46 protein-coding genes, 1 tRNA gene and 2 pseudogenes (2 of these 49 cut by a window edge) are annotated in these 57,671 nt (G+C 68.4%); 40 read left to right on the forward strand and 9 right to left on the reverse strand.

All coding sequences use genetic code 11. The features are described 5' to 3' along the window. The 4 genes from MXD57_RS08710 to MXD57_RS08725 form a co-directional block, all read left to right on the forward strand. On the forward strand, positions 1 to 166 hold the 3' end of the coding sequence (locus tag MXD57_RS08710) for a VOC family protein (protein WP_250400748.1). The gene continues 188 nt to the left of window position 1, outside the view; 166 of the gene's 354 nt are visible here — the last part of the coding sequence; its start codon lies off the left edge, out of view; the stop codon is at positions 164 to 166. A gap of 647 nt (positions 167 to 813) precedes the next feature. Then, positions 814 to 1,953 (forward strand): SPFH domain-containing protein, encoded by a 1,140-nt coding sequence (locus MXD57_RS08715; RefSeq protein ID WP_250400749.1) that lies wholly within the window; start codon positions 814 to 816, stop codon positions 1,951 to 1,953. 57 nt (positions 1,954 to 2,010) lie between these two features. Continuing rightward, the gene (locus tag MXD57_RS08720; protein ID WP_250400750.1) at positions 2,011 to 3,093 is read left to right on the forward strand and encodes a hypothetical protein; all 1,083 of its coding nucleotides are present in this window, start codon (positions 2,011 to 2,013) and stop codon (positions 3,091 to 3,093) included. Positions 3,094 to 3,227: 134 nt separating this feature from the next. After that, entirely contained in the window at positions 3,228 to 3,722 is a 495-nt protein-coding gene (locus tag MXD57_RS08725) for a hypothetical protein (RefSeq protein ID WP_250400751.1), read from the forward strand. 174 nt (positions 3,723 to 3,896) lie between these two features. On the opposite strand, the gene MXD57_RS08730 is transcribed toward MXD57_RS08725, so the two are convergent. After that, a complete protein-coding gene (locus MXD57_RS08730; protein WP_308290668.1) occupies positions 3,897 to 4,286 on the reverse strand; it encodes a hypothetical protein in 390 nt (129 codons plus the stop codon). A gap of 180 nt (positions 4,287 to 4,466) precedes the next feature. Between MXD57_RS08730 and MXD57_RS08735 the strand changes: the two are divergent. Then, positions 4,467 to 4,727: pseudogene (locus tag MXD57_RS08735) on the forward strand (tyrosine-type recombinase/integrase); the annotation flags it as partial. 142 nt (positions 4,728 to 4,869) lie between these two features. Here the strand turns inward: MXD57_RS08735 and MXD57_RS08740 are convergent. Continuing rightward, complete coding sequence (locus MXD57_RS08740; protein WP_250400752.1) at positions 4,870 to 5,655, reverse strand: DUF3592 domain-containing protein; 786 nt, start codon at positions 5,653 to 5,655, stop codon at positions 4,870 to 4,872. A gap of 267 nt (positions 5,656 to 5,922) precedes the next feature. Between MXD57_RS08740 and MXD57_RS08745 the strand changes: the two genes are divergently transcribed. From MXD57_RS08745 to MXD57_RS08765, 5 genes are all read left to right on the forward strand, one after another. Beyond that, positions 5,923 to 7,635, forward strand: coding sequence for an IS1634 family transposase (locus tag MXD57_RS08745; RefSeq protein ID WP_441350702.1), 1,713 nt, complete (start codon positions 5,923 to 5,925; stop codon positions 7,633 to 7,635). Positions 7,636 to 8,696: 1,061 nt separating this feature from the next. Continuing rightward, positions 8,697 to 11,918: an ATP-binding protein gene (locus tag MXD57_RS08755; protein WP_250400754.1), complete on the forward strand. Its 3,222-nt coding sequence runs from the start codon at positions 8,697 to 8,699 to the stop codon at positions 11,916 to 11,918. A gap of 143 nt (positions 11,919 to 12,061) precedes the next feature. After that, positions 12,062 to 12,379 (forward strand): DUF7680 family protein, encoded by a 318-nt coding sequence (locus MXD57_RS32160; protein ID WP_441350703.1) that lies wholly within the window; start codon positions 12,062 to 12,064, stop codon positions 12,377 to 12,379. Positions 12,380 to 12,385: 6 nt separating this feature from the next. Then, the gene (locus MXD57_RS08760; protein WP_250400755.1) at positions 12,386 to 15,304 is read left to right on the forward strand and encodes a DUF1156 domain-containing protein; all 2,919 of its coding nucleotides are present in this window, start codon (positions 12,386 to 12,388) and stop codon (positions 15,302 to 15,304) included. A gap of 11 nt (positions 15,305 to 15,315) precedes the next feature. Beyond that, positions 15,316 to 18,591 carry an SNF2-related protein gene (locus tag MXD57_RS08765; RefSeq protein WP_250400756.1) on the forward strand — a complete coding sequence of 1,092 codons (3,276 nt, stop codon included), beginning with the start codon at positions 15,316 to 15,318 and terminating at the stop codon, positions 18,589 to 18,591. A 162-nt stretch (positions 18,592 to 18,753) separates the two neighbouring features. Here MXD57_RS08765 and MXD57_RS31980 read toward each other — a convergent pair whose 3' ends face one another. After that, on the reverse strand, positions 18,754 to 19,350 hold the full coding sequence (locus MXD57_RS31980) for an endonuclease domain-containing protein (protein WP_374114672.1): 597 nt from the start codon (positions 19,348 to 19,350) through the stop codon (positions 18,754 to 18,756). 344 nt (positions 19,351 to 19,694) lie between these two features. Continuing rightward, a pseudogene (locus tag MXD57_RS08770) lies at positions 19,695 to 20,600 on the reverse strand (IS110 family transposase); the annotation flags it as partial. On the opposite strand from MXD57_RS08770, the gene MXD57_RS08775 reads away from it, so the two are divergent. Further along, positions 20,547 to 21,815 (forward strand): tyrosine-type recombinase/integrase, encoded by a 1,269-nt coding sequence (locus MXD57_RS08775; RefSeq protein ID WP_284505301.1) that lies wholly within the window; start codon positions 20,547 to 20,549, stop codon positions 21,813 to 21,815. The pseudogene MXD57_RS08770 and the gene MXD57_RS08775 overlap by 54 nt on opposite strands. Before the next feature lie 254 nt (positions 21,816 to 22,069). Here MXD57_RS08775 and MXD57_RS08780 read toward each other — a convergent pair. Next, positions 22,070 to 22,141, reverse strand: a tRNA-Arg gene (locus MXD57_RS08780). A 635-nt stretch (positions 22,142 to 22,776) separates the two neighbouring features. Between MXD57_RS08780 and MXD57_RS08785 the strand changes: the two genes are divergently transcribed. The 25 genes from MXD57_RS08785 to MXD57_RS08905 all read left to right on the forward strand — a co-directional run bounded on the left by MXD57_RS08785 (position 22,777) and on the right by MXD57_RS08905 (position 49,305). Continuing rightward, the gene (locus MXD57_RS08785) at positions 22,777 to 23,334 is read left to right on the forward strand and encodes a response regulator (RefSeq protein ID WP_250400757.1); all 558 of its coding nucleotides are present in this window, start codon (positions 22,777 to 22,779) and stop codon (positions 23,332 to 23,334) included. 44 nt (positions 23,335 to 23,378) lie between these two features. After that, positions 23,379 to 24,353 carry an ArgS-related anticodon-binding protein NrtL gene (nrtL, locus tag MXD57_RS08790; RefSeq protein ID WP_250400758.1) on the forward strand — a complete coding sequence of 325 codons (975 nt, stop codon included), beginning with the start codon at positions 23,379 to 23,381 and terminating at the stop codon, positions 24,351 to 24,353. Between the two features lie 50 nt (positions 24,354 to 24,403). Then, a complete protein-coding gene (lysA, locus tag MXD57_RS08795; RefSeq protein ID WP_250400759.1) occupies positions 24,404 to 25,795 on the forward strand; it encodes a diaminopimelate decarboxylase in 1,392 nt (463 codons plus the stop codon). A gap of 536 nt (positions 25,796 to 26,331) precedes the next feature. After that, positions 26,332 to 27,624 carry a homoserine dehydrogenase gene (locus MXD57_RS08800; RefSeq protein WP_250400760.1) on the forward strand — a complete coding sequence of 431 codons (1,293 nt, stop codon included), beginning with the start codon at positions 26,332 to 26,334 and terminating at the stop codon, positions 27,622 to 27,624. Between the two features lie 6 nt (positions 27,625 to 27,630). Further along, the gene (thrC, locus tag MXD57_RS08805) at positions 27,631 to 28,689 is read left to right on the forward strand and encodes a threonine synthase (RefSeq protein WP_250400761.1); all 1,059 of its coding nucleotides are present in this window, start codon (positions 27,631 to 27,633) and stop codon (positions 28,687 to 28,689) included. A 295-nt stretch (positions 28,690 to 28,984) separates the two neighbouring features. Continuing rightward, positions 28,985 to 29,902, forward strand: coding sequence for a homoserine kinase (thrB, locus tag MXD57_RS08810; RefSeq protein ID WP_250400762.1), 918 nt, complete (start codon positions 28,985 to 28,987; stop codon positions 29,900 to 29,902). A gap of 422 nt (positions 29,903 to 30,324) precedes the next feature. Then, positions 30,325 to 32,361, forward strand: a complete 2,037-nt coding sequence (rho, locus tag MXD57_RS08815; protein ID WP_250400763.1) for a transcription termination factor Rho — start codon at positions 30,325 to 30,327, stop codon at positions 32,359 to 32,361. A 426-nt stretch (positions 32,362 to 32,787) separates the two neighbouring features. Beyond that, positions 32,788 to 33,924 (forward strand): LCP family protein, encoded by a 1,137-nt coding sequence (locus tag MXD57_RS08820; RefSeq protein ID WP_250400764.1) that lies wholly within the window; start codon positions 32,788 to 32,790, stop codon positions 33,922 to 33,924. Between the two features lie 174 nt (positions 33,925 to 34,098). Beyond that, on the forward strand, positions 34,099 to 34,320 hold the full coding sequence (rpmE, locus tag MXD57_RS08825) for a 50S ribosomal protein L31 (protein ID WP_015657814.1): 222 nt from the start codon (positions 34,099 to 34,101) through the stop codon (positions 34,318 to 34,320). Between the two features lie 107 nt (positions 34,321 to 34,427). Beyond that, positions 34,428 to 35,495: a peptide chain release factor 1 gene (prfA, locus tag MXD57_RS08830; protein ID WP_250400765.1), complete on the forward strand. Its 1,068-nt coding sequence runs from the start codon at positions 34,428 to 34,430 to the stop codon at positions 35,493 to 35,495. A gap of 73 nt (positions 35,496 to 35,568) precedes the next feature. Further along, the gene (prmC, locus tag MXD57_RS08835; RefSeq protein WP_250400829.1) at positions 35,569 to 36,408 is read left to right on the forward strand and encodes a peptide chain release factor N(5)-glutamine methyltransferase; all 840 of its coding nucleotides are present in this window, start codon (positions 35,569 to 35,571) and stop codon (positions 36,406 to 36,408) included. 52 nt (positions 36,409 to 36,460) lie between these two features. Next, positions 36,461 to 37,108 (forward strand): L-threonylcarbamoyladenylate synthase, encoded by a 648-nt coding sequence (locus MXD57_RS08840; protein WP_250400766.1) that lies wholly within the window; start codon positions 36,461 to 36,463, stop codon positions 37,106 to 37,108. Beyond that, complete coding sequence (locus MXD57_RS08845; RefSeq protein ID WP_250400767.1) at positions 37,105 to 37,782, forward strand: arsenate reductase/protein-tyrosine-phosphatase family protein; 678 nt, start codon at positions 37,105 to 37,107, stop codon at positions 37,780 to 37,782. The genes MXD57_RS08840 and MXD57_RS08845 overlap by 4 nt, the downstream gene beginning before the upstream one ends. A 123-nt stretch (positions 37,783 to 37,905) precedes the next feature. Continuing rightward, the gene (glyA, locus tag MXD57_RS08850; RefSeq protein WP_250400768.1) at positions 37,906 to 39,144 is read left to right on the forward strand and encodes a serine hydroxymethyltransferase; all 1,239 of its coding nucleotides are present in this window, start codon (positions 37,906 to 37,908) and stop codon (positions 39,142 to 39,144) included. 152 nt (positions 39,145 to 39,296) lie between these two features. After that, entirely contained in the window at positions 39,297 to 40,628 is a 1,332-nt protein-coding gene (locus MXD57_RS08855) for an MraY family glycosyltransferase (RefSeq protein ID WP_250400769.1), read from the forward strand. A gap of 287 nt (positions 40,629 to 40,915) precedes the next feature. Beyond that, the gene (locus tag MXD57_RS08860) at positions 40,916 to 41,353 is read left to right on the forward strand and encodes a hypothetical protein (protein WP_250400770.1); all 438 of its coding nucleotides are present in this window, start codon (positions 40,916 to 40,918) and stop codon (positions 41,351 to 41,353) included. Positions 41,354 to 41,626: 273 nt separating this feature from the next. Beyond that, a complete protein-coding gene (gene atpB, locus MXD57_RS08865; RefSeq protein ID WP_250400830.1) occupies positions 41,627 to 42,397 on the forward strand; it encodes a F0F1 ATP synthase subunit A in 771 nt (256 codons plus the stop codon). A gap of 68 nt (positions 42,398 to 42,465) precedes the next feature. Further along, on the forward strand, positions 42,466 to 42,705 hold the full coding sequence (locus MXD57_RS08870) for a F0F1 ATP synthase subunit C (protein ID WP_250400771.1): 240 nt from the start codon (positions 42,466 to 42,468) through the stop codon (positions 42,703 to 42,705). A gap of 38 nt (positions 42,706 to 42,743) precedes the next feature. After that, positions 42,744 to 43,295 carry a F0F1 ATP synthase subunit B gene (locus MXD57_RS08875; protein WP_250400772.1) on the forward strand — a complete coding sequence of 184 codons (552 nt, stop codon included), beginning with the start codon at positions 42,744 to 42,746 and terminating at the stop codon, positions 43,293 to 43,295. Next, entirely contained in the window at positions 43,292 to 44,107 is an 816-nt protein-coding gene (locus MXD57_RS08880) for a F0F1 ATP synthase subunit delta (protein ID WP_250400773.1), read from the forward strand. Before MXD57_RS08875 ends, MXD57_RS08880 begins: the two co-directional genes overlap by 4 nt. A gap of 140 nt (positions 44,108 to 44,247) precedes the next feature. Beyond that, entirely contained in the window at positions 44,248 to 45,840 is a 1,593-nt protein-coding gene (atpA, locus tag MXD57_RS08885) for a F0F1 ATP synthase subunit alpha (RefSeq protein ID WP_250400774.1), read from the forward strand. Positions 45,841 to 45,861: 21 nt separating this feature from the next. Continuing rightward, positions 45,862 to 46,779 (forward strand): F0F1 ATP synthase subunit gamma, encoded by a 918-nt coding sequence (locus MXD57_RS08890; RefSeq protein ID WP_250400775.1) that lies wholly within the window; start codon positions 45,862 to 45,864, stop codon positions 46,777 to 46,779. Then, the gene (gene atpD, locus MXD57_RS08895) at positions 46,780 to 48,216 is read left to right on the forward strand and encodes a F0F1 ATP synthase subunit beta (RefSeq protein WP_250400776.1); all 1,437 of its coding nucleotides are present in this window, start codon (positions 46,780 to 46,782) and stop codon (positions 48,214 to 48,216) included. It begins immediately after the preceding gene. Between the two features lie 111 nt (positions 48,217 to 48,327). Further along, the gene (locus MXD57_RS08900) at positions 48,328 to 48,705 is read left to right on the forward strand and encodes a F0F1 ATP synthase subunit epsilon (RefSeq protein ID WP_143626875.1); all 378 of its coding nucleotides are present in this window, start codon (positions 48,328 to 48,330) and stop codon (positions 48,703 to 48,705) included. 153 nt (positions 48,706 to 48,858) lie between these two features. Next, positions 48,859 to 49,305 (forward strand): DUF2550 domain-containing protein, encoded by a 447-nt coding sequence (locus MXD57_RS08905; protein WP_250400777.1) that lies wholly within the window; start codon positions 48,859 to 48,861, stop codon positions 49,303 to 49,305. Between the two features lie 69 nt (positions 49,306 to 49,374). Here the strand turns inward: MXD57_RS08905 and MXD57_RS08910 are convergent, their stop codons facing one another. The 4 genes from MXD57_RS08910 to MXD57_RS08925 form a co-directional block, all read right to left on the reverse strand. Next, positions 49,375 to 51,195 (reverse strand): glycoside hydrolase family 18 chitinase, encoded by a 1,821-nt coding sequence (locus MXD57_RS08910; RefSeq protein WP_250400778.1) that lies wholly within the window; start codon positions 51,193 to 51,195, stop codon positions 49,375 to 49,377. 543 nt (positions 51,196 to 51,738) lie between these two features. Beyond that, on the reverse strand, positions 51,739 to 52,311 hold the full coding sequence (locus MXD57_RS08915) for a cob(I)yrinic acid a,c-diamide adenosyltransferase (RefSeq protein ID WP_250400779.1): 573 nt from the start codon (positions 52,309 to 52,311) through the stop codon (positions 51,739 to 51,741). Positions 52,312 to 52,324: 13 nt separating this feature from the next. Continuing rightward, positions 52,325 to 53,074: an ABC transporter permease gene (locus tag MXD57_RS08920; RefSeq protein WP_250400780.1), complete on the reverse strand. Its 750-nt coding sequence runs from the start codon at positions 53,072 to 53,074 to the stop codon at positions 52,325 to 52,327. A 9-nt stretch (positions 53,075 to 53,083) separates the two neighbouring features. Continuing rightward, positions 53,084 to 53,869, reverse strand: coding sequence for an ABC transporter ATP-binding protein (locus MXD57_RS08925; protein ID WP_250400781.1), 786 nt, complete (start codon positions 53,867 to 53,869; stop codon positions 53,084 to 53,086). A gap of 80 nt (positions 53,870 to 53,949) precedes the next feature. On the opposite strand from MXD57_RS08925, the gene MXD57_RS08930 reads away from it, so the two are divergent. The 4 genes from MXD57_RS08930 to MXD57_RS08945 form a co-directional block, all read left to right on the forward strand. Next, complete coding sequence (locus MXD57_RS08930) at positions 53,950 to 54,591, forward strand: TetR/AcrR family transcriptional regulator (RefSeq protein WP_250400782.1); 642 nt, start codon at positions 53,950 to 53,952, stop codon at positions 54,589 to 54,591. 103 nt (positions 54,592 to 54,694) lie between these two features. Next, positions 54,695 to 55,396: a DUF6191 domain-containing protein gene (locus MXD57_RS08935; protein ID WP_250400783.1), complete on the forward strand. Its 702-nt coding sequence runs from the start codon at positions 54,695 to 54,697 to the stop codon at positions 55,394 to 55,396. 847 nt (positions 55,397 to 56,243) lie between these two features. Then, positions 56,244 to 56,927: a hypothetical protein gene (locus tag MXD57_RS08940; RefSeq protein ID WP_250400784.1), complete on the forward strand. Its 684-nt coding sequence runs from the start codon at positions 56,244 to 56,246 to the stop codon at positions 56,925 to 56,927. A 271-nt stretch (positions 56,928 to 57,198) separates the two neighbouring features. Further along, positions 57,199 to 57,671 carry the 5' portion of a 3-hydroxyacyl-CoA dehydrogenase family protein gene (locus MXD57_RS08945; RefSeq protein ID WP_250400785.1) on the forward strand. It continues 376 nt past the right edge of the window, so only the first 473 of its 849 coding nucleotides appear in the window; its start codon is at positions 57,199 to 57,201; its stop codon lies beyond the right edge, outside the window.

Genomic DNA, 57,671 nt, shown 5'->3' on the forward strand with positions numbered 1-57,671 from the left:
GACCATGCTCAACTTCCGCGTCCGCGACCTGGACGCCATGCTCGCCCAACTGCGCGCCAGGGGAGCGGACGTGGAGGAGGGGACGCAGGACATGGAGGGCGTCGGCCGCTTCGGCTGGGTCACCGACCCCGAAGGCAACCGCGTCGAACTGTGGCAGCCCGCCTGACCCGGCGCCCCTCACGCCGTCGGTGACGCGCCGGTGGCCCACCGAGCGGCCGGGGCACGAACCCCGGCCCCGCCCGAGCCGTCACGCCCGAGCGCCTCGCGCGCTCTGCCCGGCACGCCGTCCCTCATCGTCCTGACGGCCCCCACCGGAGGGCCCGCCGCGAACTGCGGCAACCCTCGTGCCGGCAAGGAATGCGCACACCCCCTGTCGCGATCGTGTCGCGGCGGGCCCAGCCACGACCGAGCGCTGTGGCGGCCCACGCCTACGTGCGGACAACGGCTCGGGGCGCCCCGACCCGGAGGCGGCCTCGTCCGCGGGCGACTTCGACGGGAACCGGCCCGCATGGCTGCTCCGGGGCAACGGCCCGCCGGCGTGCCGTCCGTCCGCACGCGAGGAGCAGGAAAGGGGGTGGGGATCCGGAGCCGCTCGGGGCGTACAGGGCGGACCGCCAAGGGCTCCCGTCGGGGCCCGCACGGGCGGCCGGGTCCCCGACGGGACAGGGGTCCGTCCTCGTTCATGGCCGCGCGAGCCGAAGGGGGCATACTATCTGCTGATCGCTTGATCGCCGCGCGAAACACCGTCCCGGGACCCACCGGGGAGCGGCGGTCTTCGAAAGCGCGGGGAGTGGGGGGATTGTCGTGGGGCTGATGGACCGCATCCGCGGTGAGTTCATCGACATCATCGAATGGACCGACGACGGCCGGGACACCATCGTGTGGCGCTTTCCGCGCCACGGCAACGAGATCAAGATGGGCGCCCGGCTCGTGGTGCGCGAGTCGCAGGTGGCCGTCTTCGTCCTGGAGGGTCGGCTGGCCGACGTCTACCAGCCCGGCACGTACACCCTCAGCACCCAGAACATGCCGGTGCTGTCCACGCTGAAGGGCTGGAAGCACGGCTTCGAGTCGCCGTTCAAGGCCGAGGTCTACTTCGTCACCACCCGGCAGTTCACCGACTTCAAGTGGGGCACCCAGAACCCGGTGATCCTGCGGGACGCCGACTTCGGCATGGTCCGGGTCCGTGCCTTCGGCACCTTCGCCGCGAAGGTGGTGGACGCCGCCGCGCTGCTGCGCGAACTGGTCGGCACCGACCCGCAGTTCCGCACCGAGGAGGTCGCCGAGCACCTGCGGCAACTGATCGTCTCCAAGCTGGGCCCCGCGCTCGGCTCGTCCGGCGTGCCGCTGCTGGACCTCGCCACCCGGCAGGACGGCATCGGCCGGCAACTGGCCGAGGCCCTGACCCTGGAGCTGTCCTCCACCGGCATCGCCATCCCCCGGTTCTACATCGAGAACATCAGCGTCCCGCCGGAGATCGAGGCGGCGATCGACACCCGCTCCCGCATGACGATCACCGGCAACCTGGACGACTACGCCAAACTCCAGGCGGCCGACGCGATCCCGATCGCCGCCGCCAACCCCGGCACCGGCGGCGACGCCCTCGGGCTGGGCGTGGGCATGGCACTGGGCCAGCGGATCGTGCAGAACGTCTCCGGTGCGGCGGCCCCCTCGGCCCCGGTGACGCCGGCCCCGGCACAGCCCGCTCCAGCCCCCGCACCCGCCGACGTCCCACCGCCGCTGCCCGCCGCGCCCCGCTGGTTCCTCGCGGTCGGCGGACAGCAGCAGGGCCCGTACGACGAGAGCGCGCTGGCCGGGCAGGTGGCGGCCGGCAACCTGACCCGCACCACGCTGGTCTGGCGCAGCGGGCAGGCCGCCTGGCAGCCCGCGGACCAGGTCCCGGAGCTGGCGGCGCTGCTCGCCGACGTCCCGCCGCCGCTGCCCCCGCAGGGCTGAGATCCGCCACCCGGAACATCCCGGCCACAGCTCACACAGGTCACAAGGAGAACTGAGTTGACGGATCAGGACGTCGCGCCGGCGCCGGATCGGGCGTTCCAGTGCGAGGCGTGCGGCGGGGTCAGCGAGTACGCGCCCGGGACGTACGTGCTGCGCTGCCCGTACTGCAAGCACGAGCAGGACATCACGCCGGTACCGCGGCAGGTGACCGAGCACCCGTTCGAGGAGCTGGCCGACCTGCCCCGCCGGGCAACCACGCCGGGCCGCGTGAAGGTGTACACCTGCCCCGGCTGCCACGCGGTGACCGAGAGCGACACGATCAGCGACAAGTGCCAGTTCTGCGCCACCCCGCTGGTCTCGGACGCCTCCAGCACCGAGCGCGTGGTGCCCGAGGCGGTACTGCCCTTCGGGGTGGGCCGCGAGAAGGCCCGTGACGCGCTGGCCGCGTGGACCGGGTCCCGCTGGTTCGCGCCCAACGAGCTGAAGAGCGTCACCGAGGCCGAGACCTTCCGGGGCAGCTACCTGCCGCACTGGACGTACGACGCGCACACCGCCACCCGGTACACCGGCGAACGCGGCGAGCACTACTGGGTGGTGGAGGAGGACTCCGACGGCAGTACCCGCAGGGTGCGGCACACCCGCTGGCACCGCACCTCCGGGACGGTCGGCCGGTTCTTCGACGACGTGCTGGTGCCCGGCAGCCGCCAGGTGCCGGTGAAGGAACTGGACAAACTGGCCCCCTGGCCGCTCAGGGACACCGTCCCCTACCAGGAGGAGTACCTGGCGGGCTTCCGCACCGTCCGCTACGACGTCGAGCCGGAGGCCGGCCTGGAGTCGGCGAAGGCGCGCATGGCGCCGGTGATCCGCGCCGACTGCAAGCGGGACATCGGCGGCGACGAACAGCGGGTGCACTCGATGTCCACCCACTACAGCGGCGTCACCTACAAGCTGGTGCTGCTGCCCGTGTGGTTCCTGACCTACATCCACGCCGGCAAGGCGTGGCCGGTGATGGTCAACGCCCGGACCGGCGAGGTCATCGGCGAGCGGCCGTACAGCGCGGTGAAGATCACCCTGGCGTCGGTGGGCGGCGCGCTGCTGATCGCCCTGGTGGTGCTGCTCGTGATGATGCTGCGCAACTGACGGCGCCGTCCCCGGCCGTGCTCGGTCCCGGCGGGGACGCCAGCGCTCACATCCGGGCCTGGCAGGCCGTGCCCGGATGTGGGCGGCGCCTGATCCACGGCCCGCCGACGAACCGGCGCACCGGGAGGGAAACGATGGGTGCTCTGACCGACTACTTCCGCGCCGGCGACGCGGCATCGGTCGTACAGGCGCTGCGGCGCACGGGCGGCGGTCCCCTGCTCGGCCTCCGGCAACCGGAATTCGTCGGGTTCGAGGCCAAGCGCCTGGATCCGGCTGTCACCCTGGGAATGCTGATCGCTGCCATCAGGCGGGTTCCCTGGAACGTGGACCTCGTGGACGAGACGACCATCTGGCCGACCACACAGCCTCCCGGCCCGGACGGCCCGGAGGACCACAACGACCCCTGGATGACGGGACCGTGGGTCTCCGAGCTCGGCACCGCGGTACGAGACACCCTGGCGGGAGTGCGTGAAGCGGACGTCGTGCCGGTCGTCGCCAGGTGGGTGCGGGCCGAGGAGCTTCGCCCGGCGCGCGTCGAGGACATGAGACCAGTGGCCGAGGAACTGTTCCACCTCGCCAGGCAGGCCCGCGAAGCCGACGAGCGGCTCTACTGCTGGATCTCCCTGTAGAGAACCGTCGCCCTTCCTCCCGGAGCCGCCTGGGCGGGCTTCCGGGCCGCCTGGGCGAGCATGCTGCTCAGGGCTGCCGGCCACGTTCGCGAGAAACCGGCTCCGGCTCGCTTTCCGTGACGCGTGCGCGGTGGGTGATGTTCGCTGGGAGACCAGTGGGACCGAAGGCGGGTCTCAGGTGCAGACGATGGGGCAGCCGCGTCGGACCGAGGGCTGTGCAGCGCGCGGGAACAGCGCGACATAGAAGGTTGTGTCCAGGTCCTTGGTCCACGATCCTGTGCGAGGAGTGGCCGGTTCCTCTGCTTGGTGCCTGAACCACGTGCTCAGGTCGAGGTTGTCGAACGTCGCCTGGGTTTCGGCTGGCAGATCGATGGCTGCCGCCAGCTTCTCGGCGAGCGTCAGTACCTGGGGAGCGCCGGCCACCATGGACTCGTGGTCGTCGGACTCGATGGGCGACCAGATCTCCTCATCGAGCGAGAAGGGCACGAGCACGGCCCAGCCGCAGAGGATCTCCGATTCCTCTCGTGACGGATGCGTCTGGCACAAGGCGAGGAACCCAGTCATATCGGGGGTCAACTTTTCCTCGAAAGCCTGCCCTGAGCCAGGTTCGAAGTCCGTCTCTGCGGGGACGTCCTCGTAGGGCGGCAGCCCCGCCGCCTGAGTTCAGCGTTGAGCGCTGAAGCAACTTCACCCCATCCGTCCTCCTCGTCACCGAACCATTCCTCCACGCCGACGCTCACCAGAACGTACTACCGCGTGTGGCAGGAAGCTCGGCTGCTTGCACTGCCGCCGTCCGCCGCGGCCTCACCGCTCGCAAGTCGGCCGTACGACCTTTGGCACTCGGCACTGTCGACGTGGCGCAACGCGGGCGTCGACCCCACCGAGGTTGCCGAGCGCGCCGGCAACGGCGTTGAGGTCCTGCTGACCTGCTACGCGAAGTGCCCCGACGGACGGCAGGGCGTCGTCAACCGTCGTCTCGAGGACCTGCTGCGCGAGTACGAGTAGCACTCCTGCCCGCATCCGAGACCCCCGGCGTTCCGGCGGATTCCAGGGGCCTCGTTCCTTCCGCCCGGCACTGTGTGGTGGCCTGCCGGATCGGCAAAGAGGATGAAAGCTCAAGGCGTGACCACGAGTTGCATCGTGGGGTTCAGGCTCCAGGGCGGGGGGTGCCCGGTGTCCTGCCTGCTGCTGTCTGCTCCTTGACACGCATCACCTCTCGCGCGGTTCCCACCAGAAAACCTGCCGCGAGCAGTCCGACCATCACGGAACCCAGCCGAATCCCGTCGGCGTCGGATCCGTCCAGACGGTCGGCGTGGCGGACCTCCTCGGGGGCCGACGGGTTGTAGACGACGGGTACGTGGCCTCCGGGCTTCGCGTCGCTTCCCGAGCCGTCGCCGACGTCGACATCCGCCTGCACCGTGCTGGACGGTGTCGTGAAGCGCACGGTCAGGGAGTTCGCCTGGCCTCCCTCCGACCGGCCGGCAATGGCGACCACGGTCGCTTCGGTCCTGTCCCCGTGCTCCCGGAGGTTCTGCAGCAGATGGTCCTCCTGACCGGCTTTCCATCCCATGAATCCGGCCACGGTGGCGAACAGCAGGAAACCCACAGCAGTCGATCGGGCTTTGGCCCAGCGGGGGTCCAGCAGCGGCGATGGCACACCAGGTCCGGTGACCAGCCCCGTCGCGACGCGGCCCGGTGGAGGAATTCGGCTGGCCCAACGACGAGCCCAGCCCCATCGCCGGAGGAGCAAGCTCGCGACGGCGCCCGCTGCGGACAGTGCCACCGCGCCGCCGAAAACCTGGTTCCAGGTCAACTCGAACGGATCGAATGCGAGCCACACCACGAAGGCCGCGACGCCTGCCAGCGAGGCCCACCCCTTGAGAAAGCGGTACTCCCCCCGGCTGTCGCTTCGCACGGACCTGCGCTCACTCATCTGCGCCTCCTCGCCCCGTTACGAGCTAGGACACACCGGTCGCCGCTGAGGTTGCAGTGGTGGCCGGCTCCGCGGCAGAGGCTCCGAGCCCCTGCTCGGAGGATCTATTCCCCGCGTTCCGCGTAATTCGGGGGTTCTAGAGGATCCGACGGGGTGAAGCAGCAGGCCAGGGCGTTGACGCTGGGGCCACGGGTAGAAAGTGCCTAGAGACGCGATTTTCCTGATTCGCCTGCGCTGGCCTGCGGCTTCGGCCTATTGTCTGGAGCCGTGTACGTGAAGACGACGAAACGGGAGAACAAGTCCGGCACGGTCCGGTACCTGCACCTGGCCCACAACGAGTGGGATCCGGTGAAGGGGCGGGCGGTGCCCAAGGTGCTGTTCACCTTCGGCCGCGAGGACGACCTGGACCGCGACGCGGTCAGGCGCCTGGTCGCGTCTCTATCGAAGCTGCTGGAGCCGGGCGACGCGCTGGCCGCGACCACGGAATCGGACCTGGAGTTCGTCTCCTCGGTGCCGTTCGGCGGTGCCTACGCGCTCGACCAGCTGTGGCGCCGGCTGCGGATCGACCAGATCGTGGCCCGGGTCGGGCAGCCCAAGCGGGGCCGCCGCCGGGACATGACCACCACCGAACGGGTGCTGTTCGCCCTGGTCGCCAACCGCGCGCTGGCCCCGTCCTCGAAGCTCGCAGCGGCGGACTGGATCACGAACGACGTGCACATCAACGGCCTGTCCGAGACCGGCGAACAGACCTGCTACCGGGCGATGGACTGGTTGCACGAGGTGACCGGCGACCTGGAGAAGCAGGTCTTCGACGAGGTCGCGAACCTGCTGAACCTGGAGGTGGACCTGCTGTTCTTCGACACCACCAGCACCTACTTCGAGCTGGAGGAGCCCGACGAGCCCGTCGCCCGGGACGAGACGGGCCGCCGCCTGGACGCCGACGACACCGGCGGCGACGCGAAGCAGGTCGGGTTCCGGACCTACGGCAAGTCGAAGGACTCCCGCGACGACCTGCCGCAGATCGTCATCGGTATGGCCGTCACCAGGGACGGCATCCCGGTCCGCTGCTGGTGCTGGCCGGGCAACGCCTCCGACCAGACCCTGATCCGCCAGGTCAAGGACGAGATGCGGGACTGGACTCTCTCCAAGATCGTGTGGGTGGCCGACCGCGGCTTCTCCTCCGCCGAGAACCGCCGCTACCTACGCAAGGGCGACCACGCCTACATCATCGGCGAGAAGCTCCGCTCCGGAAGCCCCGAGGTGCAGGCCGCCCTCTCCCGGCAGGGCCGCTACCAGGACGTCGGCGAGAACATGCGCGTCAAAGAGGTGCGGATATCCGACACCGACCGGTTCGTGATCTGCCACAACCCCGAAGCGGCCGAACGCGACCGGCACATGCGCGAACAACTCGTCGCCCAGCTGACCGACTTGATCGTCGACACCGACAAGCTCAGCGACTTCAAGCGGGGCGAACTACGCGGGCGGATCGCCGACAAGCCCGGCCTGAACCGCTACCTGCGCGCCACCGCGGCCGGCAAGCTCCGCATCGACCAGGCGAAGATCAAGGCGGAGGAGAACCTCGACGGGAAGTACCTCCTGCGCTGCAGCGACCCCCAACTGAGCGCCGAGGACATCGCCCTGGGCTACAAGCAACTGCTCGAAGTCGAGCGCGGCTGGCGCGACATGAAGCAGATCATCGACCTGCGGCCCGTCTACCACCGGCTCGAAGAACGCATCAGAGCCCACGTCATCCTGTGCTGGCTCGCCCTCCTGCTGATCCGGATCACCGAGACCACCACCGGCAACACCTGGCCCCACATCCGACGCGAGCTCGACCGGCTCCATCTCGGCACGTTCACCGGCCCCACCGGAACGTTCCAGCAGGTCACCGTCCTAACGAAGCCCCAGCGAGACCTGCTCGCGAAGCTGGGGATCCCCGCCCCGAAGCAGGTCCTCGCGCTCCAGCCCGCAACCCGCTGACCAGCCGAAACGCGACCGCCTAGAGAAACGCCCTCCAGGGGGCCACAGGCATGTCCGCCCAGGTCAGACCCCGTATTCGATCCTCCAGGCCGCTGAATTACGCGGAACGTGGGTATTCGATTCCGGGCTTGGCCTGCAGCAATAGAACAAGATCCCGTCCACGCCTCGTCAACAGACCTCGACATAGAGCCGCTCCGGGCGGCGCACGCCTGCACCTACGCGAAGACCCCGGCCTCAGCGTTTCCGCTGGTGACGGGGTCTTTGGGCACCTCATGCTGGGTGCCCCCGGCAGGATGAACCTGCGCACACGACTCCGGAGGCCCTTTCGGTCCTACGAAGCGAAGCTGGTCAGGGTCACGTCTGCGACCCGCCAAGCAGGGTCCGTCCACGAATGGTCCACGACGTCTCGCAGGAGTGCTTGCTCACCACGATCTCATGGGCTGAGCGGGTCCGCGGAGCTCCGAGGTGACGACGGCGTCGGTGACCACTCACGAGCGGTGTAATACCAATAGTTCCTTGGCTGCTCGGCACCCTGTGGCCGCGCGTGGGCACACGGGTGCCATCCATGTTGACCACGGTTTCCTCGTGGAGCCGCTTTCGATGCTCGAGGGCGAGCATTGATCTCAGGTGATCAACGATCCGGTCCGCGGACGCCTTGGAGACTTCCAACTACACGACAAGCTGCCGCTCCGTCGATTGCGTACCCGCTTACCTCGCAGGACACGGCCCTCAAGCGACAGGCTCCGCGGGCGACCGTGGTGCGGATCGGTGACCCACTCGCACCGCATCGTGCTGTGTAGGCCGCTGGCTCGACTTACTGGCGACTGAACCCCGCGGGCCGGAAGGTTCGCGTGTGGGCAGGTGCCGTGGTCCTGAGCGGCGGCTACAGCGCCTTGAGGTCCTCGGAGAGCGCCGAAGCTTGATCAAAAATGTCTGAAAGCGTTCCCTGACCGGCCCTCAGCTGCTTGACTGTCTCTCCAACTAGCCGTCATGTCACAGCATGGGGACGGGTGTTCAGCCAGAGATGGGGTCACCCGGGGGATGAGTACGAAGGGGTGGCCGTGGCACGCCTGGTTGCGCTGCGTGATGTCTGTGTTCCTCGGGAGGATGTGCTCGCGGGGCGACTGACCGACAAGCATTTCGCGGCCCAGCTCGACAAGATCGTCCGTGATCCTGAGCATTATGCCGTTTACGGTGATGCGGACAAGTTCTTCGAGCTGACCTACCCAACCTCCGGGATCCAGTCGATGCTGTCCAGGACGTTTGGGCGCCTTACGCAGGCGCCAGGTGATGAAGGCAAGCACGCCATCCTGCGGGCCTCAACGTCCTTCGGAGGGGGGAAGACGCACTCCCTAATCGCCGTTTACCACGTAGCCAAGGGTGCTCGCCCTGGCAACCTCTCCGAGTTCGTCGACCCTGCTCTACTGCCTGACGGCTCGGTGCAGATTACGGCTGTCGTCGGCGACGTCCTAGACCCGGTAAATGGCCTCGAGACAAATGGCCGCAGCTCGCTGACGCTGTGGGGCGAGCTGGCCGCACAACTCGGCGATTCTGCGTGGCAGGCACTTAAGGAATCCGACAACACTCGTACGGCGCCGGGCACTGAGACTCTCCGCAAGGCCATCGGTGGTCAGCCAACTATCGTCATCATTGACGAGGTGGCACACCATCTACGGCAACTCAACGCTTCGGGGGACGAGACAGTCCGTCGCTCGGCTGGCCAGGTGCCCGTATTCCTGAAGAACCTCTTCGAGGTCGCCGCGGCCGAACCGAACATCGTGGTGATCGTCACCCTCGCCTCAGCCTCTGACGCCTACGGCCAGGAGACTGATGAGTTGGCTCAGCTTCTCGACGAAGCGACCGGCTCCGCCTCACGGACCCTGTCTGAGGCTCATTCTGTCCTTGCCCGGTCTGGCAAGGTCATCAAGCCAGCAACAGATGCCGAGATCGCGGAGATCCTCAAGCGTCGTCTCTTCCAGAGTATCGACCCCAAGGCAGCGGCGGCAGCAGGGAATGCATTCCGTGACCTTTACGAGCGCCTGAGCAGCCATCAGAACCTCACTGGCGGCGCAGAAAATCCAGTCTCCTACGGCGAGAAGGTCGAGCGCTGCTACCCGTTTCATCCTGAGCTGATCCGTGTGCTTGATCAGCGGTTGGGCGACATTCCCAATTTCCACCGTGCTCGTGGCGCTCTCAAGCTTCTTGGCGAGGTTGTTGCTGACATATACGAGGCCGAAGATGACACGCAAGTCATCAATGTCGCTGATATCGACTTTGGGCGACCGGAGATCCTTAACCACCTCACCGTTGGTATTGACCGCGATGCCTTCGAGGGAGTGGCGAAGTCGGACTTGGCTGGCCTCAGTTCACACGCAGCTGTTGTCGACGCGAGCCGGTTTGCGGGCCGTACCCCGTATGCCACGCGCGCGTGCCGCGTGGTGTTCGTGCATTCCCTGGAGCTGAAGACCGGCGTGGGCGCTGCCCGCTCCGAGTACTTGCTCGGCGCCCTGCGCCCTGGCGAAGAACCCGAACTGCTGGACGAAGCCCTGAGCGAAGCGGAGCAGGTGTGTTGGCACCTGACCTTCGATGGCACGCGATGGCGATTCCTGACAGAGCCGAACGTCAACAAGATCGTGGAGGACGAGAAGCACAACGTCGCCAACACCACACTCCGGGTCGAGGTGGAAGACCTTGTCCGTCGTTCCTTCGCTTCTGAGGGTGGGACTGTGGCGGTGCTGTTCCCGGAAAGCGCAGGTGCCATCGACGATGAGGCCAGGCTGCAGATTGCGGTACTCCACCACGACCAGATTGTGGTCCGCGCTGGGGAAGCTGATCAGCCGCCGGCAGCCTTGGTCGACATGCGGGACTACTCGGGCGCAATTGGCACCTTGCGGGTTCACCGCAATGGCGTCGTCTTTGTCATCGCCGATTCAGACCAGGTGGAGGTACTTCGCGACCGAGTCGCCACCTCGATCGCGGTTGAACGCATCTACGGCGACCCGGCTCGCATGGCTACATATTCGGACCAGGTCCGCGACCGCATCGCAAAGCTGCGCGACCGTAGCGGTCTCGAAGCCCGCGTTGCCGTCACGCGCTGCTACAAGCACGTCTACTTCCCGGTAAAGGACCAGCACAGCGCCCATCTCCGCCACCGAGACCTTCCGCCGGAGCAGCAAGGCAACGCAAAGTCTGCCGTGAGTCTGGTACTACAGCTTCTGAAGGACGAGGGCAAGATCCGCCGGGAACCCATCCCGTACGCCTGGCTCAAGGCACGTGCCTGGGAACGGCCGGAGCGTACTTCGACCAAAGCAGTTTCCGATTGGTTCTGGCGCGACCACAACGCCCCGATCGTCCTTGACAGAACGCTCATCTCGGACGCGATCAGGGCGGGCATACGCAATGACGGCTGGGTGTACTACGACACCCGAGCTCAGCGGGCCTGGACAGCTCATGGGGCGACCCCCAATGTAGAACTCTCCCCTGCCTGTGAACTGCTCACCCTGGCGGAAGCCACACAGCGCGGCTTGCTCGCGCGTCAGCCGACGCAGACCGACCTGGCCGCCGTGTCGGCCCGCACAGTCACGGGCTCAGAGCTGCGGGCTGCACTTGAGGAGCAGTGCGGCGGCGAACCGACCAAGGCGGTCGTGGCCGAGCTCCTTGCCGAGGCAGTGCGTCAGGAGCGGCTGGCGGTTGTGGACCAGGCTCCGGCCGCGGGAGTCAGGGCCCTCGGGGTCAAGGAAATCAAGGAACGAAGCCTCGACAGCTTCACGATCCTGCCCAGGCCCGAAGCGCAGCGAATTGGGATCGAGTTCGGAACCGTGCGGAAGCGGACGAAGTTGGACCGTGACTCCGGACCGCCCGGGGTTGTTCTGCAGCGCATGATCGATCGGCTTGCGGATGCTGGGACCGGCCTTCGGTCTCTCTCACTCATCGTCACGGCCGACGAGTCCCGAAAACTCCAAGATGTTGAGCTGATCACTCTCGGACTCGGACAGCTGCCTCGACATGACATACGCGTGCAAGCACAGTTCGATGCCGAGTTCCCCGGGCTGGACGGTGGCCTATCCATCGAAATAGCCGGCGGCAAAAGAGAATTCCAGGCACTCAACGGGAAACTCGCGGCTGTCCTTCGATATGCGTCAGCTGCTTCTGGGCACCTGAGAGTTGAGGTTGCCTTCGATAAGGCAACACCCCACGACGATCCCGCTCTCCAGCAGGTCGTAACGGTCATTCGCAAGCTCGGCCCAGCTGAGCTCACCGTCGAGGGAGTGTTCGCCCAGTGAGTTCCGTTGCACGTCTGGTTCAGCCCGCTCTCACTCACGACATTCGTGCCTTCCGGCTCACTGTCCGTCCAGCTCAGGGAGGCAGCGGAGACAGATTCGGCGTGAGCTTGGAGGAGACCTACGCCGGCCGCTTGGCGACCACGGTGGCGGAGGCCGATGCCGGGCACGTCCAGCGCGCTCTAGATGCTGTCATCTCCGCGGTTCGAGCATCCGGCCACCGCCCGAGTGCCCTCGCTCCGCACCGCCCAAATCCCATAGCGCTCAGTGAGACAGCTGGCGTCCGCCTCGCTCTGACTCTGCTCACTATCGCGCCGCTCTCCCGGCCTGACCGGATTCAGGCTGTCACCTCCGGTATAGCGGCAATGTCCGTTGAGGAGACGTACTACTGGTATGCACTCTCAACCGGGCCTTCATCCCAACGCGCCCGCAGGGCGCTCCGCGTCTATCTCTCGGGGACCTGAATCTGCATGGCCAGCCAGGACTTGATCTCGCCGCAGCGGCTGCTCATCGAGGAGTGGCTACCGGTACGTGAACTGGGTATTGAATCGCGCCGCGAGCGTGCGGTCGTTACCACATTGCCTCCACTGAATTGGCTCCATGTGTGGTGGGCGCGACGGCCACTTGTTGCCTCTGCTGGTGTTGTTCTCTCTGGATTGCTGCCTGCCTGGTCGCAGCAACTCGCTGCAGAGTTCCCGGAGGCTTCACAACTCTCGAGTGCTGACGAATACCGGAAGTGGCTCCTTCGCCTGTGCGGAGTATGGGGGGATCCGATCACTGCTCGGGCCGCCATCGATCGTGCCAAGTCTGAAGGCATCAAGTTGGACGGCAATGGCTATGGATACAAGCAGGCCTACCGCAACCATCCAGACCATGGCAACATCAATCTGCTGCATCGCGTCCTCAAACGGACATGGGGCGAGGTTCCATCCGTCGTCGACCCAACAGCCGGCGGGGGATCCATCCCCTTCGTCGCATCTCGACTCGGTCTACCCACGTTCGCTAATGACCTAAATGGTGTCGCAGCTTCGGTAATTCGAGCTGGGGTGAAGATCACTGCAGAGCAAGGGATTGACCTTGTCCCCCACCTCGAGCGATGGGGCAAGCTCCTTGCCGAACGGGTTCGTGACCGACTCAAGCCTTTCTTCCCGCTTGAGAACGACGAGAACGTCATCGCCTACATCTGGGCTCACACTGTTGCGTGCCCCAGGACCGGGCGAACTGTGCCACTGATCACTGACCGATGGTTGCGTAAGGACAAGAAAGTTGCCGTTCGCCTGGTCACCAGGGCCGATGGAGTCGAGCTTCGTGAGCCGCGATTCGAAGTAGTGCGCGGAGAAGGAATTGACTTCGACCCCTCTAAGGGGGTTTTGTCCCGCGGCTCAGCTGTGAGTCCATACGACGACCTCGTAATCAGCGGTGATTACATCAAGACTGAGGCGCAGGCGGGGCGGATGGGACAGGTGCTCTACGCTGTCGCGATTCGCAACTCGGATGGGAGTCGCGACTTCCGCGCACCCACTGAGGATGACCTGGCAGCAGTGAGAGCAGCAGAGAAGGAGCTTGACCGACTTCGTCCAACATGGGAATCCCGAGATCTTCTACCCAGTGAAGAGATTGACCCGGTTAGTAATTACGAGAGAGGTCATCGACTATATGGGATTGCTAACTGGTGTGACATGTTCTCGCCGCGCCAACTCCTCACGCATGCCACTTTTGCTGACGAGCTTCTTCAGCTGTCAGAATTGATCAGAGGTGAACTCGAGCAAGAAACCGCTGACGCCGTTCTCATTGAACTCGCTCTCGCTCAGGGGAAAGCTCTCAATTGGAACGCCCGCGCCTCCTCCTGGGATGTATCGCGCCAGAAGATGCGCAGCCTATTCGATAAACATAACTTCGCATTTAAGTGGACCTTTGCGGAGTTCGAAGGGGCGGAGGCGCTCTACGGTTGGTGTATCGAGCGTGTGATCGCGGCGTACAAAGACATCGCCGACACATTCCATAAGACGGGTCTCGTCGTTGAGGCAGCGCACGAGCAAGCAGTGCTCCGCTCCGTTACAGTCACCCAAGGTAACGGAGCGGACCTCAAGCATTTGTCCGACGCGTCGATCGCGCATGTCTGCATGGACCCTCCGTACTATGACAATGTCATGTACGCAGAGTTGGCGGACTTTTTCTACGTCTGGGAAAAGCGCACGCTCGGCCACCTACTGCCAGAGTATTTCACGGGAGAAGTGACCGACAAAGAGAATGAGGCCGTCGCCAACCCTGCCCGGTTCGCGGCATTCGGACGGAAGAAGAAGGAGCTAGCCGACGCCGACTACGAGGCAAAGATGACAGCCATCTTCGCCGAATGCCACCGTGTCCTCCGCGACGATGGTGTCCTTACTGTCATGTTTACCCATAAACGCGCCGAGGCGTGGGATACCCTGGGAACGGCACTCTTGGAGGCCGGGTTCACAATCGAGACGTCATGGCCGGTTAATACCGAGTCAGAGCATTCCCTTCATCAAGCCAGGCTGAATTCCGCCGCCTCCACAATCATGCTCGTGTGTCGCAAGCGTATGACGAAGCCGGTAGAACAGATTTTCTTTGAAGATATTGAATCCGATGTGCGCCAAGCTTCGAGGGAGGCGCTCGTCCGCTTCGAACGCTCCGGCCTCTCTGGTGTGGACCTGCTGCTGTCCACGTATGGTCCGGCGATGTCTGTGATCTCTGGGCACTGGCCCGTGTACTCATCCCGGGCCAGTGAGGACGGCACGATGCAGCTCCTCCGCCCGGAGGAGGCCCTTGATGCGGCCCGGAGCGAAGTGGCCCGCCTGCAGCTCAATCGGATCGTGGGACACTCAGCACAGTTCGAGCCGTTCACAGATTTCACGCTGCTGGCCTGGCACACGTTCAAAGCTGCCGAATTCGGGTTCGACGACGCTCGCCGCCTAGCGCTCAACACTGGGGGACTCGACGTCGACGACCTCGTGCGCGCCAAAATTGTGGAGAAGAAAGCGGGTACCGTACGGCTACGGGAACCGCAGGAGCGCGTGGTCCGCGGTTCTTCTGCCAGCATGGCAGGAGTAAACCCTGTCGCTGAGCACTTCGATCATCCCATCGATGCGGTACACACCGTCTGTTACATAGCTGACATGGATGGCCTTACCAGCGCCAAGGCATTCCTCGACCGGACCAGTTTGACCAAGGACCGCGGCTTTCGCGACTGCCTTCAGGGCCTGATCAATGCCGTGCCTCGGGTCAAGGCACAGGGGGAGTGGGTTGTCCCTCTGGCGGGGATCTTGGACCGTTTGGTCACCGCTTACCTGCCCGACGTTGTGCTGCCGGCAGTAGCAGCTGAGCCGAAGACGTACGTACAAGGTGTCCTGTCAGAGGCCGGGTGATGAGGAGCGGCATGCCCCCGGAACAGACCACCGCCGAGGCGATGGGCGTCTCGTTTCTCGACCTCAGACTTCGCACGCTGTACAGCGCAGAGGATGATTCCCTCCAGGAGTTCTACATCCCACTGCTGTCACGCGCCGTCGCATACGACCGGCTCGTCGGGTACTACTCAAGCCGTGAGCTGGCGCTGGCGGCGAGGGGAGTAGCTCCGTTCGTGGCCCGACACGGGCGCATGCGTCTGATCGTCGGGGCACAGCTGACGGCTGCGGACGTCCATGCGATGACTCGGGGTCAGGCTCTGGAAGAGACGGTTGCTGCCCGAATGCTGGCCGACCCGCTGAGGGAGGGCGTCGACATCGTTGAGCGGGAATACCTCCGACTACTCGCCTGGCTCGTCAAGCAAGGGCAGCTGGAACTTAAGGTCGGTGTGCCCCTGGATGAACATGGCAGTCCTCTGCCCGCGACGGCGACTCGGCGATACTTCCACTCCAAATATGGCGTCCTCACTGACGCCATGGGTGAACAAGTGGCGTTCTTGGGTTCTAACAATGAGACTGCTGCCGGGTGGCGGGAGAATCACGAAACATTCAGCTCCTTTCGCTCATCTCACTCAGAAATTTGGGAGTATTACGGCCGTCCCATCGTTGAGCGTTTCGCCGCCCATTGGCTCGACCGCGCCGATGCGGGCTGGACTGTAGTGCCCCTGCCGCAAGCCGTACGTGATGACCTGATTCGGTTGGTGCCTGGAGGGTGGCAGCCGCCCACGGAGGACCCAGTTACCCTGCAGGAGCGAGGCGTCCTGACTCTTCCGAATCAGCGACCTGTTTCTGACCCTCCCCAGCCAGACGGCGAGCCTGACCTCTTCGCAGCGAGGGAGGAACTGGCTGCACTTGCAGCGGCTCCGTCAGTGCAAGGGGGCACGGGTGTTGGACTACTGACGGCAGGCGTCGAACCGCTGCCGCACCAATTCCAGATCGCCCACCGAGCCGTCGTCAGCTACCCCCGTGGCTATCTACTTGCGGACGAGGTGGGTCTGGGCAAGACAATCGAGGCTGGCTTAATCCTGCGAGAACTGTTGCTCTCGCAGAGGGCCGCAACTGCCCTCCTCCTGGTGCCTGCATCTGTGCTCCGCCAATGGCAAGAGGAACTGCATGAGAAGCTCGCCCTCGACATCCCTCGATTCGATCAGGGGCGCTTCTGGAACCGGAACGGCCAGCCCATCCACCACCAGACCGGGACCAGCCCGTGGTCGGCGTTCCCTGTCGTCCTCGCCTCAAGCCACCTTGCCCGGCGCAGAGACCGTCGCCGCGAGCTCTTCGACGCGGGCCCTTGGGACATCGTGCTTGTCGACGAAGCCCACCATGCACGCCGAAGTGGATCCCGGTCCGACGCGACGCCCAACGCCCTGCTGTCCCTACTGCAGGAGATGAAGGCACGGAACTTGTGGAAAGCGTTGTACCTCGCGTCGGCCACTCCCATGCAGATGTACCCACACGAGGCATGGGATCTCATCGAGCTCTTCGGCCTGCCCGGGGCCTGGGGTAACAGCGCGGCGGAGTTCCAGCGGTACTACACGAATCTTCAGCAGGACCCTGGGAAGAGGGACTGGATCTTCCTTCATCGGTTGCTCACCGACTACTTCAGCGACGAAGACCCTGCGACGTGGAGGGATACTCGGCTGGAGGAGCACATCAGAAGTGAGCTGGGCCACGCCAGAGCCGGCAGCATCACCAAGATGCATAAGCGACCCCTTACTCGGAGTGCCCCGCGCTCCTGGACGCCTCGTCAGACAGAAGCGGCAAGTGACTGGCTGAGAGCCCATACTCCGATGCGGGACCGCGTCTTTCGCACTACCAGGCAGACGCTCCATCGCTACCAGGAAATGGGCATCCTTGGTCCCCACGTAGTGATTCCACGACGACGGGTCCACGATGAGTTCATTCGCATGACGAGGGCCGAAAAGGAGCTGTACGAGCGGATCGACGACTACATTCGTCGCCACTACAACGCCTACCTCGCTGATTCTTCCCAGCAGGCGCTTGGTTTCATCATGACGGTATACAGACGGCGCCTCACCAGTTCCTTCCACGCTATCCGCGCCTCCCTGGAGCGTAGGCTCACTGGGCTGAGCGAGGGCGCCACTCTCCAAACGCTCCTCGACGAAGACGACCGCCTCGCCACGGAAGACGATGCGCTGTTCGAAATTGCGAATTTGGACGTGCGCAGCGAGCTACTGGGGGCTGAGCTGGCAGAGCTGCGGCGCTTCATCGACGACCTGGACCACCGGCGCGGCGAGGACTCGAAGCTCAAACAGCTCATTCGAGATCTTGACGACACCTGGAGCTCCTACGACTCCGCGGTGATTTTCACTCAATACACCGATACCATGGACTTCCTCAGGGATCAGCTCGTTAGTGCGTATGAACGGATCGCTACGTATTCGGGACGTGGAGGCGAAGTCTACGACCCCGAAAGCGGCACCTGGCGAGCGATCTCGAAGGCCGAATTGAAAACCCGGTTCCGAGAGAAGGAGATCCGTGTCCTGATCGGCACCGACTCCATGAGCGAGGGACTGAACCTACAGACCTGCGGTCGGCTGATCAACTACGACGTTCCATGGAACTTCATGCGGGTTGAGCAGCGGATTGGCCGTGTGGACCGCATCAATGCTTCCTACTCGACCGTGAGTATCAGTAACTACTTCTACGCCGATACCGTTGAGCAAAGCATTTACGAGGGTATCCGGGGAGATTTTGGCGACTTTATTCACATAGTTGGCGACGCTCAACCTGTGCTGGCTGCCACCGAGGCCGCCATCAGAAGCGCTGCAATGACTGAAGACTCACAACAGCAAGCGGAGATCCAGCGTCAGGTTAATGCACTCCAGGACCAAGTGACCACGGCTACTTCCGCGGCGGTCAGGCTCTCTGATCTTGAAAACGATGATCCGGAAGCGCCCCCGCAACTGGAACCGGCTGCCACACTGGAGTCACTAAAATCGACGCTTACTAGTAATCCCCTGACTAGCCCGTTGCTGGAACCGGCTGACCACCGCTCTGGCATCTACACATTAGCTCTCAATTGTCCAGTTCAACCTATGAGTTTCCCAGGTGAGGCCGCCGCGGCCAGCTCACCTTCTGCTCGACTTGAGGTCAGTTTTGACCGCTCCGTCGTGGAGGCGGCGGACAGAGATATCGCACTGCTCACCTTCGGAGCTCCTGCGCTCAACGCCCTGTTCTCCTCACTTTTGGAGGCACCTCTGGCTGTGCCAGGGGTGCCAGAGCAATGACATAGTGGCGGGTAACGACCTGTTGACATCTGTACGCGGGCGCAGCCGCCGAGCACATACAAGTCACCACTTCTGCCGTGGTTGCCTGAATTTTTGCCAAGGCCCCAGGCGCGTGCCGCGGAGCTGCTCCGCCGGCAGGCAGGTGGCTGGCGCCAGCCTCTTCTACTCGATGGGTGCGGCGGCGCCTCGCGCCAAGTATTTATTGACTACGTCCCAGGTCCGCATTTCCTTCGGAAGAAGTTCGTAGTAACCGATCATCGGGTTGCATCGAGCGCAAAGGAGCCCCCTGATGCATTTCTGGCAACCTCGCCCGGGCTCTGGACAACACGTATGATCATGATCGATCGCCAGTCGCTTGTTTCGTTCACTACTCCCCTCCCGGTAGCCACAAATGCCGCATTTGTTTCTATGCTTCAAGCGGAAGATTACGAGTTCATCAATGTCGGAGAAGCCGAAGCTTCTTGCGGTAACTTGGTCTTGCGTGCATACCTTGCACGCCATGGATATGCGCGGCCCCTTACGGTAGAACTCGGTTAAAGGAAGGAGGTCCGAGCAACTGCGACACGTATGCACCCCAGCCTGAACGATGGCAGCATACTCAACCTTGGTCAACTGCGAGCGCGCCAAGGGTTTGAGTGGGCGACCTTCCAACTGTTGGACTCGATGTGCCCGGCAGAGTCCCTTCGCATGGTGTGGTTTACCGCACCCTTCGAAGGAGCAAATTTTTCCGCCTGCTCGATGAACTCTCGCCTTTTTCATTTAGTAGTGTGCTGCACAGAGGCCGTAGCCGGCCTTCGCGTGCTGCGGTCTCTCGCAATCTTCAATGGAGCATTTCTGCTCATGGCTTCCCACTTTGCCCCCGTTTTTCGCAATATCTGGCAAGCAGACCGAATCAACGCCTGAAGTGTGACGTCGACTCAGATTCTGAGTTGGCGTAGCGGCTTGAGTTTCAATGACCGAGTCAAGGCTGGGGCCGCCCTCCACCAGTGAGGGAGGCACCTCGTCCCGGAGATCGCCTGTGCCTCAGCCGACGAAAGCCAGCCACGACGGTGGGCATGCCGACCGATCAGGTGCGCGTGTGTCTCGCTGCAGCCCCGCCGGCCTCAGCCACGCTGCTGGCTCTGTGGCCTCGAGGTGAGCCAAGCCGTCTGCGTGATGGGCGGGGTGGGGGTGAATGCCCGGTCGTCGCGCAGGAGGGCCCACAACGCGCTGGTGCGTCGTCGTGCGAGGGCGATGACGGCCTGGACGTGTTTGCAGCCCTCGCCACGTTTCTTGAGGTAGTACTCCCGGTTGGGGCCGCCGCGGATGATGCTGGTCTGCGCGGAGAGGTAGAAGACTCTGCGTAGGCGGCGGCTGTAGCGCTTGGGGCGGTGGAGGTTGCCGGTGCGGCGGCCGGAATCGCGTGGGACGGAGACCAGTCCGGCGGCTGAGGCCAGGTGGCCGGCGTCGGTGTAGGCGGTGAGGTCGCCCGCGGCGACGACGAACTCGGCTCCGAGGATGGAGCCCATGCCAGGCAGCGACTCGATGATTGCGGCTTGTGGGTGGGTGCGGAAGGCGTCGCGGAACTGCTGGTCGATGCGTTTGAGTCGGTCGTCCAGGGCCAGGATCTGAGTTGCCAGGTCGGCGACGATCTGTGCGGCGGTGTCCTCGCCGGGCAGTGCGGTCTGCTGGGCCTGGGCGGCTTCGATGGCCGTGGAGGCCACGCTGTCCGCGTCGCGGACACCGCGGTTGAGCAGCCAAGAGGTCAGGCGGGCCAGGCCGCGTCGGCGGAGGGCGGCGGGGGTCTGGTAGCCGGTCAGCAGCACCAGTGCGCCCTTGCGGGCCGAGTAGTCGAAGGCCCGCTCCAGGGCGGGGAACATGCCGGTGAGCACGTCGCGGAGCCGGTTGACCGTTCGCACTCGGTCGGTGACGAGGTCGGTGCGGTGGGCGGTCAGGAGCGCGAGGTCGGCGGCCAGCTGGGCGGGCACGTCGAGGGTGGTGAAGTCCCGGCGGTGGCGGGCGGTTTCGGCGAACCGTTCGACACGGTGACGGGACTGCCCGACTCCCTGCGTGGCGGCAAGGCGGCGCTGTCCTTCCTCGACCTGGCGACCAAGTACATCGATGCCCGTTGGACGGAGGCATCCGCCAAGCAGCGGGACAGCATTACGGATGCCTTGGCGACGGTCGTTCCCGTCCTGGTCAAGCCGGGACGGGGGCGACCCGCTCCCGAAGTGCTGCGTCGGGCGCTGCGCTCGTACCTCCTGCCCGTGCCACGCAGGGAGCGGGAGCGCCCGGAGGAGATCGCCTCTGCCGTGCGGTGGATCGAAAAGGCTTCGCTTCCGGTGGGGGAGCTGCAGGAGATCAGCCGTGTGCACGAGCTGATCGACGGGCTGAGCCGGAGGCTGGACGGCAAGCCTGCGGCCACCCAGACCTATCGGCGTCGGCGGGCCGTCGTCTTCAACGCGCTGGAATACGCGGTGGAGCTGGAATGCCTCACCTCCAACCCGCTGAGCCGCGTCCGGCGCAAGCGAGGCAAGCGGGCGGTGCAGGAAGTCGACCGCCGGGTGGTGGTCAACCCGCGACAGGCCCGAGAACTGCTCACCGCACTCACCTACGTGGGCGGCTACGAGCGGGCAAGCGGCCGGCGGCTGCGGGCCTTCTTCGGATGCCTGTACTACGCGGCCATGCGGCCGGGCGAGGCACTCGGCCTCCGCCGCTCCGACTGCACGCTTCCCGCACAGGGCTGGGGTCGCATCGAGCTGGCGGAGACCCGCCCGACGGCCGGTAAGGCGTGGACCGACTCCGGTGAGGCGCACGATCGGCGAGGGCTGAAGCAGCGGGCCCAGGGAGAGGTACGCACCGTGCCGATTCCGCCCCCGCTCGTGCGGCTGCTCCTCGACCACCTGGACGAGTTCGGCACAGCGGAAGACGGCCGGTTGTTCTCCAGCGAGCGGGGCAACGTGATCGCTGCCTCGTCGTACTCCCGCGCCTGGAAGCAGGCTCGGGGACTGGCGCTCGTTCCTGATCAGGTGTCCTCGGTCCTCGCCTTTCGGCCGTACGACCTCCGGCATGCGGGCGTTTCCCAGTGGCTCAACTCGGGAGTGCCCGCCCCGGATGTCGCTGCTCGGGCCGGCCACTCGGTGGACGTGCTCCTGAAGATCTACGCCAAGTGCATTGATGGCCAGGAGCAGGAGATGAACGACCGGATCATGCAAGGGCTCGGGGAGGACGACACCGAGAACTGACGACGGCCACGACCAATGGACGGAAGCCCCGGAGCGATCCGGGGCTTCCGTCCGTCCACGCATAGTCCACAGAGATACGTTGAGGCCTCTCGGAACCCTCGCTGACCTGCTGCGGAGCCCTCCAAGATCAACACGCCATTACAACGTGATCAGTGGCAAACGGCTGCTCCCGGCGGCATCCGCCTGCACATACGCGAAGACCCCGGCCTCAGCGTTTCCGCTGGTGACGGGGTCTTGGACACACTTACACAGTGTGCCCCCGGCAGGATTCGAACCTGCGCACACGGCTCCGGAGGCCGTTGCTCTATCCCCTGAGCTACGGGGGCGTGTCGGGCGCTGAGCTGTTCGCTTGCGGCGACGGATAGAACCCTAGCAGGTCTTCCGGGGTGATCAGGAACGGGTTTCCCGGCGTGCGTCGGGGCGGGTTGAGCCGACGCCGTCAGGAACTGGCCGACGCTGCCGCTGGGGCGGGACTTGGCCGGCGCTTCCCGCTCGGGCCTGCGTCGGACGGCCGTGTCACCCCGACGGGAGCCGGAGCCGCCCGGCGTGGCCGTTCGGTGGGAGTCGGACGCCGCTGTCGCTCCAACCGGAGCAGGAGAAGGCCGGCACCGTCCGGCTCGAGCCGGAGCCTGCCGGTGCCGCCACTCGAGCCGGAGCCTGCCGGTGCCGCCCCCCGACCCCAGCCTGCCGGCGCCGCCGCTCGGGCCGGAGCCGCCCGGCGCGGCCGCTCGGACGAGAGTTGGCCGGTCCCGCCGCTCAACCCCAACCCGCCGGTGCCGTCAGTCGCCCCGAGCCGGACGGTCCCGCCGCTCAACCCCAGCCCGCCGGTGCCGTCAGTCGCCCCGAGCCGGACGGCCCCGCCGCTCCGGTGCCAACCGCCCGGGCCCCGCCGCTTCGCCTCCCTCCGGGCCCCGCCGCTTCGCCCCCCTCCGGGCGGCGGCGTCGCCCGGACGGGGCGGAAGTGGGGAAAAGCCGGACGCGGTGGCCGGTGTCGACCTACTCTCGAGTTGTGCCAGGCGCTTCGGGTCGGGTGCTTGTTGTGGACGACAACAAGGTCATCCGGCAGCTGATCAGGGTCAACCTCGAGCTGGAGGGGCTTGAGGTCGTGACCGCTGCTGATGGTGCCGAGTGTCTGGATGTCGTGCACCGGGTTCAGCCCGATGTCGTCACGCTCGATGTCGTCATGCCCCGGCTGGACGGACTCCGGACCGCCGCGCGGCTGCGTGCCGATCCCCGCACCCGGGATCTTCCGCTCGCCATCGTCAGCGCGTGCACCCAGCACGAGGTGGAGAACGGGCTCGACGTCGGTGTCGACGCCTTCCTCGCCAAGCCCTTCGAACCCGCGGAACTCGTCGGGCTCGTCAAGCGGCTCCTCGAGCTCAAGCCCGGCCGTGGCCGGCCCGGGGAGGGCGACGGGGACGAAGAAGGGGACGGCGACGAGGGGAGCGGCGGAGCGCCCGGGGGCGGTGACGGGGTCACCGGTGGGGCGCCTCCCACCCCCTCCCGTCTCGCACCGTAAAACCGCTTCGCGTACCCACCCCCCACCTCCCCTACGCTTGTCCCGTGACCCCCGTCGAGCTCTCCCGCACCGTGTTGCACTCGGTGCGTGCTGCCGTGGCCGACGGGGAGCTGTGCGTGGACCTGCTGCCCGAGCGGGCCGGCGTGACCGAGCCGGGGCCCGGGGGGTGCGGGGACTACGCCACGAACGTCGCCCTCCGGCTCGCCCGGGCGGCCGGGCAGGCCCCTCTGGAGGTCGCCGAGATCCTCCGCAAGAGGCTGCTCGGGGTCGACGGCGTCGAGGACGTCGTCGTCACCGGCCCGGGATTCCTCAACATCACACTCGCCGACAGCGGCGAGACGGCCGTCGGTCTCGTCGCCGAGATCCGCCGGCTGGGCCCCGCCTACGGCCACGGTGACGCGCTCGCCGGGCAGGTCCTGCTGTTGCGCGTGCCGTACGAGGTGCGGGCCGAGGTCGTCGCCGACGCGGTCGTACGGATGGTCGCGACCCAGGGCGGGCGGGCCGAGGTCGACCACGGGGAGCCGGTGAACCTGCGGCCCGTGCCCGCTCCGGAGGACCCGGCCCCGCTCGGGGCCGACGCCGCCCAGTGGGCGCTGCTGCATCCCGCGCCGCACGACCGCCCCCGGATCACCGCCGACCACCTGGCGCAGCGGGAGGCCAATCCGCTGTTCCGGGTGCGGTACGCGCACGCCCGCACGCGGGCCCTGACCCGTAACGCCGCCCGTCTCGGGTTCGGCGCCGAGCCCGGACCCGTGGCGGCCAGCGAGGTCGTGGCCGCCCTCGCCGACCACCCCCGCATCCTCACCGCGGCCGCCGTCCGCCGCGCCCCGGACCGGCTCGCCCGGCATCTCGTCACCGTCGCCGACGCCGTGCTGCCCTTCCTGCCCACCGTGCTGCCGCGCGGCGAGGAGAAACCCTCGGCCGCCCACCGTGCCCGGCTCGCCCTCGCCGAAGCCGCCGGGACGGTGCTGGCCGGTGGCCTCTCCCTGCTCGGCATCGACGCACCCGAACACCTCTGAGGCGACCCCAGGGCGCCCCGGAGAGAGACAGAGAGTCTGAGAGTCACGTCATGAGCCGTTCCGCCCACCCCGCCGGGCCCCGTCACGCCGATGTCCTCACCGAGGGGCACTACTCCGCCCCGCCCGCCGACCTCAACGCCCTCGACCCCAAGGTGTGGGCGCAGACGGTCGGCCGCGACGAGGACGGTGTCCTCACCGTCGGCGGGATTCCCGCGACCCGGCTCGCCGAGGAGTTCGGCACCCCCGCCTACATCCTCGACGAGGCCGACTTCCGGGCCCGGGCGCGCGCCTGGCGCACCGCGTTCGGCGCCGACGCCGACGTGTTCTACGCCGGAAAGGCGTTCCTGTCCCGGGCCGTCGTGCGGTGGCTGCACGAGGAGGGGCTCAATCTCGACGTGTGTTCCGGTGGGGAGCTGACCACCGCGCTGTCCGCCGGGATGCCCGCCGAGCGCATCGCCTTCCACGGCAACAACAAGTCCGTGGCGGAGATCGAGCGTGCGGTCGAGGCCGGCGTCGGGCGGATCGTCATCGACTCCTTCCAGGAGATCGTGCGGGTCGCGCACGTCGCGCGGTCGCTGGGCAGGCGGCAGCGGGTGCAGATCCGGATCACCGTCGGGGTCGAGGCCCACACCCACGAGTTCATCGCCACCGCCCACGAGGACCAGAAGTTCGGCATCCCGCTCGCCGGCGGTCAGGCCGCCGAGGCGGTGCGGCGCGCGCTCCAGCTCGACGGGCTCGAGGTGATCGGGATCCACAGCCACATCGGCTCGCAGATCTTCGACATGTCCGGCTTCGAGGTCGCCGCCCACCGGGTGGTCGGGCTGCTGAAGGACATCCGGGACGAACACGGGGTCGAGCTGCCCGAGATCGACCTCGGCGGCGGCCTCGGCATCGCGTACACCAGCGCCGACGACCCGCGCGAGCCGCACGAGATCGCCAAGGCGCTCACCGAGATCGTCGGCCGGGAGTGCGAGGCCGCCCGGCTGCGCACACCCCGCATCTCGGTCGAGCCCGGCCGTGCCATCGTCGGGCCCACGGCGTTCACGCTGTACGAGGTCGGCACCGTCAAGCCGCTCGAGGGGCTGCGGACGTACGTCTCCGTGGACGGCGGCATGTCCGACAACATCCGCACCGCGCTGTACGACGCGGAGTACAGCGTCGCCCTCGTCTCGCGCGCCAGCGACGCCGAGCCGGTGCTCTGCCGCGTCGTCGGGAAGCACTGCGAGAGCGGGGACATCGTGGTCAAGGACGCGTTCCTGCCCGCCGACCTGGCGCCGGGCGACCTGCTCGCCGTACCCGCCACCGGTGCCTACTGCCGGTCCATGGCCAGCAACTACAACCACGTGCTGCGCCCGCCGGTCGTCGCGGTGCGGGACGGCGAGGCGCGGGTGATCATGCGACGGGAGACGGAGGAGGACCTGCTGCGTCTCGACGTCGGCTGACGCAGGCCGCGGCATCGGCCCGCGGCGGCGTCCGTCGTGCGACGGAGGGCGATGTCGGCTGACGCGGGCTCCTGTCGTCCCACCGCTCTTCCCGACGCGCGTCCCACCGGGGCCGGTGTCGGCCGCCGCCGGCTCCCATCGTCCGGCTGGGGCCGGCGTCGGCTCAGGGTGGCCGCCGTTGTCCGACGGGCCCCGGCATCGTCAGACCGGTACCGGCGTCGTCAGAAGTTGCCGGCATCGTCCGAACCGGTACCGGCGTCGTCAGAAGTTGCACGTCATCGTCCGACGGGCGCCGGTATCGGCCGATGGCGGTCGGGAGGGCGGGGTGACGGAGCGGTCGGGAGGGGAGGGCGGGAGTTCCGGAACCCTCGGTTCCGCGGGCGGTCGTGCGCCGCGGGAGAGGGGCCGGAAGATCTTCGGTGGCCCCATCCCGGGAGAATGAAATAGATGTCTCACGATCCGGACGAAGGGTAGAAACTCCCGTCCGGTGAGTGAGACTGGTCGAACCGTAGACGGTAAGAGGGAAACGAGGTCGGATGATGCGTACGCGTCCGCTGAAGGTGGCGCTGCTGGGCTGTGGAGTGGTCGGCTCAGAGGTGGCGCGCATCATGACGACGCACGCCGACGACCTCGCCGCCCGGATCGGCGCGCCGGTGGAACTGGCCGGGGTCGCCGTGCGCCGGCCCGGCAAGGTGCGCGAGGGCATCGACCCGGACCTGGTCACCACCGACGCCACCGCCCTCGTCAAACGCGGCGACCTCGACGTCGTCGTCGAGGTCATCGGCGGCATCGAGCCCGCGCGGAGCCTCATCACCACCGCCTTCGAGCACGGCGCGTCCGTGGTCAGCGCCAACAAGGCGCTGCTCGCCCAGGACGGGGCCGCCCTGCACGCCGCCGCCGAGGAGCACGGCCGGGACCTGTACTACGAGGCCGCCGTCGCCGGTGCCATCCCGCTGATCCGGCCGCTGCGCGAGTCCCTCGCCGGTGACAAGGTCAACCGGGTGCTCGGCATCGTCAACGGCACGACCAACTTCATCCTGGACAAGATGGACTCCACCGGCGCCGGGTACCAGGAGGCGCTGGACGAGGCCACCGCGCTCGGGTACGCGGAGGCCGACCCGACCGCCGACGTCGAGGGCTTCGACGCCGCGGCCAAGGCCGCCATCCTGGCCGGTATCGCCTTCCACACCCGCGTGCGGCTCGACGACGTCTACCGCGAGGGCATGAGCGAGGTCACCGCCGCCGACTTCCGCTCGGCCGCGGAGATGGGCTGCACGATCAAGCTGCTCGCCATCTGCGAGCGGGCCGCCGACGGCGCCTCGGTGACCGCGCGGGTGCATCCCGCGATGATCCCGCTCAGTCACCCGCTCGCCTCCGTGCGTGGCGCCTACAACGCCGTCTTCGTGGAGTCCGACGCCTCCGGGCAGCTCATGTTCTACGGTCCCGGCGCCGGCGGTTCCCCGACCGCCTCCGCCGTGCTCGGCGACCTGGTCGCCGTCTGCCGCAACCGGCTCAACGGCGCGACGGGGCCCGGCGAGTCGGCGTACGCGGCCCTGCCGGTCTCGCCCATGGGCGAGGTCGTCACGCGCTACCACATCAGCCTCGACGTCGCGGACAAGCCGGGTGTCCTGGCCCAGGTCGCGACCGTGTTCGCCGAGCACGGGGTGTCGATCGATACGGTTCGCCAGCAGGGCAAGGACGGCGAGGCCTCCCTCGTCGTCGTCACCCACCGCGCGTCCGACGCCTCCCTGACCGGGACCGTCGAGGCGCTGCGCAAGCTCGACACCGTGCGGGGTGTCGCCAGCATCATGCGGGTTGAAGGAGAGTAACCAGCAATGACCCACCAGTGGCGCGGAATCATCGAGGAGTACCGGGACAGGCTGCCGGTATCCGACACCACGCCGGTCGTGACGCTCCGCGAGGGCGGCACGCCCCTCGTGCCCGCGCAGGTGCTGTCCGAGCGCACGGGCTGTGAGGTCCACCTGAAGGTGGAGGGCGCCAACCCCACCGGCTCCTTCAAGGACCGCGGCATGACCATGGCCATCTCCAAGGCCAAGGAGGAGGGGGCGAAGGCGGTCATCTGCGCCTCCACGGGCAACACCTCCGCCTCGGCCGCCGCCTACGGAGTGCGGGCCGGGATGGTCTCGGCCGTGCTCGTGCCGCAGGGCAAGATCGCCCTCGGCAAGATGGGCCAGGCCCTGGTGCACGGGGCCAAGATCCTCCAGGTCGACGGAAACTTCGACGACTGCCTCACGCTCGCCCGCGCCCTCAGTGAGAACTACCCGGTGGCGCTGGTCAATTCGGTCAACCCGGTGCGTATCGAGGGGCAGAAGACGGCGGCCTTCGAGATCGTGGACATGCTCGGCGACGCCCCCGACATCCATGTCCTCCCGGTCGGCAACGCGGGCAACATCACCGCGTACTGGAAGGGCTACAAGGAGTACGCCGCCGACGGCGTCTGCGCCCGGACCCCGCGCATGTGGGGCTTCCAGGCCTCCGGCAGCGCGCCGATCGTGCGCGGTGAGGTGGTCAAGGACCCGTCGACCATCGCCACCGCGATCCGTATCGGCAACCCGGCCTCCTGGGACCGCGCCCTCGCCGCCCGCGACGAGTCCGGCGGTGCCATCGACGAGGTGACGGACCGTGAAATCCTGCGCGCCTACCGCCTGTTGGCCGCTCAGGAGGGCGTCTTCGTGGAGCCCGCCTCCGCGGCCTCGGTGGCCGGCCTGCTCAAGGCCGCCGAGCAGGGCAGGGTGGACCGGGGGCAGCGCATCGTGTGCACGGTCACCGGCAACGGTCTGAAGGACCCGGACTGGGCCGTCGCCGGCGCGCCGCAGCCGGTCACCGTCCCGGTCGACGCGGCCACCGCCGCGGAGCGCCTCGGCCTGGCCTGAGCGGCCGCGGGCCCGCGGAACCCGCCCCGCGGGGCGGTCCGTGGCAGGGTGCACGGGAGGTCCACGACACGCATCATGCGCCTCCCGTGCGCCCTATGTCGCCGCGGAACCTTCCTTCGATAGGCTGTACCGAACCCGCCTACCGCATATGCCCAGCGTGTGGGCGCGGGCCGCGCCGTCTCCGCGACCCGACGGGTCCTCGTACGTCATCGAATGTCCGTCGAAGTGATCGAGCGGCATTCGACCCTTCGGATGTCCTTCGACACTCACGCAGCTCAAGGAGAGTCTTCGAGCGATGGCCGGTCCAGCTTTCCGCGCCGCCGCCGTCCGGGTGCGCGTCCCTGCCACCAGCGCCAATCTCGGCCCGGGCTTCGACGCCCTGGGCCTCGCGCTGGGGTTGTACGACGACGTCGTCGTCCGGGTGGCCGACTCCGGTCTGCACATCGACATCGCGGGTGAGGGCGGCGAGACCCTGCCCCGAGACGAGAGTCATCTGCTCGTCCGCTCCCTGCGCACCGCCTTCGACCTGCTCGGCGGACAGCCGCGCGGCCTGGAGATCGTCTGCGCCAACCGCATCCCGCACGGCCGTGGCCTCGGTTCCTCCTCCGCCGCCATCTGCGCCGGCATCGTCGCCGCCCGCGCGGTGACCATAGGCGGCGAGGCCCGGCTCGACGAGGCGGCGCTGCTCGCCCTGGCCACGGAGATCGAGGGGCATCCCGACAACGTGGCCGCCTGCCTGCTCGGCGGATTCACCCTGTCCTGGATGGAGGCCGGCGCCGCCCGGGCCATCAGGACGGAGCCCGACGATTCCATCGTTCCGGTGGTTTTCGTGCCCGGGAAACCGGTGCTCACCGAAACCGCGCGCGGCCTGCTGCCGCGCACCGTGCCGCACGTGGACGCGGCTGTCAACGCGGGCCGTGCCGCCCTGCTCGTCGAGGCCCTCACCCGGCGCCCCGAGCTGCTGCTGCCCGCCACCGAGGACCGTCTGCACCAGGAGTACCGCGCCCCGGCCATGCCGGAGAGCGCCGCGCTGGTGGAGCGGTTGCGGGCCGACGGGATCCCGGCCGTCATCTCGGGCGCCGGACCCACCGTCATGGCGCTGGCCGACGCCGACAGCGCCGACAAGGTGTCCCACCTCGCGGGCGAGGGCTGGGCCGCCAACCGGCTGGACCTCGATCTCCAGGGAGCGAGCGTGCTGCCGCTTGCGACCTGAGACACGGTTGCCGGATTTGGAGAGGGGGAATGATTGTTGGATCCGGTAGTGTTAACCTCAAGTCTGCACCCGACCCCACCATGGCGAGGTGCTTCGTGTCCCCGTCCGGGACAGACATCCTTCCGGGAGCCTCCCACACCACTCCGTGTTCCGTGCGCCGTACCTGGGCAGTACGACGTATGCGGACATTGAGCGGGACTTCGGTGGGGGTACCCCCTCTGGGGGAGCTCCGGAACCGGTGCTACCACGCCACGTGACACTGGGTGCCACGGCTCGCGGAAGCGCCATCACCAGAAATTCTCTTCCGCCGCTTTGGCGGACCACCGCCCCGGCACGGTCCATCGAAGACAGGACCGTAGCCGGACAGCACAACCGGTCGCCGAGCCAGACAGGCCGACGTCCGCTCCAGGGAAGGACCCTTCGTGAGCGACACCACCGATCTGATGGGCGCACGTGTCGAGGAGACCGCTGCCGCGCCCGCCACGGACGCCTCCGCGCCTGCCGGCGGTGCCGGCTCCCGGCGGCGCCGCGGTACCGGCCTCGAGGGCATGGTGCTGGCCGAGCTGCAGCAGGTCGCATCCGGCCTCGGCATCAGGGGCACCGCGCGCATGCGCAAGAGCCAGCTGATCGAGGTCATCAAGGAGGCTCAGGCGGGGGGTGCCGCCCAGGCCCCCGCGGGCTCCGGGGGAGGGGGCGCCGCTCCCAAGGCGGAGGCGGCCACCGAGACCAAGCCCAAGCGCCGGGCCACCTCCAAGGCCCGTACCGGCGAGGACGCCGCCGAGAAGAAGGCGGACAAGGCGGACAAGGCTCCCGCCGAGAAGGCCGTGGCCCAGCAGCAGATCGAGATCCCCGGTCAGCCGGCCGGTGGCGCCGCCCGCTCGGGCGACGCCGAGCGCGGGGGCGACGACGCCCCGGCCGAGCGCCGTCGCCGTCGCGCCACCGCCGACGCGGGCAGCCCGGCCGCCGGTGCCGAGAGCGCCGCCGAGGCGAAGGGCGAGTCCAAGGGCGAGACGCAGCAGGGCGGCCAGCAGGGCGAGGCCCGCGGCGACTCCGGTGACGGCGAGGGCCGTGGCCGCCGTGACCGCCGCGAGCGCGGCCGTGACCGCGACCGCCGCGGCAAGGGCGACGACCAGCAGGGCGGCGGTCGTCAGGACCGTCAGCAGCAGGGCCAGCAGGGTGGCGGTCGTCAGGACCGCAACAGCGGCCCGCAGGACGACGACGACTTCGAGGGCGGGCGCCGGGGCCGTCGCGGCCGCTACCGCGACCGCCGGGGCCGCCGTGGCCGCGACGACGTCGCCGAGCCGCAGGTCGCCGAGGACGACGTCCTGATCCCCGTCGCGGGCATCCTGGACATCCTCGACAACTACGCCTTCATCCGGACCTCCGGCTACCTGCCCGGCCCGAACGACGTGTACGTCTCCCTCGCCCAGGTCCGCAAGAACGGCCTGCGCAAGGGTGACCACATCACCGGCGCGGTCCGCCAGCCGAAGGAGGGCGAGCGCCGCGAGAAGTTCAACGCGCTGGTCCGCCTCGACTCCGTCAACGGCATGGCGCCCGAACACGGCCGTGGCCGCCCGGAGTTCAACAAGCTGACCCCCCTGTACCCGCAGGACCGCCTCCGCCTGGAGACGGACCCGGGTGTGCTGACCACCCGCATCATCGACCTCGTGTCGCCGATCGGCAAGGGCCAGCGCGGTCTGATCGTGGCCCCGCCGAAGACCGGCAAGACCATGATCATGCAGGCGATCGCCAACGCGATCACCCACAACAACCCCGAGTGCCACCTGATGGTCGTCCTCGTCGACGAGCGTCCGGAAGAGGTCACCGACATGCAGCGGTCGGTGAAGGGCGAGGTCATCTCCTCGACCTTCGACCGTCCGGCGGAGGACCACACCACGGTCGCCGAGCTGGCCATCGAGCGCGCCAAGCGCCTGGTGGAGCTGGGTCACGACGTGGTCGTGCTGCTCGACTCGATCACGCGTCTGGGCCGTGCGTACAACCTCGCCGCCCCGGCCTCCGGCCGCATCCTGTCCGGTGGTGTCGACTCGACCGCCCTGTACCCGCCGAAGCGGTTCTTCGGTGCGGCCCGCAACATCGAGGACGGCGGCTCGCTCACCATCCTCGCCACCGCCCTGGTGGACACCGGGTCCCGCATGGACGAGGTGATCTTCGAGGAGTTCAAGGGCACCGGCAACATGGAGCTCAAGCTCGACCGGAAGCTCGCCGACAAGCGCATCTTCCCGGCGGTGGACGTCGACGCGTCCGGTACCCGCAAGGAAGAGATCCTGCTCGGCAACGAGGAGCTCGCCGTCGTCTGGAAGCTGCGCCGGGTGCTGCACGCGCTCGACCAGCAGCAGGCGATCGAGCTGCTGCTGGACAAGATGAAGCAGACCAAGTCGAACGTCGAGTTCCTGATGCAGATTCAGAAGACGACGCCGACGCCCGGCAACGGCGACTAGCCGCAGATTCCGGGCCGGAATCGAGGGCCGCCCCCCGTCACCAGGTGACGGGGGGCGGCCTTTTCGCTGCCGGGAGGTGGCGGAGCGCGGCACGCGCCCCGCGCACCACGTCCTCCCGCCGGTGGAACCCGGTACCCGTACAAGGGCGCCGGAAAGGGGGCGAACGAGATCCTTGCCACAGAGGTGGCGTTCGGCACCCGCTCGCGGACGCCCGGCATCCGGGGACGAAACCGCAGGTGAGCGTGGATGGCCGGAGACCACGCGGTCACGCGCGGTGGTCACCGCCGCACGCGGCGGACGCGGAGCGCCGTGCAACCCTTTGCCGGGCTTCCCCGTCTGGCCGGGCGGAGCGACGATGGAGCGGTGACGACCGCGACTGACCCTGAAAGCAGGGGGTAACCGACAGAACGAGACCAGAGGAGTGACGTGTCCGCCGACAGCACGCCGGAGCCCGGCATAACGGAGCCGGTCCCCACCGGCCCGCAGCGACGAAGCGGGGGCCGCCGCGAGGCCGCCCCACCCGGCAGGCGCCGCAAGGCCCTGCTCGCCGCCGCGTGGGCGGCCGCGGGCGTGCTGGTGCTGGGCGGCACCGGCGCCGGGTACCTCTACTTCAAGCTCAACGGCAACCTGAAGAGCGTCGACATCGACCAGGCCCTCGGCAGCGAGCGGCCCGTGAAGGTCGACAACGGTTCCGAGAACATCCTGGTCCTCGGCTCGGACACCCGCTCGGGCAAGAACCGCAAGCTGGGCGGCGGCATCGACGACGGCAGCGCCCGCTCCGACACCGCGATGATCGTCCACGTGTACCAGGGGCACCAGCGGGCCGCCGTGGTCTCCGTGCCGCGCGACACCCTCATCGACCGCCCCGCCTGCACCGATACCCGGGGCGACAGCCACCCGGCCGCGTCCGGCGTGATGTTCAACTCCGCCTACTCCGCCGGCGGCGCCGCCTGCGCCGTGAAGACGGTCGAGTCCCTCAGCGGCATCCGCATGGACCACTACCTCGAGGTCGACTTCGCCGGCTTCCAGCAGCTCATCGACGACCTCGGCGGGGTCCCGGTCACCACGACCAAGGCCATCGACGACCCGCAGAGCCACCTGAACCTCAAGGCCGGCACCCACACCCTGGACGGCGAGCGGGCGCTCGCCCTGGTCCGCACCCGGCACGGCGTCGGCGACGGCTCCGACCTGGGCCGCATCCAGCTCCAGCAGGCCTTCGTCAAGGCGCTGCTCGACCAGGTCGAACACGTCGGCGTGCTCGGCAACCCCAAGAGGCTGTACGACCTCGCCGACACCGCGACCAAGGCCGTCACCACCGACTCCGACCTCGGCTCGGTCAACGCCCTCGCGGACTTCGCGAGCGGTCTGAAGGGCATCGGCTCCAGCCATCTGCGGATGGTCACGATGCCCGTCCGGTACGACCCGGCCGACCCCAACCGGGTCCTGCTGCAGAAGGCCAAGGCCGAACTGGTCTGGAAGGCGCTGAGGAACGACCGGCCCATACCCGCGTCGGCCACGAAGGGCACGGCGGCGGGTGCCGCCAAGGGCGTCGTCGACGGCTGAGCCCCGCACCCGGCCGTCCCGCCCGGCGACACGCGGACGTCCGGGGAATAGACGGCCCCGCCTCCCGGTTTTGGGGGATGGCGCCAGTCCTGGCAGACTGGTACGTCGGCTCCGGTTCACGCTTTCGCATCCCGCGGCTGCGACCCGGCGCCCTCCCGGAATCTAGGAGACACCTTGAAGCGCGACATCCACCCCGAGTACGTCGAGACGCAGGTCAGCTGCACCTGTGGCGCGTCGTTCACCACCCGCAGCACCATCGAGTCCGGCACCATCCGGGCCGAGGTCTGCTCCGAGTGCCACCCGTTCTACACGGGCAAGCAGAAGATCCTCGACACCGGTGGCCGTGTGGCCCGCTTCGAGGCCCGCTTCGGCAAGGCCGCCGGCTCCAAGAAGTAGCGAGCCCCATACCGCCGGTCCACGGTCGCGCCCCTCGCGGGGCGTGCCCGGGACCGGCGTTTTTGGTCGCCCGCCCTTGCCCTCACCGCCGTATCAGGAGCCGAAAGATGTTCGAGGCCGTCGATGAACTCGTCGCCGAGCACGCCGACCTGGAGAAGAAGCTCGCCGACCCGTCGGTCCACGCCGACCAGGCCAACGCGCGCAAGCTGAACAAGCGCTACGCCGAGCTCACCCCGATCGTCGCCACGTACCGCTCCTGGAAGCAGAACGGCGACGACATCGAGACCGCGCGCGAATTCGCCGCCGACGACCCCGACTTCGCCGCCGAGGTCAAGGAGCTCGAGAAGCAGCGCGAGGAGCTGACCGACAAGCTGCGCCTGCTGCTCGTCCCGCGCGACCCCAGTGACGACAAGGACGTCATCCTGGAGATCAAGGCCGGCGCGGGCGGTGACGAGTCCGCGCTGTTCGCCGGTGACCTGCTGCGCATGTACCTGCGCTACGCCGAGCGCGTCGGCTGGAAGACCGAGATCATCGACGCCACCGAGTCCGAGCTGGGCGGCTACAAGGACGTCCAGGTCGCGGTGAAGGCCCGCGGGCAGATCGAACCCGGCCAGGGCGTGTGGGCCCGGCTGAAGTACGAGGGCGGTGTGCACCGCGTGCAGCGCGTGCCGGCCACCGAGTCCCAGGGCCGTATCCACACCTCCGCCGCCGGTGTCCTCGTGACCCCCGAGGCCGAGGAGGTCGACGTCGAGATCAACCCGAACGACCTGCGGATCGACGTCTACCGCTCCTCCGGGCCCGGCGGCCAGTCGGTCAACACCACCGACTCCGCGGTGCGCATCACGCACCTGCCGACCGGAGTCGTCGCCTCCTGCCAGAACGAGAAGAGCCAGCTCCAGAACAAGGAGCAGGCGCTGCGTATCCTGCGCTCCAGGCTGCTCGCGGCGGCGCAGGAGGAGGCGGAGCGGGAGGCGGCCGACGCCCGCCGCAGCCAGGTCCGCACCGTCGACCGCTCCGAGAAGATCCGCACCTACAACTTCCCGGAGAACCGCATCTCGGACCACCGCGTCGGCTTCAAGGCGTACAACCTCGACCAGGTCCTGGACGGCGAACTCGCCGCGGTGATCCAGGCCTGCGTCGACGCCGACTCGGCGGCGAAGCTGGCGGCCGCGTAAGAGGCGCGTACGAGTTACACGGAGGACTTGCGTGCAGTCACCAACCGGGGGGCGCCCCCCGAGCCCCCGCAGTCTGCTGCTCGCCGAGGTGGCCCAGGCCACCCAGCGGCTGGCCGACGCAGGCGTGCCCTCGCCGCGCACCGACGCGGAGGAGCTCGCCGCGTTCGTGCACGGTGTGAAGCGGGGCCAGCTGCACTCCGTCCAGGACTCCGACTTCGACGCCCGCTACTGGGAGGTCATCGCCCGGCGCGAGCAGCGCGAGCCGCTGCAGCACATCACCGGGCGTGCCTACTTCCGGTACCTGGAGCTCCAGGTCGGGCCGGGTGTGTTCGTGCCCCGGCCGGAGACGGAGTCCGTGGTGGGCTGGGCCATAGACGCCGTGCGCGCCATGGACGTGGTCGAGCCCTGCATCGTCGACCTGTGCACCGGCTCCGGCGCCATCGCGCTCGCGCTCGCCCAGGAGGTGCCGCGCTCGCGCGTCCACGCCGTGGAGCTGAGCGAGGAAGCGCTGCAGTGGACGCGCAAGAACGTCGAGGGGTCCAGGGTCGACCTGCGCCAGGGCGACGCCCTGACCGCCTTCCCGGACCTCGACGGCCAGGTCGACCTGGTCATCTCCAATCCGCCGTACATCCCGCTCACCGAGTGGGAGTACGTCGCGCCCGAGGCCCGTGACTACGACCCGGAGATGGCGTTGTTCTCCGGCGAGGACGGTCTCGCCCTCATCCGTGGCATCGAGCGCACCGCGCACCGGCTGCTGCGGCCCGGCGGGGTCGTCGTCATCGAGCACGCCGACACCCAGGGCGGCCAGGTGCCCTGGATCTTCACCGAGGAGCGGGGCTGGGCCGACGCGGCCGACCACCCCGACCTGAACAACCGGCCCCGGTTCGCGACCGCCCGCAAGGCGCTGCCGTGAGCACCCCGCCGACTTCCAGCCCGCAGTATCCGCACGAGGAGGCCCGCTAGACATGGCACGGCGATACGACACCAACGACGCGACCGACCGTGTGACGGGTCTGCGCGAGGCCGCGTCCGCCGTCCGCCGGGGCGAGCTGGTGGTACTGCCGACCGACACGGTCTACGGCATCGGCGCCGACGCGTTCTCCGCGGAGGCGGTCGCCGACGTGCTGGCCGCCAAGGGCCGGGGCCGCAACATGCCCACCCCCGTCCTGATCGGCTCCCCGAACACCCTGCACGGCCTCGTCACGGACTTCTCCGAGCTGGCCTGGGAACTGGTCGACGCCTTCTGGCCGGGCGCCCTCACGCTCGTCGCCCGGCACCAGCCGTCCCTGCAGTGGGACCTGGGCGACACCCGGGGCACGGTCGCCGTGCGCATGCCGCTGCACCCGGTGGCCATCGAGCTGCTCACCGAGGTCGGCCCGATGGCCGTGACCTCCGCCAACCTCACCGGACACCCGGCACCCGAGGACTGCGACGCCGCGCAGCGGATGCTCGGGGACTCCGTCTCCGTCTACCTCGACGGTGGCCCGACGCCCGGCAACGTGCCGTCGTCCATCGTGGACGTCACCGGCGAGGTGCCGGTGCTGCTGCGGGAGGGCGCGCTCTCCCCGGAGGAGCTGCGGAAGGTCGTACCCGACCTCGAGGTGGCGAATTGACGGCCCCTGACGCGGGGCGTGGCATAGGCAGGGAGAGCGCCGCGGAGATCACGACGACGTTCGTCGGGCTTCCGCGGGACTGCTTCCGCATCCTCCACGTCAGCACCGGCAACGTGTGCCGCTCGCCGATCACCGAGCGGCTGACCCGTCATTTCGTGACGGAGCGGCTCGGTGTGCTCGGCGGCGGACTGATCGTGGAGAGCGCCGGCACCTGGGGCCACGAGGGCGCCCCCATGGAGGCCAACGCGGAGACCGTGCTGGCCGAGTTCGGCGCCGACGCGTCCGGCTTCACCGGCCGGGAACTGCTGGACGAGCACGTGATCATGGCCGATCTGGTGCTCACGGCCACCCGCGACCACCGCGCCCAGGTCATCTCCATGGGCCACTCGGCGGGCCTGCGCACCTTCACCCTGAAGGAGTTCACCCGCCTGGTGCGCGCCATAGACCCCACCACGCTGCCTCCGCTGGAGGACGGCGTGGTGGTGCGTGCGCGCGCCCTGGTGCGCGCGGCGGCCGCGCTGCGCGGCTGGCTGCTGGCGCCGACCGCGGAGGCGGACGAGGTGTACGACCCGTACGGGGCGCCGCTGCCCTTCTTCCGCTCGATCGGCGACGAGATACACGAGGCGCTCGATCCGGTGGTGACCGCGCTGACCGGGGTCCCGGCCCGCGCGTGACGCGGGCCGGCGCTCCGGGCCCGTGCGGGGACCGGCGCCGGCGACGGGTGGGGCAACCCGCGCGTACCGGACATCGCGGGCCTACATTGGACTCACGTCACCGTCGACCGCCCGGAGTCCGCCATGTCGGTCACCCGCACCCTCGAGACCGATGTCCTGCGGGACCAGGATCCCGAGCTCGCCGACGTCCTGTTCGCCGAGCTGGACCGGCAGTCGACGACGCTCCAGCTCATCGCCGCCGAGAACTTCACCTCCCGGGCCGTGCTGGCCGCCCTCGGCTCCCCGCTCGCCAACAAGTACGCGGAGGGCTACCCCGGCGCCCGGCACCACGGCGGCTGCGAGATCGTCGACGTCGCCGAGCGCCTGGCCGTCGGGCGGGCCAGGACACTGTTCGGCGCCGAGCACGCCAATGTGCAGTGCCACTCGGGCTCCGCGGCCGTCCTGGCCGCCTACGCCGCCCTGCTGCGCCCCGGTGACACCGTCCTCGCCCTGGGGCTGTCCTACGGCGGCCACCTCACCCACGGCTCGCCCGCGAACTTCTCCGGCCGCTGGTTCGACTTCGTCGGCTACGGGGTCGACGCCGAGACCGGGCTCATCGACCACGACCAGGTCCGCCACCTGGCCCGGAACCATCGGCCCAAGGCCATCGTCTGCGGTTCCATCGCCTACCCCCGCCACCTCGACTACGCGTTCTTCCGGGACGTCGCCGACGAGGTGGGGGCGTATCTGATCGCCGACGCCGCGCACCCGATCGGCCTGGTCGCCGGGGGAGCGGCGCCCAGTCCGGTGCCGTACGCCGACATCGTCTGCGCCACCACGCACAAGGTGCTGCGCGGCCCGCGCGGCGGGATGATCCTGTGCGGGGCCGAGCTGGCCGAGCGGGTGGACCGGGCGGTGTTCCCCTTCACCCAGGGCGGCGCGCAGATGCACACCATCGCCGCCAAGGCCGTCGCCTTCGGTGAGGCGGCGACCCCGGCCTTCGGCACCTACGCCCGGCAGGTGGTCGCCAACGCGCGGGTGCTCGCGGGCCATCTGGCCGCCGAGGGGCTGGGCGTGATCACCGGCGGTACGGACACCCACATGATCACCGCCGATCCGGGCCCGCTCGGTGTGGACGGACGCACCGCGCGCGGACGGCTCGCGGCCGCCGGGATCGTGCTGGACTGCTGTGTCCTTCCCCACGGCGACGGCCGGGGGCTGCGCCTGGGCACGGCCGCGGTGACGACGCAGGGCATGGGGGAGCCGGAGATGGTCCGGATCGCCGCGCTCCTGGCCGCCGTCCTGCGGGGCGAGGCGGAGGCCGCCGCCACGCGGGCCGAGGTGCGTGGGCTGACCGGCGGATTCCCGCCGTATCCGGGGTGAACCGGGGTAGGCGGAAGGCACGTGCACCCGGCGGCGCGCGGCGGCACACAGCCACCCGTGCAACCATCGTCGCTACCCGGAAGTCCTCATCCGTAAGCGTCCGTCGCTAGGGTGTGGGGCTGTGATGGCCAGCGAGACCTGTGGGGAAGCCCGTGCGTGAATACCTGCTGACGCTCTGCATCACGGCCGCGGTGACGTACCTGCTGACAGGGCCGGTGCGGAAGTTCGCGATCGTGGCGGGGGCGATGCCGGAGATCCGGGCGCGTGACGTGCACCGGGAACCCACTCCGCGTCTCGGCGGGATCGCGATGTTCTTCGGACTGTGCGCGGGCCTGCTGGTCGCGGACCACCTGACCAACCTCAACGAGGTCTTCGCCAAGTCGAACGAGCCACGGGCGCTGCTCTCCGGGGCCGCGCTGATCTGGCTGATCGGCGTCCTGGACGACAAGTTCGAGATCGACGCGCTGATCAAGCTCGGCGGACAGATGATCGCCGCCGGCGTCATGGTCATGCAGGGCCTGACGATCCTGTGGCTGCCGGTCCCGGGCGTCGGCAACGTGGCGCTGACCCAGTGGCAGGGCACCCTGCTGACCGTGGCGCTGGTCGTCATCACCATCAACGCCGTGAACTTCGTGGACGGCCTCGACGGCCTGGCCTCCGGCATGGTCTGCATCGCGGCGGCCGCGTTCTTCCTGTACGCCTACCGGATCTGGTACTCGTACGGCATCGAGGCGGCCGCCCCGGCGACGCTCTTCTCGGCCATCCTGATGGGCATGTGCCTGGGCTTCCTGCCGCACAACATGCACCCCGCGCGGATCTTCATGGGCGACTCCGGCTCGATGCTGATCGGGCTGGTGCTGGCCGCCGGCGCGATCAGCATCACCGGTCAGCTCGATCCGGACGCACTGGCCCTGTTCACGGGTTCGGAGAAGGCCGCGGTGCACCAGACGGTGCCCGTCTACATCCCGCTGCTGCTGCCCCTGACGATCATCGCCGTGCCCGCCGCGGACCTGGTGCTGGCCATCGTCCGCCGCACCTGGCGCGGCCAGTCGCCGTTCGCCGCGGACCGCGGCCATCTGCACCACCGCCTGCTGGAGATCGGCCACTCGCACAGCAGGGCGGTGCTGATCATGTACTTCTGGTCGGCCCTGATCGGTTTCGGCGCGCTCGCCTACTCGGTCAACTCGGCCTCGATGTGGATCGTGCTCGGTGTGGTCTTCCTGAGCGCCATCGGCCTGATCCTGCTCCTGCTGCCCCGCTTCACGCCCCGGGTGCCCACCTGGGCACAGCACTTCGTGCCGCCGCGGTACCGCAGGCGCCACCGCCCGGCGGAGGACCTGGGGGCGGCCGCGGAGAGCGCGCGGACCGCCGAGGAGGAGACGCCGGCGGCCGAGGAGCGGACCCCCGTCGCAGCCGGTACGACAGGGGTCAACGGGGCGACCGCCATCGGCCCCCGTTCGCGTATCGGCAAGGCCACAAGGTAAGAATCTGACTAGAGCATTGCCATCTCGTGGGGGAGCAAAGCTCCCCAATACCAGACAAACAGGCTGGGTTTTTGCACAGACGCGCGCTGCCACTCTCATGTGTGACAGCAAGCACACCTACCAGGTAAAGACCTCATCAAATAGTTTGTGATACGGTTCACGAGAACCCGGGATAGAGCCGAAGGACCGTAGTGCGACGGTCCGCCGGCGTGAGGTCTCGACCACTCGACCCGGGACTACGCTCGTCCATGACGACACCTGCCCCCTGTGAAAGCGGAGTTGCCGCCATGCCGTCCAATGACGCCCGGAACCTACTGCAGATCGCTGTGCCCGCAGCGGCCGCCGGCGTGATCGCCGTCGCCGTGAGCGCCGCGGTCGCGGGGGGCAAGGGTGCGCTCGGCGCGGTTGTCGGCGCGGTGCTGGCCATCCTGTTCATGGGAGTCGGCCTCTACGTGCTGCAGTGGACGGCAAAAACGCTCCCGCAGCTCTTCCAGGCCATGGGGCTGATGCTCTACATGGCTCAGCTCCTGCTCCTCCTGATCTTCGTCGCCGTCTTCAAGGGCACCTCTCTCTTCAACGCCAAGGCGTTCGCCGTGTCGCTCGTCGTCACGACCGTCGTGTGGATGGCCGCGCAGGCGCGCGCACACATGAAGGCCAAGATCTTCTACGTCGACCCCGACTCCGCGAAGAGTGAGAAGCACGAGAAGACGGGGCCGCCGTCGTGAGGGGTAGGGGCGGGATAAAGGCCTGTGAGATCTCCTGCTATCGTCCGGTGCCAACTGCGGCATCGCGGGCGCGGGCATCCGAGCTGACGCCTGCTCCATCGCGAGGCTCGATGCCCTCCAGCCGCCCCCACATCCGTAACACCAGTCCGGTGCCGATCCGCGGCCCTGTGCCGCGCCGACACAACGAGGTTGCCGTACCCATGCGTCACGCCGAAGGAGCCCGCGGTGAGTGCTGACCAGACCCAGCTCGCCTTTGACTGGAGTTGTCGGATCATGTCCGACAACGGGTGTGGCTTCCCGGCTCCGGGCCTGCACTCGTTCCTGTTCAAGCCGATGGCCACGGTCGGCGGCTTCGAGTTCAACAAGGTGATGTTGCTCGCGCTCGTCACCACGGTCCTCGTCATCGCCTTCTTCTGGGCCGCCTTCGGCAACGCCAAGGTCGTCCCGGGCAAGCTGCAGATGATCGGCGAGGCCGGCTACGACTTCGTGCGCCGAGGCATCGTCTACGAGACGCTCGGCAAGCGCGAGGGCGAGAAGTGGGTGCCGCTCATGGTCTCCCTCTTCTTCTTCATCTGGCTGATGAACATCTGGTCGGTGATCCCGCTGGCCCAGTTCCCGGTCGCCTCGGTCTTCGCCTTCCCGCTCGTGCTGGCCCTGCTCGTCTGGGTCCTGTGGGTCGGACTGACCTTCAAGCGCCACGGCTTCGTCGGCTTCTTCAAGAACATCACCGGCTACGACAAGTCGCTCGGCGCGGTGCTGCCGCTCGTCATGGTCATCGAGTTCTTCTCGAACCTGTTCGTCCGCCCGTTCACGCACGCGGTGCGACTCTTCGCCAACATGTTCGCCGGTCACCTGATGCTGGTGATGTTCACCATCGCCTCCTGGTACCTGCTGAACAGCTGGATGATCCCGGCCGCCGGCATCTCCTTCGTGATGACCATGGCCATGATCTGCTTCGAACTTTTCGTCCAGGCCGTCCAGGCGTACGTCTTCGTACTGCTGGCCTGTTCGTACATTCAGGGTGCTCTCGCCGAGCACCACTGAGCCTCAACACCCCCCGGTCGTCCGGTGGCCAAACCCCCACCGGTCCGTAAAGAGAAGGAAGATTCAGCATGGCTGCCACTGAGACCCTTGCCGCTGTCACCGGTTCCATCGGTTCCGTCGGTTACGGCCTCTCGGCCATCGGCCCCGGCATCGGCGTCGGCATCATCTTCGGCAACGGCACCCAGGCCCTCGCCCGCCAGCCCGAGGCCGCCGGCCTGATCCGTGCCAACCAGATCCTGGGCTTCGCCTTCTGTGAGGCGCTCGCCCTCATCGGCATCGTCATGCCGTTCGTGTTCGGTATCAACTAAGACCTCCGTACCGACACGTATCGACGAAAGGCACTGATGTGATCGCCAACCTGGCACAGCTGGCGGCCGAGGAGACCGAGCAGAACCCGCTCATCCCGGCCGGCCCCGAGCTGCTCGTCGGCACCATCGCCTTCGCCATCGTGTTCTTCTTCTTCTGGAAGAAGCTGCTTCCGAACATCAACAAGGTTCTGGAGGAGCGCCGCGCGGCGATCGAAGGCGGAATCGAAGAGGCCGACGCCATGAAGGTCGAGGCCCAGAGCGTCCTTGAGCAGTACAAGGCACAGCTCGCCGAGGCCCGGCACGAGGCCGCGCGTCTGCGCCAGGAGGCGCAGGAGCAGGGTGCCGCCCTCATCGCCGAGATGCGGGCCGAGGGCCAGCGGCAGCGCGAGGAGATCGTCGCCGCCGGTCACTCCCAGATCGAGGCCGACCGCAAGGCCGCCGCGGGCGCGCTCCGCCAGGACGTGGGCAAGCTCGCCACCGACCTGGCCGGCAAGCTCGTCGGTGAGTCCCTCGAGGACCACGCCCGGCAGAGCCGTGTGATCGACCGATTCCTCGACGAGCTCGAGGAGAAGGCCGAGGCCACGCGATGAACGGAGCGAGCCGCGAGGCCCTGGCAGCCGCACGTGAGCGTCTCGACGCGCTGACGGACTCCACGTCCGTGGACGCGACGAACCTCGCGGACGAGCTGGCGGCCGTCACCGCGCTGCTCGACCGCGAGCCCAGCCTGCGCCGGGTCCTCACCGACCCGGCGCAGCCCGGTGAGGCCAAGGCCGAGCTGGTCCGGCGGCTGGTCGGCGGTCAGGTCGGCACGACCACCGTCGACCTGGTGTCCGGCATGGTCCGTTCCCGCTGGTCGCAGCCGCGCGACCTGGTGGACGCCCTGGAGGAGCTGGCGAACGTCGCCGACCTCACCTCGGCGCAGAAGACGGGCACGCTCGACGACGTCGAGGACGAGCTGTTCCGGTTCGGCCGGATCGTCTCCTCCAACACCGAGCTGCGTGCCGCGCTCACGGACCGCTCGGCGAGCGCCTCGGCCAAGGCCGAGCTGCTGCGCCGGCTCCTCGGCGGCCGGGCCAAGCCCGCCACCGAGCGTCTGGTCGCGCGCCTGGTGTCCGCCCCGCGTGGACGTAGCCTTGAGTCGGGGCTGGAGTCCCTGTCCGGGCTGGCCGCCGAGCGCCGGGACCGCATGGTCGCCGTCGTCACCTCGGCGGTGCCGCTGAGCGACGGGCAGAAGCAGCGCCTCGGCGCCGCTCTGACCAGGCTCTACGGCCGCCGGATGCACCTCAACCTGGACGTCGACCCCGAGGTCGTCGGCGGGATCCGGGTGCAGGTCGGTGACGAGGTCATCAACGGCTCCGTCGCGGACCGGCTGGAGGACGCGGCCCGCCGCATGGCGAGCTAGCGACACCTCGGCAATCGAGAAAACGCAAGACGTGCTTACGGCCCTGGTTGGGCCGTGCAGAGGATTCACCTCGTTCAGGGGGGAGTCCCCATCCCCCCAAAGTGAAACTTCGGGCCCAACAAGGAGAGCAGGGAACCCAGATGGCGGAGCTCACGATCCGGCCGGAGGAGATCCGGGACGCACTGGAGAACTTCGTCCAGTCGTACAAGCCGGACGCGGCCTCGCGCGAGGAGGTCGGTACGGTCACCGTCGCCGGCGACGGCATCGCCAAGATCGAGGGCCTGCCCTCGGCCATGGCGAACGAGCTGCTGAAGTTCGAGGACGGCTCCCTCGGTCTCGCGCTGAACCTGGAAGAGCGCGAGATCGGTGCCGTCGTACTCGGTGAGTTCAGCGGTATCGAGGAGGGACAGCCGGTGCGCCGCACCGGTGAGGTCCTCTCCGTCGCGGTCGGCGAGGGCTACCTCGGCCGCGTCGTCGACCCGCTCGGCAACCCGATCGACGGCCTCGGCGAGATCGAGACGTCCGGCCGCCGCGCCCTCGAGCTGCAGGCGCCCACGGTCATGCAGCGCAAGTCGGTGCACGAGCCGATGGAGACCGGCTACAAGGCCGTCGACGCGATGACCCCGATCGGCCGTGGTCAGCGTCAGCTGGTCATCGGTGACCGCCAGACCGGCAAGACCGCCCTGGCCGTCGACACGATCATCAACCAGCGCGACAACTGGCGCTCGGGCGACCCGAAGAAGCAGGTCCGCTGCATCTACGTCGCCATCGGCCAGAAGGGCTCCACCATCGCCGGCGTGCGCCGCGCGCTGGAGGAGAACGGCGCCCTGGAGTACACGACCATCGTCGCCGCCCCGGCGTCCGACCCGGCCGGCTTCAAGTACCTGGCGCCGTACACCGGTTCGGCCATCGGTCAGCAGTGGATGTACGAGGGCAAGCACGTCCTGATCATCTTCGACGACCTGTCGAAGCAGGCCGACGCCTACCGCGCCGTGTCGCTGCTGCTGCGCCGCCCGCCGGGCCGTGAGGCCTACCCGGGTGACGTCTTCTACCTGCACTCCCGGCTGCTGGAGCGCTGCGCCAAGCTCTCCGACGAGATGGGCGCCGGCTCGATGACCGGTCTTCCGATCGTCGAGACCAAGGCCAACGACGTGTCGGCGTTCATCCCGACCAACGTCATCTCCATCACCGACGGCCAGTGCTTCCTGGAGTCGGACCTGTTCAACGCCGGTCAGCGTCCCGCGCTGAACGTCGGTATCTCCGTCTCCCGAGTCGGTGGTTCCGCGCAGCACAAGGCGATGCGCCAGGTCTCCGGCCGCCTGCGTGTGGACCTCGCCCAGTTCCGTGAGCTCGAGGCGTTCGCCGCCTTCGGCTCCGACCTGGACGCGGCCTCGAAGGCCCAGCTCGAGCGCGGTCAGCGCATGGTCGAGCTGCTGAAGCAGGACCAGTACCAGCCGATGTCGACCGAGGACCAGGTCATCTCCGTCTGGGCCGGCACCAACGGCCGCATGGACGACGTCCCGGTCGCCGACATCCGCCGCTTCGAGCGCGAGCTGCTGGACTACCTGCACCGCAAGGAGTCGGGCCTGCTCACCTCCATCCGTGAGGGCGCCAAGATGTCGAGCGACACGATCCAGGCGATCGACGACGCCGTCGCGGAGTTCAAGAAGCAGTTCGAGACCTCGGACGGCAAGCTGCTCGGCGAGGACACTCCTGCCGCTGCCGCCAAGTGACGTAAGGAAGGGACCTGACTCATGGGAGCCCAGCTCCGGGTCTACAAGCGTCGCATCCGATCCGTCAGCGCGACCAAGAAGATCACCAAGGCGATGGAGATGATCGCCGCCTCGCGCGTCGTCAAGGCGCAGCGCAAGGTGGCGGCCTCCACGCCGTACGCGACCGAGCTGACGCGTGCGGTCACGGCGGTCGGTACGGGTTCGAACACCAGGCACCCGCTCACCACGGAGGCGGAGAACCCGGCCCGCGCCGCGGTTCTGCTCCTCACGAGCGACCGCGGTCTGGCCGGCGCCTTCAACTCCAACGCCATCAAGGCGGCGGAGCAGCTCACCGAGCGCCTGGAGCGCGAGGGCAGGCAGGTCGACACGTACATCGTCGGCCGCCGGGGTGTCGCCCACTACAACTTCCGTGAGCGCAAGGTCGCGGAGTCGTTCACGGGCTTCACCGACGAGCCGTCGTACGCGGACGCCAAGAAGGTCGCGGCGCCCCTGATCGAGGCCATCGAGAAGGAGACGGCGGACGGCGGCGTGGACGAGCTCCACATCGTCTACACCGAGTTCGTCTCGATGATGACGCAGACCGCGCTCGACGCCAGGCTGCTGCCGCTGCGTCTCGAAGAGGTCGCGGAGGAGGCCGTCCCCAAGGGCGAGATCCTGCCGCTGTACGACTTCGAGCCGTCGGCGGAGGACGTCCTCGACGCCCTGCTGCCGCGCTACGTGGAGAGCCGGATCTACAACGCGCTGCTCCAGTCGGCCGCTTCGAAGCACGCCGCCACGCGGCGCGCGATGAAGTCGGCCACCGACAACGCGGGCGAGCTGATCAACACGCTCTCCCGTCTTGCCAACGCGGCCCGCCAGGCCGAAATCACCCAGGAAATCAGCGAGATCGTCGGTGGCGCGAGCGCCCTGGCCGACGCGACCGCGGGGAGTGACCGATAAATGACCACCACTGTTGAGACCGCGACGGCTACGGGCCGCGTCGCCCGGGTCATCGGCCCGGTCGTCGACGTGGAGTTCCCCGTCGACGCGATGCCGGACATCTACAACGCCCTTCACGTCGAGGTGGCCGACCCGGCCAACGCCGGCGAGAAGAAGACGCTGACCCTGGAGGTCGCCCAGCACCTGGGTGACGGTCTGGTCCGCACCATCTCCATGCAGCCCACCGACGGTCTGGTCCGCCAGGCCCCGGTCGTCGACACCGGCAACTCGATCACGGTGCCCGTCGGTGACTTCACCAAGGGCAAGGTGTTCAACACCCTCGGTGAGGTGCTGAACGTCGACGAGCAGTACGAGGGCGAGCGCTGGGGCATCCACCGCAAGGCCCCGAACTTCGACGAGCTCGAGTCGAAGACCGAGATGTTCGAGACCGGCGTCAAGGTCATCGACCTGCTGACCCCGTACGTCAAGGGCGGCAAGATCGGTCTGTTCGGCGGTGCCGGCGTCGGCAAGACGGTGCTCATCCAGGAGATGATCTACCGTGTCGCCAACAACCACGACGGTGTCTCCGTGTTCGCCGGTGTCGGTGAGCGCACCCGTGAGGGCAACGACCTGATCGAGGAGATGTCGGACTCCGGCGTCATCGACAAGACCGCGCTGGTCTTCGGTCAGATGGACGAGCCCCCGGGCACCCGTCTGCGCGTCGCGCTGGCCGGCCTCACCATGGCCGAGTACTTCCGTGACGTCCAGAAGCAGGACGTGCTGTTCTTCATCGACAACATCTTCCGCTTCACGCAGGCCGGTTCCGAGGTCTCCACGCTGCTCGGCCGTATGCCCTCCGCGGTGGGCTACCAGCCGAACCTGGCCGACGAGATGGGTCTCCTCCAGGAGCGCATCACCTCGACCCGTGGTCACTCGATCACCTCGATGCAGGCGATCTACGTCCCCGCGGACGACCTGACCGACCCGGCCCCGGCCACCACCTTCGCCCACCTCGACGCGACGACGGTTCTGTCCCGTCCGATCTCCGAGAAGGGCATCTACCCGGCCGTGGACCCGCTGGACTCCACGTCCCGGATCCTGGACCCGCGCTACATCGCCGCGGATCACTACAACGCGGCCATGCGCGTGAAGACGATCCTGCAGAAGTACAAGGACCTCCAGGACATCATCGCGATCCTCGGTATCGACGAGCTCGGCGAGGAGGACAAGCTCGTCGTCCACCGTGCCCGTCGCGTGGAGCGCTTCCTGTCCCAGAACACCCACGTCGCCAAGCAGTTCACCGGCGTGGACGGTTCGGACGTGCCGCTGGACGAGTCGATCGCGGCGTTCAACGCGATCTGCGACGGCGAGTACGACCACTTCCCGGAGCAGGCGTTCTTCATGTGCGGTGGTCTTGAGGACCTCAAGAAGAACGCGAAGGAGCTGGGCGTCTCCTGAGCCCCGTGCTCTCGGTGAGGGGGCGGGCGCGTCCCGCCCCCTCATCCACGCCCTCTAGAATTGACCCCAACACCCGGCACCCCCGCCGGGTGGTGACCCGAGGAGCCACCCTTGGCTGCTGAGCTGCACGTCGAGCTGGTCGCCGCCGACCGCCAGGTCTGGTCCGGCGAGGCCACCCTGGTCGTCGCGCGCACCACGTCCGGCGACATCGGCGTCATGCCCGGTCACCAGCCGCTGCTCGGTGTGCTGGAGTCGGGCCCGGTGACCATCCGTACGAGTGATGGTGGAACGGTCGTCGCCGCGGTGCACGGCGGTTTCGTCTCGTTCGCGGACAACAAGCTGTCGCTGCTGGCCGAGATCGCCGAGCTGTCGGACGAGATCGATGTCCAGCGCACGGAGCGCGAGCTCGAGCGCGCGAAGGCGGAGGACGACGCGGAGGCACAGCGCCGCGCCGACGTCCGTCTGCGGGCGGCGACGGCGGCGCGTTGATCCAGCGCGCGGTGTGATGACGTCACTCAGCCGCGGTCGGTCCGGAGCAATCCGGTACCGACCGCGGCTGAGGCGGATGTGGGTGATTTTTCGGTTTCATTACTCAGTTGTTAGCGCAGTGACACTGTCTGGGAGACGAGGAGGTCGGTGCCGGTGGTCCTCGCTCTGACTGTGTGCGGGATCGTGGTCGCGCTCGTGGTGGTGGGACTGTTCCTGTTCGGGCTGCGCCGCAGACTGATCCAGCGCTCCGGCGGCACCTTCGACTGCTCGCTGCGCTGGGACGTGCCCGAGAAACCGGACGTGGGCGGCAAGGGCTGGAGCTACGGTGTCGCCCGCTACAGCGGCGACCGGATCGAGTGGTACCGGGTCTTCTCCTACGGCCTGCGCCCGCGCCGTGTCCTGGAGCGCGCCGCCATCGAGGTGGCCGGCCGCCGGCTGCCGGAGGGCGAGGAGGAGCTGGCCCTGCTCTCCGACGCGGTGATCCTCGCCTGCACCCACCGCGGCACGCGCCTGGAACTGGCGATGAGCGAGGACGCGCTGACCGGGTTCCTCGCGTGGCTGGAAGCGGCCCCGCCCGGTCAGCGAGTGAACGTGGCGTAGTCGCACCCACCCGACGAGCCGACGCCCCCCGGATGAGGTCCGGGGGGCGTCGGCGTCGCGCGAGTGGGTCTACAGGTTGTTGCTGATGGCGCTCACGAGTTCGCCGTTGCCGGTGTCGCCGCTGAACTCCCAGAAGAAGGCGCCGCCCAGTCCCTGATTCTTGGCCCAGGTCATCTTGCCGGCGATGGTGGCGGGGGTGTCGTAGGACCACCAGTTGCTTCCGCAGTGCGCGTACGCGGTGCCGGCGACGGTGCCGGTGGCCGGGCAGGACGCCTTGAGCACCTTGTAGTCCTCGATGCCCTGCTCGTAGGTGCCCGCCGCCGGGCCCGTGGCCGTGCCGCCCGGGGCGTCCTGGGTGACACCGGTCCAGCCGCGGCCGTAGAAGCCGATGCCGATGAGCAGCTTCTTCGCCGGCACACCGATCGCCTTGAACTTGGCCATCGCGTCGGCGGTGGTGAAGCCGGCCTTCGGGATGCCGGAGTACGAGGTGAGCGGGGAGTGCGGTGCGGTCGGGCCCTTGGCGTCCCAGGCCCCGAAGAAGTCGTACGTCATCACGTTGTACCAGTCGACGGAGCTCGCGGCGCCGGCGTAGTCGGCGGCCTCGATCTTGCCGCCGTTCGAGCCGTCGGCGGTGGTGGCCGCGGTGACCAGGTTGCCGGTGCCGAACTTGGCGCGCAGCGCCGCCATCACGTTCCTGAAGGCGGCGGCCCCGCTGGTGTCGCAGCTCAGCCCGCAGGCGTTCGGGTACTCCCAGTCGATGTCGATGCCGTCGAAGACATCGGCCCAGCGCGGGTCCTCGACCAGGTCGTAGCAGGACTGCGCGAAGGCGGCAGGGTTCTTCGCGGCCTCGCCGAACCCGCCGGACCAGGTCCAGCCGCCGAAGGACCACAGCACCTTGATGTGCGGGTACTTGGCCTTGAGCTGGCGGAGCTGGTTGAAGTTGCCGCGCAGCGGCTGGTCCCAGGTGTCGGCGGTGCCGCTGACGGACTGGTCGGCGGTGAACGCCTTGTCGTAGTCGGCGTAGGAGTCGCCGATGGCGCACCTGCCGCCGGTCACGTTGCCGAAGGCGTAGTTGATGTGTGTGATCTTCGAGGCGGAGCCGGACGTCACCAGGTTCTTGACGTTGTAGTTGCGGCCGTAGATGCCCCACTCGGTGAAGTAGCCGAGCTTGACCTTGTCGCCGGTGGGCGGGGGAGTGGTGCCGCCGCCGGTGGTGTGCACGGCAAGGGCGCCGCTGACCGGTCCGGTCTGGTCGGCGGTGTCGCGGGCCCGCACGGTGTAGGAGTAGTCGGTGCCTGCGGTCAGACCGCTGTCGGTGTACGAGGTGGCCGTCACCGTGGAGACGACCTTGCCGTCGCGCAGCACGTCGTAGTTCTTGACGCCCTTGTCGTCGGTGGCCGCGCCCCAGGCGAGTTTCACCGAGGTGTCGGTGATGCCGGAGGCGGTCGGGGTGCCGGGGGCGGAGGGCGCCGCGTCACCGGGGACGGTGGTGCCGTCGCAGCTGTCCCCGTTCAGCCTGCAGTTGGACGGGGAACCGGGGCCCGCGCCGTTGAAGCCGAAGGAGACGGAGGCGCCGGGGGCGATGCTGCCGTTGTAGGACTTGTTCTTGGCGGTCCAGTGGGTGCCGGAGTGCGTGACGTCCGCGTCCCAGGCGGAGGTGACCGACGTGCCGGAGGGGAAGTCCCACTCGACGGTCCAGGAACCGATGGCGCTCGTGCCGGTGTTCTTCACGGTCCACTGACCGCCGAAACCGGTGCCCCAGTCGCTGGTCTTGGTGAAGCTCGCCGTCGCGTCGGCCGCGGCCTGGGCGGGGCTCGCGAGACCGACCAGGCCGGCCAGGGGGAGCAGCAGGGTCGCGAACCCTGCCGCGGCTCTGTGTCTGAAGCGCATGCTGCGCCTCCCTCTTCGTTGGGGGTGTCAGGGGCATGACTGAGCCTTCACGCCCACGGTGCCGCGAGAATAGAAAGGTCTGGACCACATGGTCAATAGGTCTGGACCACTTGTCTCAGGCTTCGCTTGATCCCCAACTCCGCCGCCGCTAGGGCGGCTTGTGCCCCGCAGCGCGGCTCGGGCCGCCCCGGGCCACGGCTGACGTGCGCCTTCACCGTGCTCCGCGGGCCGCACGCGGGCCGGTCCCGGCCCACGTGCGGCCCCCGTCGTCGTGGCGCGCCCGGCGCCGAGCCGACCGGCGGGGCCCGCAACGCCCACGGCCCGCGATCTTCCACGGTGGAAGGTCGCGGGCCGCCGGAGCCTCGCCGGAACGGGTTCGCTAGTGCTGTGACCGGAAGGGTCTGCCGGAAAGCTCGCGGCGTCCGGTGCGGCGCATCGCAAGGCGGAGCATCGTACGCGTACCGGACGTACTCGGGTGATGCGACAACGCGGCGAGGTGCCGTGCCGGGCGTCGCGAGCCGGTGAACCCTTCCGGTCGCAGCGCTAGCGCTCCCCGCCCGGCACCCACAGCACGTCCCCGGTCTCCGTGTTCGCCGTCCGGGCCAGGATGAACAGCAGGTCGGACAGGCGGTTGAGGTAGGTCGCGGTCAGCGGGTTCATCACCTCGCCGTGCGCCTCCAGTGCCGCCCAGGTGGAGCGCTCGGCCCGGCGGACCACCGTGCACGCCTGGTGCAGCAGGGCGGCGCCGGGGGTGCCGCCCGGGAGGATGAAGGAGCGCAGCTTCTCCAGCCGCTCGTTGAAGCGGTCGCAGTCCGCCTCCAGCCGGTCGATGTAGAACTGCTCGACCCGCAGCGGCGGGAACTCCGGGTTCTCCTGCACCGGCGTCGACAGGTCCGCGCCCACGTCGAACAGGTCGTTCTGGACACGGGTGAGGACCTCGACGATCCCCGCGTCCAGGCCCCCCAGTGCGATCGCCGTGCCGAGCACCGCGTTCGCCTCGTTGGCGTCGGCGTACGCCGAGATCCTGAGGTCCGTCTTGGCGACCCTGCTCATGTCGCCGAGGGCGGTGGTGCCCTGGTCGCCGGTCCTGGTGTAGATGCGCGTCAGATTGACCATGTGACCAGCGTAGTTACGCTCCGGCCGTCCGGAACACGCGTGTGCCCACCGTCACGGTCAGCGCGGCGAGGCCGACCGCGACCAGGGCGCCGCTCAGCATGTGCGCGCTCGTGTACCGGCCGACGTAGGCGTCGCGGACCGCGTCCACCAGGTAGCGGAACGGTACGCAGTGCGAGAGCGCGTCCAGCCAGGCCGGCGCGAGCGACATCGGCAGCATCAGGCCGGACAGCAGCATCGACGGCATCGACACCGCGTTGATCAGCGGCCCGAACTCCTGCGGGGTGCGCACCTTCATCGCCAGCGCGTACGACAGCGAGGCCAGCGACACGGTGAGCAGGGCGACGAAGGCGAAGCCGATGATGATGCCCGGCAGCGGTGCGCGCAGTCCCATCACCAGCGCGGCCAGCACCAGCAGCACCGCCTGGAGGACGAAGACCGTGGCGTCCCGCAGGACCCGGCCGAGGAGCAGGGCGAGACGGCTGACGGGGGTCACCCGCATCCGCTCCAGCACCCCCTGGGCGTTCTCCAGGATGACGCTGAAGCCCGCGAACAAGGCTCCGAAAAGGCCGAGTTGGAGCAGCAGCCCGGGCACCAGAACCTGCCAGGAGCTGCCCGAGCCGCCCAGGGGCAGGCCGGTGAGCAGCGGGCCGAAGAAGAGGAGGTACAGCAGGGGCGTCAGTACACCGAAGAGCAGGGCGAAACGCGAGCGCAGGGACTGACGGAGATAGCGGCCGTAGACGAGGGCCGTGTCGTGCAGGAGCATGCGGGCGTCCTATACGGCGATCGGGGCGGCGTCCGCCGGGGCGCGGCCGCGGCCGGTGATGGCGAGGAAGGTGTCCTGGAGGGTGGCGTCGATCGAGCCGCCGTGCGCCAGCCTGAGCGCGCTCGGCGTGCCGTCGGCCGCCACGACGCCCCGGTCGACGACGACCAGGCGGTCGGCGAGGGCGTCGGCCTCGTCCAGGTGGTGGGTGGTCAGGCAGACGGCCGTGCCGTGCCGGTCGCGCAGCTCGCGGACCAGGTCCCACAGGCCGGCGCGGCTGCCGGGGTCGAGGCCGGTCGTCGGCTCGTCCAGGAACAGCACCTTCGGTCGGTGGGTCAGCGCCATCGCGATGTCGAGACGGCGCCGCTGGCCGCCGGAGAGCGCGGCCGTCCTGCGGTCGAGCAGTCCGGTGAGGTCCAGCTCGCGGGCGAGTTCCGTGGTGCGCCGGACCGCCTCGGCCTTCGGCAGGCGGTACATCCGGGCCTGGGTGACCAGTTCCTCCCGGACGGTGATCTGCGGATCGACCCCACCGGACTGGGCGACGTAACCGGACACCCGGCGCACTCCGGCCGGGTCGGTGGCCAGGTCGTGCCCGGCGATCGTCGCCGCGCCGCCGGTGGGCTCCAGCAGGGTGGTGAGCATGCGCAGGGTGGTGGTCTTGCCCGCGCCGTTGGGTCCGAGGAGGCCGACGATCTCGCCCGCCCGGACGGTGAGGTCGACGCACCGCACGGCCTCCACCGGACCGGCTTTCGTCTGGAATGTGCGGGCCAGGCCGGCCGCGCTGATGACTGCTGTCATGGCGTACAGAAAAACAGAGTCCCTGAATTTTTGCAATGACCCCAAGTTTTCATCGGATCCAGCGAAGTTAGGATGCGGGCATGGCTGAAGGGCTCAGGGAGCGGAAGAAGCGGCAGACCAGGCAGTACATCTCTGATGTCGCCACAGGACTGTTCGTCGAGCGCGGGTTCGACGCCGTGACGGTCGCGGAGATCGCCGAGGCGGCCGACGTCTCCGTCAACACCGTCTACAACTACTTCCCCGCCAAGGAGGACCTGTTCTTCGACCGCTCCGCCGGCATGGTCGACCGGCTCGCACGCTGGGTGCGCGGCCGTCCGGCCGGTGAGTCGGCGGTCGCCGCGGTGCTGCGCGAACTGCGCGAGGAGATCGAGGCCGTGTCCCCGCGGGTCGGCCTCATCCCCGGATACGCGGCGTTCATGAGGGTCATCGAGGAGGCCCCCGTCCTGCGCTCCCGGCTGTGGGGCATCGGGCAGGAGGTGCAGTCCACCCTGGAGCGCGAACTGCGCGAGGAGACCGGCGCCGCGGCCGACGACGACCTGCCGCACCTGATGGCCGGCCAGATCGCCTGGGTGCACAGTACGGCCATGGCGGCCATCGGCCGCGAGATGGTCAGGGGGCGCGATCCGCGCGACGTCTCGCGCGAGGCGCTCGCCCTCCTCGACGACATCGAGGACCTGCTGAGCGAGAAGGTGCTCGCGTACGCGGTGCGCCCCGGGCCCTGAGCGCCGAGGGTCCTGAGCGGCCCGACGGGCTGAGCGGCCCGGGGCCGGCGGGCGGCCGCGCGTCAGCCGATGGCGATGCGCGGATGGACGGCGGGCCGGATCCATGGTGGCCGCGGATGGCGAGCGCGCGGCGCGCGGTGCCGCCGCCCTCGCCGAGTACGAGGCTGATGAGCGGGCAGTCGCGCGGTGCGCCCGCGGGTTCCGCGCTTTCCTCGGCGAATTCCGAATTCTCCTCGCCAGGCTCCGCCGCCTGCTTTCCCTCGTCCATGAACAACTCCCTCCAGCTCCGGAATCGGCCCCTTGTGGGCGATGGCGCACGACGCCCGCAAGCGAGCGGACAGACTGGGCGAAGAGATTCCGCGAGTGCCGAAGTGTCGGACTCGCGAACCTGCTTGACAGGGTGTCGTGGCTGAGCTGCCTCTCGTACCACCCGTCATTGGCTCAGCTTGCACTGGCGGTCGTGCCCCGCTGGTCGGCAGACTGTCAGCACGAACCATCGGTGCCCGGAAGGCGAGAACCCTTGCTCCTTGCGACTGGCAGTGTCGTCATCTTCCTGTGGCTGTTCCTCTTTGCCTGGGTCGGCCGGCGGCGGCGTAGGCACGGCGGCGGCGGAGCATCCACTGCTGAGGCGTGGGCCGAGCTCTTCCAACCGTCACAGCGACACGTGCAGCAGGAGCGGCAACGCCGACTTGTCCTCCGGGACGACGCCGAATCCGGCGCACCCCCCAGCTCTGTTGACCTCGACTCCGGCAAGGCGGTCATCCGCCCCGTGCGGAACGCCACAAGCAGGTACGGCGCGCCGTAACGGTTCGTTGCATCACCATCCGCCCGTGCACGACTGCCAGGAGCTCTCGGTTTGCCTCCAGCCCCGTGCTTCTGGGGATCAGTGCGGGGGACCTCGTGCTTGCAGATCGAGCGGACCATCTTCGACACGGACGGACGTCCGATGGAAACGGCCGACATGGTCATTCCGGACATGCGCCGGGAAGTGGTCTACGAGTTCGGAGTCGACCGTCCGTAGTCGTTGACCCATTCGAGAGACAACGAAAATCCGAAAGTTCGGTATTCCATGGCAAAATCCTCCCGGCTCGGCCTCTTGCGTACGGGACTTCGGGTGATTTTTTGCTGCCACTGTGCTCGGTCGGTCGGGCGACCGCATTGTTCTTCCGGCCTTGCCTCTGGTTGCCATCGGGGCATTGCATGCCGACGAGTTCCAGGTGGGCATACTGACCGCGATGACTTCGGCAGGAATCGCTCCTGTTCGGGTTGCCGGCAGGTGGGAAACCGTCGCCACCGGTGCCCCCCGGGGCGACCGATTGCCCCGGTTCGCACCGGCGTTGGCGGTCGCGGTCGCGGCTGCTGTATAAACGGGCCGCCCCAAGCCCGCCGCCCTGCCGAAGGGTTCATTCGTGCTGTCCCGAACACGTCCCCGCCGCGGTGGACACCGTGTCCCCGGCGTCGCCCTGCTCGCGGCCGCCGTGGCCGTGACCGGATGCTCCCCGCTCGGAGGCGGGCCGAAGCCGGTACCGGAGCAGGACGCCCCGAGATCCGCACGGGCCGGATCCGGGCCGACCGGTACGCCGCGTTCGGGGGCGGGTGCCGCACCGGGTCCGAGAACCGCCGCGCAGTTCGTCGCCCGTGCCCGGCGGGCCATGAAGGACGAGCGGGGATGGACGTTCGCCCTGCGTGGCAGCGAGTCCGCGGTGATGCGGGGACAGCCGCCGTCCAGCGCCACGTTCACCGCGACGGTGCACCGTGTCAACGCCCCCGGGGCCCTCCAGCAGACCGGCACGGTCACCACCGGCAAGGGGGAGCGCAGGTCCGAGCTGGTGTACGTCGTCGGCGGCACCGGTTACGTCAAGGACGGCGCCGGCGCCTGGAGGAAGGGGCCGCTGTCCGACCCGGGCATCGCCAATGACGTCGAGGATCCCCTGGCGGAGCTGGACGCGTTCGCCGCGTACGCCGAGAGCGCCGAGGTGATCCGCAGGGCGGCCGCCGACGGCGGGGTGCGGCTCCAGGTCGGCGCGTCCGGCTGGCAGTTGTCCGCGGCCCGCGACCGTCCCGCGCTGAAGCGCGCGGTGCGGGAGGTGGAGCCCACGCTGGCTCAGCTACGGAAGGCCGGGGTGACGGCGGCCGACGGCAGCATCACCCTCGAGAGCCTCACCGAGACGTGGGACCTGGACGCGGCGCACGGGTACCGGGTCGCGTCGCACCGTTACGCGTTCACGTTCCTCGTTCCGTTCCGGGGCGGGGACATCACGGTGAGCCAGGAGGTGCGCGCGGACAACCGCGGCCCGTTCACCGGACGCGTGGCCCTGCCGCCCGACGCCGGGTGACGGCGCCGTCGACACCGCGTCAACTGCCCCCGGAGCGCGGACGTGACCGGCATCTCACCCCGTGAGACGTGAAACGCGTTACTAACTCCGCCGCTGTGCCCCTCACGGGCGCTAGTGTCCGGCCGAGAGATAGGCCCCGGCGTGACCTTTTCGCCTGCCCGGCGGCGTCCGGTGAAGCAACCGCCCCAGGATGCCGGGATCGAACCCGCGAGCGGATCAGGGGAAGGCGATGCCAGGGTCTGACGACAGCGCGTATCAGGGGAGTCGCACAGTGGCACGGAAGCTCGCCGTCATCGGGGCCGGCCTCATGGGGTCCGGTATCGCTCAGGTCGCCGCGCAGGCGGGCTGGGACGTCGTCCTGCGGGACGTCACCGACGAGGCCCTCAGGCGTGGCACCGACGGCATCAAGGCCTCGTACGACAAGTTCGTGAGCAAGGGCAGGCTGGAGGCGCACGATGCCGACACCGCCCTCGGCCGCATCACCGCGACCACCGACCTGGACGCCGCCGCCGACGCCGACATCGTCGTCGAGGCCGTCTTCGAGAAGCTCGAGGTGAAGCACGAGATCTTCCGCGCGCTCGACAAGATCGTGCGCCCGGAGGCCGTACTCGCCTCCAACACCTCCGCCATCCCGATCACCAAGATCGCGGCGGCCACCGAGCATCCCGAGCGGGTGGTGGGCGTGCACTTCTTCTCGCCGGTGCCGATGATGCAACTCGTCGAGTTGGTCCGCGGCTACAAGAC

The sequence above is a fragment of the Streptomyces cellostaticus genome, assembly GCF_023630175.1.
Classification (GTDB): domain Bacteria; phylum Actinomycetota; class Actinomycetes; order Streptomycetales; family Streptomycetaceae; genus Streptomyces; species Streptomyces cellostaticus_A.

Coding starts and splice junctions, on each gene's coding strand:
- MXD57_RS08715 (WP_250400749.1), top strand. CDS start 814: ATGGACCGCATCCGCGGTGAGTTCATCGACATCATCGAATGGACCGAC.
- MXD57_RS08725 (WP_250400751.1), top strand. CDS start 3,228: ATGGGTGCTCTGACCGACTACTTCCGCGCCGGCGACGCGGCATCGGTC.
- MXD57_RS08730 (WP_308290668.1), bottom strand. CDS start 4,286: ATGACTGGGTTCCTCGCCTTGTGCCAGACGCATCCGTCACGAGAGGAA.
- MXD57_RS08740 (WP_250400752.1), bottom strand. CDS start 5,655: ATGAGTGAGCGCAGGTCCGTGCGAAGCGACAGCCGGGGGGAGTACCGC.
- MXD57_RS08760 (WP_250400755.1), top strand. CDS start 12,386: ATGGCCAGCCAGGACTTGATCTCGCCGCAGCGGCTGCTCATCGAGGAG.
- MXD57_RS08765 (WP_250400756.1), top strand. CDS start 15,316: ATGCCCCCGGAACAGACCACCGCCGAGGCGATGGGCGTCTCGTTTCTC.
- MXD57_RS31980 (WP_374114672.1), bottom strand. CDS start 19,350: ATGAAAAAGGCGAGAGTTCATCGAGCAGGCGGAAAAATTTGCTCCTTC.
- lysA (WP_250400759.1), top strand. CDS start 24,404: ATGAGCCGTTCCGCCCACCCCGCCGGGCCCCGTCACGCCGATGTCCTC.
- MXD57_RS08800 (WP_250400760.1), top strand. CDS start 26,332: ATGATGCGTACGCGTCCGCTGAAGGTGGCGCTGCTGGGCTGTGGAGTG.
- thrC (WP_250400761.1), top strand. CDS start 27,631: ATGACCCACCAGTGGCGCGGAATCATCGAGGAGTACCGGGACAGGCTG.
- thrB (WP_250400762.1), top strand. CDS start 28,985: ATGGCCGGTCCAGCTTTCCGCGCCGCCGCCGTCCGGGTGCGCGTCCCT.
- prfA (WP_250400765.1), top strand. CDS start 34,428: ATGTTCGAGGCCGTCGATGAACTCGTCGCCGAGCACGCCGACCTGGAG.
- MXD57_RS08840 (WP_250400766.1), top strand. CDS start 36,461: ATGGCACGGCGATACGACACCAACGACGCGACCGACCGTGTGACGGGT.
- glyA (WP_250400768.1), top strand. CDS start 37,906: ATGTCGGTCACCCGCACCCTCGAGACCGATGTCCTGCGGGACCAGGAT.
- MXD57_RS08860 (WP_250400770.1), top strand. CDS start 40,916: ATGCCGTCCAATGACGCCCGGAACCTACTGCAGATCGCTGTGCCCGCA.
- atpB (WP_250400830.1), top strand. CDS start 41,627: ATGTCCGACAACGGGTGTGGCTTCCCGGCTCCGGGCCTGCACTCGTTC.
- MXD57_RS08870 (WP_250400771.1), top strand. CDS start 42,466: ATGGCTGCCACTGAGACCCTTGCCGCTGTCACCGGTTCCATCGGTTCC.
- MXD57_RS08880 (WP_250400773.1), top strand. CDS start 43,292: ATGAACGGAGCGAGCCGCGAGGCCCTGGCAGCCGCACGTGAGCGTCTC.
- atpA (WP_250400774.1), top strand. CDS start 44,248: ATGGCGGAGCTCACGATCCGGCCGGAGGAGATCCGGGACGCACTGGAG.
- MXD57_RS08890 (WP_250400775.1), top strand. CDS start 45,862: ATGGGAGCCCAGCTCCGGGTCTACAAGCGTCGCATCCGATCCGTCAGC.
- atpD (WP_250400776.1), top strand. CDS start 46,780: ATGACCACCACTGTTGAGACCGCGACGGCTACGGGCCGCGTCGCCCGG.
- MXD57_RS08910 (WP_250400778.1), bottom strand. CDS start 51,195: ATGCGCTTCAGACACAGAGCCGCGGCAGGGTTCGCGACCCTGCTGCTC.
- MXD57_RS08915 (WP_250400779.1), bottom strand. CDS start 52,311: ATGGTCAATCTGACGCGCATCTACACCAGGACCGGCGACCAGGGCACC.
- MXD57_RS08920 (WP_250400780.1), bottom strand. CDS start 53,074: ATGCTCCTGCACGACACGGCCCTCGTCTACGGCCGCTATCTCCGTCAG.
- MXD57_RS08925 (WP_250400781.1), bottom strand. CDS start 53,869: ATGACAGCAGTCATCAGCGCGGCCGGCCTGGCCCGCACATTCCAGACG.
- MXD57_RS08930 (WP_250400782.1), top strand. CDS start 53,950: ATGGCTGAAGGGCTCAGGGAGCGGAAGAAGCGGCAGACCAGGCAGTAC.
- MXD57_RS08935 (WP_250400783.1), top strand. CDS start 54,695: ATGGTGGCCGCGGATGGCGAGCGCGCGGCGCGCGGTGCCGCCGCCCTC.
- MXD57_RS08940 (WP_250400784.1), top strand. CDS start 56,244: ATGAAGGACGAGCGGGGATGGACGTTCGCCCTGCGTGGCAGCGAGTCC.